Raw genomic sequence first — 55,124 nt, 5'->3', positions numbered from 1 at the left:
GCTGCGCGGAGCATTACAGGCGGTCTAACCCGTCGCGCGCGGGAGCATGCCCCTGGCCGTGATCTCGGCCGAGAGTTCTTCGATCGACTTGCGCTGCTCCATCGCGGTTCTGCGGATCAGGGCAAAGGCGGCAGGTTCGGCGAGCGCATGCGAATGCATCACCTGGAGAACGGCGGCGAGCACGACGCGACGCGACCGCAGGCGCTGCTCGAGCTTCAGAATCTGCTGCTTCAATTCGCCCGTGCGTTCGCTGCGCTCGAATGCCATGACGAGCGCTGCGTAGATGCCGGCGGACCGCAGCGGCTTGATCAGGAACGATGCCGGATCGAGCTCGAACACCAGCTTGAGGCGGCTCGGCGTTTCGGTGCCGAGCAGGGCGATGACGGGCGATCGCGCCAGCACCGCGCGTTGGGCCGGTTGCAGCAGGGGCAGGAACTCGTCGTCGATCAGCGATAGATCAGGGGCGAAGCCGACGGGGTCCGCCGGCGTCCACGCGACACCCTCGATCCCGAGACGTTCGAACTGTCGTCGCACGATGGTTGAGTCGCGCTCGTCCCTGATGGCGACGAGCGCCTTGCGTCCGCGTAGCGAAAATGAAGACGGTCTGCTCATTTTACAACCCGCAAATGCGGCGCGTTCGGCAATGCGCCGCCCGCCGAGGTTTCTTTCGACGGGCTGACGGCAACGTCGAGCTGCGTCAGGTAGGGATCAGGCTTAACAGGCGCGTCGGCTTCCCAGAAGATATCAAACTGTCCTTGCGGATTGGATACGGCAAGCCGCGGTGTAAGGACGCAATGATTGTTGCCGCCGTCGATCCACACCGGTCCTTGCGGTGAATTGTAGCGATAGCCCGCCGCGGCGCGCCGCACCTCCGCAATAGCGGACGTGCCCGCGCGTTGCAGCGCGCGCGCCAGCAGATAGACCGCGACATAGGCGGATTGCCCGTCCACGGACGGACTGCTGTCCTCGCCATAGCGTGCCTTCCAGCGCGCGACGAAGGCGCGGTTCTCCGGCAGGCGGATGCTCTCGAAATAGGCCGACGAGGTGATGCAGCCAGCCGATGCCGGCCCGACGATCGCCAGTTCCGGCTCGCACAGGCTGCAGCTCAGCATGGGAATTTCGAGGCCGGCGGCCTTGGTGCCGGCGTCAAAGGCGCGGATGAAGTCGTAGCTCGAGCTTCCGACCAGCGTGTTGAACACGATCGGCGGCTTGCGGCGGATAATCTCGTCGACGATGTGGCCGACGGCGCTTTCGCCAAGCTCGAGCAGTCGCTCGGCGAGGATGTGGCCATCTGCCGCGCTGACGAGTTCCCGGGTGACGCGATTGGTCTCCCAGGTCCACACATAGTTGGAGCCGACGCAGAAGATCTCCCGCGACAGATTGTCGAGCACGTAGCGGACCAGGGGCAGCACGTTGTGATTGGGCGAGGCGCCGACATAGATCACGTTGTCGGAGCACTCGAAGCCCTCGTAGCGGGCGGGATACCAGAGCAGGCGATCGGTGCGCTCGACGATCGGCAGCACCTGCTTGCGGGAGGCCGAGGTGTAGCAGCCGATGATGTGCTCGACGCCGACATTGCGGATGAGGTCGTCACAGACCGTGTGATATTCGGAGACGATGCCGCGAGGATCGCGAATGTGGGGCGTGATCGAGAAGTCGAACTCGGTCTGCGCGTTGATCTCGTCGACCGCCATCATCGCGCTCTTGAGGATCTCGCGTCCCATTGCCTGATAGGGCCCGGATTGCGAGCAGATGATGCCAACGGGAACAGACGGCTTTGTCATTGACGGCTTTCGATCGCGAAACGCGAAGATGAAATCATCATCGTCGATGACAGTGCAAGGGGCATTCAGTTGGCTTGCAGTCGGCTTGCCGTTTTGCTGCGCAGCACTCTCGAAATTTAGGCAGGCAGCATCGTTGACAACACGATAGGCAGTTACTTAGACTTTTCTCCTACAGGGCGACCTGTCGAACCTCGCGTGCGCTGATCTGGCCGATGACGTCCAGCTCTTTGCTACCCAACTGCTTCGTTCGATCACGGCCCCTAAGCGACCGATCATAGCCGCGGCATTTGAGCCATTCGTCACCTCATTCGGGAGGGGCGGGTGGCTTTTTCCGTTTTGCCGCCAGGACAGCTGGCGATGCGTCCGCATCGCCAGAACGGTGACGCATGCGCCAGCGGGCGATGCGTCATGTCGAGCGAGAGGATGAGGAGCGATGGCGGCAACGGATCTCCACTATCTTGGGCTCGTCGAGATCGGACAGAAGGTCCAGGCCAAGGAACTGTCATCGGTCGAAGTCACCAAGGCGATGCTCGGCCGGATCGACAAGCTCGACGGCAAGCTCAAGAGCTTTGCGCATGTGATGGCCGACTCGGCGCTCGCGGAAGCCGCTGCGGCCGAGAAGGAGATCGCCTCCGGCAAGATCAGGGGACCGCTGCACGGCGTGCCGGTTGCTGTGAAGGATCTCTGCTGGGCCAAGGGCGCGCCGGCCGGGCATGGCATGACGATCCATCGCGACTTCCGCCCGACCGAGGACGCCACGGTGGTTGCGCGGCTGAAGGAGGCCGGCGCGATCATCCTCGGCAAGCTGCAGCAGACCGAGGGCGCCTATGCCGATCATCATCCGAAGATCGACCCGCCGAAGAATCCGTGGAACGCGGATCTCTGGCCCGGCGCATCGTCGAGCGGTTCCGGCGTGGCGACCGCGGCCGGCCTCTGCTTCGGCTCGCTCGGCACCGATACCGGCGGCTCGATCCGCTTTCCGTCCGCGGCCAATGGCGTCACCGGGCTCAAGCCGACCTGGGGACGGGTCAGCCGCTATGGCGCCTTCGAGCTGGCAGCGACGCTGGACCACATCGGTCCGATGGCGCGAAGCGCGGTCGATTGCGGCGCCATTCTCGGCGTGATCGCGGGGCAGGACCCCAGGGATACGACGGCGGTGCCGCTGGCGGTTCCGGATTATCTTGCCGGGCTGACCGGCGATCTGCGCGGCGTGACCATCGGCATCGACCGGCGCTGGACCAGCGACGGCACCGACAGCGATGCGGCCAAGGTGCTGGCCGAAGGTCTGCGCGTCGCGGCCGATCTCGGCGCGAAGATCAAGGAGATCAACTTCCCCGATCCCAAGGCGATCATCGACGACTGGTTCCCGCTCTGCGGCATCGAAGTCGCGGTCGCGCATGAGGAGACCTATCCGGCGCGCAAGGACGAGTACGGCCCGGCGCTCGCAGGCCTGCTCGATCTCGGCCGGCAGCAATCCGGCATGGACTACCAGAAGATCGTGCTCCGCCGCGAAGCGTTTCGCGGCGCCGTGCGCGCGCTGTTCGAGAGCGTCGATCTTCTCGCGATCCCCGCGCAAGCCTTCGCCGCGCCGACTCTCGCAAAAATGGCAGCGCTCGGCGAGGACGCCTCGCTGATTGGAGGCCTGCTCCGCTTCACATGCCCGTTCGACATGACGGGAAGCCCGACCGTGACATTGCCCGGCGGCTTCGCCGCGAATGGCGGTCCGGTCGGCCTCCAGTTCGTCGGCCGTCACTTCGAAGAGGCCGGCCTCGTTCGCGCGGGCGATGCGTTCCAGCGCGTCACCGACTGGCACAAGCGTCATCCCGCGATCTGAGCCGAGGAGCCGATCTCATGTCCGAAGACTGGTTGAAGACGTCCATCATGGCCAAGCGCGCCGTCGCCAAGGGAGCGACCGGCGCGACCCATAGCCTGACCATCGAGCAGCAGGGGGACTTCCATTACGTCTACGGTCCCTATGCCAAGCCGACCCTGTCGATCGACCCCGGCGGGGTCGTCGTTGTCGAGACCGAAGATGCGTTCGGCGGCGTGCTGACCAAGGAGACCGACAGCCCCACCGCCAAGCTCAACTTTCCTTTCCTCAATCCGCAATGCGGGCCGATCGCGGTGAAGGGCGCCAAGAAGGGCGATTGCCTCGCGATCTACATCCGCGACGTCGAGACGCGGGGCGAGCAGCCGGCCGGCACGACCTGTATCATTCCGGAGTTCGGCGGACTGGTCGGAACCGGTTCGACGGCGCTGCTCAATCCGCCGCTGCCGGAGCGCGTGAAGAAGCTGCATGTCGACAGGAACGGCGTGCGCTGGAACGACAAGCTCACGCTGCCCTACGAGCCGTTCATCGGCACCATCGGCGTCTCGCCGGAGATCGAGGCGATCTCGTCGCTGCAGCCGGACTATCACGGCGGCAATATGGACCTGCCCGACGTCGCGCCGGGTGCGATCATCTATTTCCCGGTGCATACCGACGGCGGGATGCTCTACGTCGGCGACTGCCACGCGACGCAGGGCGATGGCGAGCTTTCGGGCGTGGCGATGGAGCAGCGCGCGACCGTCACGCTCCAGGTCGACCTGATCAAGAACTGGAGCTTCGCCTGGCCGCGGCTCGAGACGAAGGATTTCATCATGACGATCGGCAGCGCGCGTCCGCTCGAGGACGCCGCGCGCATCGCCTATCGCGAGCTGGTGCGGTGGATGGCGGCCGACTACGGCTTCGACGAGATCGACGCCTACATGCTGCTCAGCCAAGCCGGCCGCATGCGCCTCGGCAACATGGTCGACCCCAAATACACGATGGGGGCGTCCATCCTGAAGAATTACCTCAAGCCATGACATCCAATCATGACACCCAGCCGCTTTCAATAGAGGGGACATCACGATGAATTCGGGACACAAGCTACGGATGGTATTGCTCGGCGCCATGCTCGGCACGGTGGCGTCGATGAATATTGCCAGCGCCGCGGAGCCGCCGCTGAAGGTCGGCCTGCTCGAGGACGTCTCCGGCGATCTCGCCTTCATGGGCATGCCGAAGCTGCACGGCTCGCAGCTCGCCGTCAAGGAGATCAACAAGAGCGGCGGCATTCTGGGCCGGCAGATCGAGCTGATCCACCTCGATCCCCAGGGCGACAACGCACGCTATCAGGAGTTCGGCCGGCGCCTGCTCAATCGCGACAAGGTGGACGTGCTGATCGGCGGCATCACTTCGGCCTCGCGCGAGGCGCTGCGTCCGATCGTCGATCGCACCACGACGCCGTATTTCTACACCAACCAGTACGAGGGCGGTGTCTGCGACGCCAGCATGATCAGCATGGGCGCAGTGCCCGAACAGCAATTCTCGACGCTGATTCCCTGGATGGTCGAGAAGTTCGGCAAGAAGGTCTATGTCATCGCGGCCGACTACAATTTCGGCCAGATCTCGGCGGAGTGGAACCGCAAGATCATGAAGGATCTCGGCGGCGAGGTCGTCGGCGAGGAGTTCATCCCGCTCGGCGTGTCGCAGTTCGCGCAGACCATCCAGAACATCCAGAAGGCGAAGCCGGACTGGCTGCTGACGATCAATGTCGGCGCTGCCCAGGATTCGTTCTTCGAGCAGGCTGCCGCGGCCAATCTCAATTTGCCGATGGGCTCGTCGATCAAGGTCATGCTCGGCTTCGAGCACAAGCGCTTCAAGCCGCCGGCGCTCAACAACATGCACGCGACTGCGAACTGGTTCGAGGAGATTGATACGCCCGAAGCGACCGAGTTCAAGAAGCGCTGGCACGCCAAGTTCCCCGACGAGCTCTACATCAACGACATGGGGTACAACGCCTATAACGCGCTCTACATGTACAAGGCGCTGGTCGAGAAGGCGAAATCGATCAAGCTCGAAGACATGCGGAAAGTGATCGCGACCGGCGATGCCTGCATCGACGCGCCCGAGGGTAAGGTCTGCATCGACCCGAAGAGCCAGCACACCTCTCACCGCATGCGCCTGATCTCGGTCGGGCCGAAGCACGAGGTGAAGGTCGAGAAAGACTACGGCACGATCCAGCCTTACTGGCTTGGCGAGATCGGGTGCGATCTCACCAAGAAGAACGACAAGGATCAGTACACGCCGAGCCATCTCCCCAAGAGGTCCTGAGACGGGCACGGATCTTGCTCGTGTTTGATGTCACGTTTCTGAACAAGACTGGCGCCGCAACGACGCGGCGTCGGGATCGGCAAGGGGACCAAGATGTCGGCTGAAGTGTTCTCGCTGTTCTATCAGTTCGCCGACGTCTTCGCGTTCCTCATTCTCTCGGCCGCAGGCCTCGCCATCGTGTTCGGCATGATGGGCGTCATCAACATGGCGCACGGCGAGTTCATCATGTGCGGGGCCTATGTCACGGTTGGCCTCGTCAATCTGGGCGTCCCGCTCGCGATTGCCCAGATCCTGGCTGCGGTGACGGCCGGGCTCATCGGTGTCCTCGTTGAATTCCTCGTCGTGCGGCGGTTCTACAAGCGCCCCCTGGATTCGTTGCTCGCGACCTGGGGACTGAGCCTGATCGTGACGCAGTCGATGCTCCTGATCGTCGGTTCCGCCGTGCGCGGCATCGGGACGCCCGAGGGGAGCTTTGCGATCGGCGGCTATACGTTCTCGACCTACCGCCTGGTGCTGTTCGGTTGCGCCGTGGCGGTGCTGGCCGGCCTCTACATCATCTTCATGAAGACGCGTTTTGGCGTCATCGCCCGCGCGACCATGCAGAATGCGGCGATGGCCAAGGCGCTGGGCGCACGCACCGGCCGCATCTATGCGATCAGCTTCGGGATCGGAACCGGCCTTGCCGGGCTTTGCGGCGCGCTCTACGCGCCGACCATGACGCTGATCCCGACCATGGGCGCGACCTTCGTGGTCGAGAGTTTTGTCACCGTCGTGATCGGCGGAGCCAATGTGCTTCTTGGAACGGCGCCGGCCGCCGTGTTTCTGGCGATGATCCGGATGGCCTTGAACGCGAGCTACGGCCAGATCATCGGACAGATCGGCATGCTGGTCGCCGTCATCCTGATCATCCGCGTCTTGCCCGAGGGACTCTCCAGCGTGCTGGTTCGCCGTGGACGCTAAAGGGAATCTGTGATGTTCAAGCTGCTCGAAGGCCCACAGACGCTCGGACGCGGCAAGATGTTCTGGTCGTGCTTCCTGGTCGTGCTCGCGGGCGCGCTGGCCTATCCTTTGTTTGCCGATTCCTACGATGTCGGCAATTTTGCCTACTTCCTGATCTGGATCTTCATGGCGCTCGGCCTGTGCCTGATGTGGGGCTATGGCGGCATGCTGTCGTTCGGCCAGACGCTGTTCTTCGGAATCGCCGGTTACGGCTACGGCGTGCTCGCGATCAACATGGGCGGCGGCACCGCGACGATCGCCGCGCTCGTGCTCTCTGTCGTCCTGGCGATGATCGCGGCCGGTATCCTCGGCTATTTCATGATCTGGGGCGGGATCAACGGCATCTTCTTCGGCATCGTGACGCTGTCCGCGACGTTGGTGCTGGCTTTCTTCCTCGGCCAGACGGCCGGACCGGAATGGCATATCGGGCCGGCGCGGTTGAACGGCTTCAACGGCATGAAGGGCATGGACCCGCTGACGGTTCGCGACTTCTACATCGAGGGCTCGGCGCTCTATTACGTCATGTTCGCGCTGATCGTGATCGTCTATCTCGCGCTGCGCATGCTGGTGAACTCGGGCATCGGCAACGTCATCGTGGCGACGCGGGAGAATCCGCAGCGCGCGGAGATGCTGGGTTACGACGTCAGGAAATATCAGCTGCTGACCTTCGTGATCGGCAGCGGTCTCGCAGGCCTCAGCGGCGCGCTGTACACGTCCTGGGGGCAGTTCATCACCCCGTCCAGCATCGGCTTGCCGGCAGCCGCGATGCCCATCGTGTGGGTGGCATTCTCCGGGCGCAGCGATTTGACCGCAACGCTGGTTGGGTCGTTCCTGCTGCTGTTCGGCTTTCAGACCATCACGGTGTACAGCCAGCAGGCGGCGCTGGTGCTGATGGGGGCCCTGCTGCTCGCGACCGTGATGCTGGCGCCGCAGGGCTTCGTGCTCGGCATCGGCAAGCTCGCCGCCGACTGGTGGCAGGGACGCCGACGGCCTGGTGACGTCGTGGCAGAGGCCGGCGGCCTGCAACCGGAAGAGTCCTGATCATGGCACTCGTCGAAGTCAAAGGCGTATCGAAGCGCTTCGGCGGACTGACGGCCGTCTCGGGTGTCGACCTCGCAGTCAATGCCGGGGAGATCCATTGCCTGATTGGCCCCAACGGCGCCGGCAAGAGCACGCTGTTCAAGCTGATCGTCGGCCTCTATCCGCCGACCGAGGGCAGTATCCTGTTCGACACCGTCGATATCACGGCCGAGCGGCCCTACGCGCGCGTGCAGCGGGGAATGAGCATCAAGATGCAGGCCCCGAGCGTGTTCAAGGAATTGCCTGTCCGCCAGAACATCCAGACGGCGCTGCAGGAGCGATTGTCCGGCTCGGAGCGCATCGCCGAGGAAGATCGCCTGCTGACTCTGCTCAACCTGGCGTCGGATAGCGACAAGCTGGCGGGCGCGCTGTCGCACGGCCAGCAGCAATGGCTCGAAATCGGGATGGCGCTGGCTTTGAAGCCGCAGCTCCTGCTGCTGGACGAGCCGACCGCGGGCATGTCGCCCGAGGAAACCTTCAAGACCGGCGAGTTGATCAGGTCGTTCAATGCCGAGGGCATGACGGTGCTCGTGGTCGAGCACGACATGGCTTTCGTCCGCCAGGTCGCCCAGCGCGTCACGGTGCTGCATCTCGGTAGGATCTTTGCGCGCGGCACGCTCGACAGCATCCTGCAGGACGAGAAGGTCGCGGAAATCTATCTGGGTAAGACCCATGCTCACTAATGTTTCGTCCCCTGAGCGGATTATCGACGTTGCCGAATTGTGGGCGGGGTACGGCGCGACGCCGATCCTGCAGGGCGTCACCATGTCAGTCTCGCGTGGCGAGATCGTCGGCGTGATCGGCCGCAACGGCGTCGGCAAATCGACCCTGATGCGCTGCCTGATCGGGCTGCTGCAAACCTGGCGCGGCACGATCAGATTCATGGGGCAGGACGTGACCGCGCTGGAGGCAGACGCGCGGGCGAGGGCGGGCTTCGGCTACATCCCGCAAGGGCGCGACGTGTTCCCGCAAATGACGGTCGAGGAAAACCTTCAGGTCGGCGAGCTGATCGGTGGCTCCGCCGGCAAGAAGCTGCCGGAGTTGGTCTATGAGTATTTTCCGCGGCTGAAGGAGCGCCGGCGGCAGGCCGCGGGCACCATGTCGGGCGGCGAGCAGCAGCAGCTCGCCATCGGCCGCGCGTTGATCGGCAATCCATCCCTGATGATCCTGGACGAGCCATCCGAAGGCATTCAGCCCTCCATAGTCCAGCACATCTGCGAAGCGCTCCGATCGTTCCGCAACGAGCTCGGAACCACCATCATCTTCGTGGAGCAGAACCTCGACACGATCCTGGCGATCGCCGAGCGCTGTTACATCATGGAGAAGGGTAAGATCACGCGGTCGCTCGCCGGCACCGAGGTCAACGAGGACAATGTGCGGGAACAGCTTCTGCTCTGAACGGCCTCGGGCATGCTTTCAACTCGTCAATAGGGAGGGAATGAACATGGATCTCGGACTCAAGGGCGCAAAGGTTCTCGTCACCGGCAGCACGAAGGGCATCGGCAGGGCGATCGCCGACACCTTTGCAGCCGAAGGTGCCAATGTCGGCATCTGCGCGCGCAACCAGGCCGACGTCGATAGCGCGGTCACCGCGATCAAGGCGAAGGGCGTCGCCGCGTTCGGCAGCTCGGTGGACGTCTCCAATGGCCCGGCGCTCAAGGCCTGGGTGGAGGATATGGCCTCCAAGCTCGGCGGCATCGACATCGTCGTCGCCAATGTCAGTGCGCTCTCGATCGGGCAGGACGAGGAGAGCTGGGAGAAGGAATTCTCCACCGACATGATGGGCACGGTGCGGTTGGTCAATGCGGCGATGCCGTATCTGGAGAAGAGCAAGGCGGCCGCGATCGTCACCATCTCCAGCGTGTCGGGCCGCGAGGTCGATTTCGCCAGCGGTCCTTACGGGACATTCAAGGCCGCGATCATCCACTACACGCAAGGACTTGCCTTCCAGCTTGCCGGCAAGGGCATCCGCGCCAACTCGGTCTCGCCGGGCAACACCTATTTCGAAGGCGGCGTCTGGAACCAGATCAAGGACGGTAATCCCGAGCTGTACAAGACCGCGCTGGCGCTGAACCCGACGGGTCGGATGGGCACGCCGCAGGAAATGGCGAACGGCGCGGTGTTTCTTGCCAGCAAGGCGGCGAGCTTCATCACCGGCACCAACCTCGTCGTCGATGGTGCCCTCACGCGCGGGGTACAGTTCTAGACGTATCCAGCATCGCGCCATTGCGAGATCGGGCCGTCGCGGCGCCGGTGAGCGAAGCCGTTTCCGACAACAACAGGGCTGTCAGATGTCAGCAGATCCAATCCACTACAAGTCGATCACCGAACTCTCCGAGCTGTTCCGTCGTGGCGAGCTTTTGCCTTCGAAGGTGACCGAGGCCATGCTGAGCCGGATCGCCAAGCTCGACGGCAAATTTCATGGTTATGCACTCGTCCTTGCCGAGCGCGCCATGGCGCAGGCGAAGCGCTGTGACGCCGAGCTTGCCAGTGGCATTTGGCGGGGGCCTCTGCACGGCGTGCCGATCGGACTGAAGGACCTCTGCTACACCAGCTTCGCGCCGACGGCAGGCGGCACCACGATCCACGCCGAGTTCGTCCCGTCGTTCAACGCGACGATCGTGGACCGGCTCGAGCAGGCCGGCGCCGTCACGCTCGGCAAGCTGAAGATGACCGAGGGGGCCTACACCAGCCATCATCCGAACGATCAGGCGCCGCTCAATCCCTGGGGCGTCGATTACTGGGTCGGCTCGTCCTCCAGCGGATCGGGCGTGGCGACCTCGGCGGGGCTCTGCTTCGGCTCGATCGGCAGCGACACCGGCGGCTCGATCCGGTTTCCATCGGCAACCTGCGGGCTGACCGGGATCAAGCCGACTTGGGGACGCGTTAGCCGCCATGGCGTCTTTCCGCTGGCCGACTCGCTCGACCATGTCGGGCCGATGTGCCGGAGCGCAGCCGATGCGGCGGCCATGCTCGGCGTTATCGCAGGGGCGGATGTCAACGATCCCACCGCCCTGCAGGCGCCCGTGCCGAACTATCTCGCGGGGATCGGTGACGGGGTCCGCGGCCTGCGGATCGGCGTCGACCGCCGCTACACCCAGAACGGCATCGATCCGCAAGTAGTCGCCGCGTTGCTCGAAGCCGAGCGGACGCTCGCCGCGATCGGGGCCGACATCCGCGAGGTCAAGTTTCCGGCCTATGAAAAGCTCGTGAGCATGTGGATTCCGATGTGCTCGATCGAGACCGCTGAGGCCCATCTTGAGACCTATCCGTCGCGGAAGTCGGAATACGGCCCGGACCTGGCGCAGCTGATCGAGCAGGGCAGGTCGATGAGTGGCGTCGAGATCGCGCAGATCCATCATGAGCGGCTAAAATTTTGCGGCAGCCTGGCCGCCCTCTTTGGCGATATCGACCTGCTGCTGATCCCCACCATGCCCGTGCCGATCCCGACACTGACCAGGATGGGAGAGTACGGCGCCGATCCAAACGTGCTGCTCAGCATCCTGCGCTTCACCGCGGTGTTCGACTTCTCGGGCAACCCGACCATCACGCTGCCGAATGGCATGGCGTCGGACGGCCTGCCGCTCAGCATGCAGCTCGTCGGCCCGCATCTGTCGGAGGATGTGCTCGCGCGCGCCGGGCATGCCTTCCAGTCGGCGACGGACTGGCATACCCGGCGCGCTCCGATCGATTGAGCCTGTGTCGGCTCGGCTCGAGGGTACTTGACACCGCTTTCCTGATCACTGACGGTATTTGAAGTATACTGTGGCAGTACAAGCGGTGGCGAGTTGCTCTACCTTTGTAAGACAATTCAGTCGATTGATCCCGATAGGTAACGAAATCGCGAGTACTACGAACGGCGCAAATTATACTGTGAATCCATGATCGAAAAATTGCAGCGGATATACCGTCGGGATTAGTCCGTCAGACGCGGAGTTTTGTGCTTGCAAAACAACGACGAACCGTCGTTCGAAACGATAGAGTGGGAGTAGGGAGAACGGCTGCTACCGCGTTGTTTGGCGTAGGTTTGGGTCGGGCAGTTCTCCACACCCTTTCATCGCCGGGCGCTGTCTAAAACTGTGACTTCCGCTTACCTGATCGCGGTCGCTCTTTCATCCTGCTTTCGCCAAGTGGGTATTGCGGCGCATTGCAGCGTATAAAAAGGTCGGAGGTTGGTAGCCCCAAGCATCAGTTGAAGGAAGGCAGCTCTTGGCGCAAGCCGGGCGCTCGGCCGGTCCCGCATGTCTCAGAAGGGCGAAGCCGAAATGTTCACCTCGTCAGACCGCCGTGTGTTGATGCCCTAGGGAATGGCTGCCACACCGCGGTTACCGGCCGCACGGTCAGCCGCGGGAGTTCTTCGAGGCAATCCTTTTCCTAACGTCTGATCAGGCGTCCTGGGTCACGGGCACCATACTTCCCGTGGACGGAGGTGTGACCGCTGGCCGGCAATAGTCACTGAGAACGACGCGATATGAAAATCGGGGCTCTTTCAGGCCCGGAGATTTCGCGGCCGCGAGACTATGCGGTTCGAGCTTCGCCGGTCTCATTGTCTACGACGAAAAGGCTTTCGTAGTACGTGACCTTCGGTTTCACGCCATGTGTCTCGGTCATCCGCCGCTCCCACTCGGGCGTGTACCAGGCGCGTGCTGCGGCTTCAGACCGCCAAAGGTAGACCCCTCCAGCACCTTCGTCGCCATTTATGTAGTATTTCCTGATCAGCCCCTGAGAGGCGAGGGAGGTGTACGTCGCGGCAGTTTTTTGCGCGGATGCGATCGCTGCCTCGCGCGAGCGCTTCGATATTGGCAGTTGTACGACTACGACAAACATTGGATGTACCTCTCGATATTTTCAGGCGACTGGTCTCGGCAGGGTGCCAGTGTTGATAGGACCTTCTCGGCCTACGTTTCGCGTGTAGGCGTGGGGGCTCGATCCCATTTCGGTTCGAAAAGCGAATATGAACGCCGATGCGGAGCCGTAACCGAGTTGCAGGGCCGTCTCGGTCACTCCCGTGCCACTTCCTAGCAATTCGAGCGAACGTAGCAATCGAACTCGCCTACGCCATGATCGGAGGCTCAGGCCCATCTCGGCCTCGAACTGTCGCGACAGTGTCCGGGATGACATGCCAAGCGTCGTTGCCCAGTCGTCCAAACTACGTTCATCAGCGGGATCTAGATAGAGAACCTCGCAAAGACGGAGCAGACGCTCGCTGCGCGGCCACGGCAGTCCGGCGCTCAGCGCCGGCGCTCTGGCCAGTTGATCGAGAATGAGTGCCGTGATGCGCTGTGTGTATCCTTCATCGTCCTTCCGCCCTTCGATGGCAGCGGCTTCGACGATCAATTGCTTCAAAAGAGGAGAGACGGCCAGAACGGTTGGCTCCGACGGCAGATCTCGCCCCGAGCCGACGGCGATCCACAGGCTGCGGAATTCGGCGCCCATCAGTGATCCGACCCGGTGGCGAACGCCGCTCGGCAACCAAACTGCCTGCTCCGGCGAGACGACGAAGGACCGATTCTCCGCGACGGCCATGAGTACACCGTCGACGGCGTAGACGACCTGATGCCAGTCGTGCGCGTGCTCCGGGAATTCGTGCCTCGGAGGAATGGACTGGGCCCGCATTGTGATCGGTCGCGGGGGAAGAGCGTCAGGCGGAGCCGATATCGGGGTCCAGGACACGACGTCTCCGATTGGCGGATATTCTACATAAATTGGCAAAGCGTCGAAAGACAGCCTCATATCGCTCTGATAGCGGTGGAAATCAAGGGGCTGCCAGCTCGGGCGGCCACCGCTGTAGGAGGCGAGCATGGCCGAGGTCGATAGTCGCGGCCTCCCGATTTCGACGAACTCGTCAAGAGCCGCGGCGAGCTATCGCACGGGAGTGGACCTTCTGTTGTCGGCTTGGCCCGGCGCGGAGGACGAACTGCGACAAGCCATCGATCTGGATCCGGAGTTCGCTCTCGCGCATGCCGCTCTCGCTCGCTTGCAGGCAATCAAGGGCCGGCCCACAGAGGCGCAGGCGAGCGTCGCAAGAGCGCAAGAGATCGTAGTTCGAAGTGCATCACCGCGTGAGATCAGTCACGTCCTGACGCTATCGCTTGCCGTGAAAGGGCAATCGGCCAAAGCGCTTGAGAACGCGCTCGCCCATCTGGACCAATGGCCCCGCGATGTCCTGATCCTCTCCCTGCCGCTCGGCGCCTTCGGCCTGTTTGCCTTCTCGGGAATGGCCGATCACGACCAGGCACGGGTCGATCTGTGCGAGAAAGTGGCGGATCAGTACGACCCGGACGACTGGTGGTTTCTGACCTATCGCGGCTGGTCCCACGCCGAGAACGGCGCGGTCGCCAAGGGCCGGAACCTGGCGCAGCGTGGCCTAGAGCGACGGCGCGCCAACGCCAACGCGGCCCATGCCGTGGCGCACGCCATGTTCGAGCAGGGCGCGACCCATGAAGCCGAAACGTTGATCGAAGGCTGGCTGCCGGAATACGACCCGGCGGGTATGTTGCATGGGCACTTGGCGTGGCACGCCGCTCTGTCCGCGCTGGAGCGCGACGATCCGCAGCACGCGCTGGCGATTTATTCGAGGCACGTGCGCCCCTCGGTCTCGCTGGGACTTCCGATCAACGTCGTGAGCGATGCTGTCTCGCTGCTGTGGCGGTTGCAGGCGTACGGCTATGAGGTACCGGCAGGCCTGTGGGATGAAGCTGAACGCTACGCATCGTCCAAGTATGCGAACCCCGGGCTCGCATTCGTGGAGATCCATATAGGGCTCCTCTCGGCGGCAACGGGGCGGCATGTCGCCGCGACAAATCGCATCGTTGCGAACACCCGGCGGGTTGCCGATGGCGCGCTTCCGGCGGGATCCATCGTCCCGGCTGTCGGCTCGGCGGCGCTCGCGTTCGCCAATGCCGACTACGCGGACTGCGCACGGATACTGGGGCCGTTGACGAGGGACTTCGCTCGGGTCGGCGGTAGCGGCGCCCAACGGGAAATCCTCGAAGACACGCTGCTGCTCGCGCTGATGCGCAGCGGCCAGGCCGCCCAGGCGCGCGACCTGCTCGATCGTCGTCTGCACCGGCGTCCCTCGCAGCGCGATACGCGCTGGAGCCATCAAATCGAGGTCTGAATGTCCCAAGTCGTCATCGAAGATCTGGCGGATGCCGCGCCGGCGAGCCGGTTCGAACGCGCCAACGTGGTGCGGTTGGCGGTCGCGCAGGCGCTGGCCGGCGCGAACTCGACCGTCGTCTATGCCACCGGTGCTGTGGTCGGAGACATGCTGGCGCCGACCAAGGCGCTCGCGACGCTTCCGATCTCCATCTTCGTCGTCGGGATGGCTGCATGTACGTTGCCGGCCGGCGCGATCGCCCAGCGTCACGGCCGCCGTGCCGCCTTCATGATCGGAACCGGCTGCGGCGTCGTAGGCGGTCTGATCGGAACGTTGGCCGTGCTGCAGGCCTCGTTCTGGCTGTTCTGTGTCGCGACGTTCTTCGGCGGCGTCTACGCCGCGGTGGTGCTCTCCTTCCGATTCGCCGCCGCCGACTGTGCCACACCCAAACGCCGTCCCCGCGCGCTGTCGGCCGTGATGGCGGGAGGCGTCTTCGCCGGCGTGATCGGGCCGCAACTCGTCACCTACACCATGGACCTCTGGCAGCCGTACCTTTTTGCGGCGACGTACATCGGGCAAGCGGCCGTGGCGGGCATGTCCCTGCTCGTTCTCGCCGGCGTGCGTCTACCGGCACCGAGGGCAGCGGATACCGGCAGAGGGCGGCCTCTGGCCGTCATCGCGCGTCAACCGCGGTTCATCGGTGCGGTCGTCTGCGGCGTGGTCTCCTACCTCCTGATGAACTTCCTCATGACGGCTGCGCCCCTCGCGATGAAATTTTGTAACCTGCCGCAGCAATCCGCGAACCTCGGCCTGCAATGGCACGTCATCGCGATGTACGGGCCGAGCTTCGTTACCGGTCGCCTGATTACCCGGTTCGGCGCGTCGAAGGTGGTCGCGATAGGTCTGCTCCTGACCGCTGCCTCGTCCGCGGTCGGCCTCCTCGGCATCCAGGTCGCACATTTCTGGGCGACGTTGATCCTGTTGGGCGTTGGCTGGAACTTCGGATTCGTCGGTGCCTCCGCGATGGTTCTCGAATGCCACAGGCCGGAAGAGAAGGCCCGTGTCCAGTCGCTCAACGACTTCATCGTGTTCGGCACGATGACTTTTGGCTCCTTCCTGTCGGGTGGACTGCTCTCGGCCTACGGCTGGGACACTGTGCTGTGGATCTCGTTTCCACCTCTCCTGTTGGCCGTGGCCGCGCTTTTCGTGGCGTCGCCGAGGCGGTCGGGTAAAGGCGCCGCGGCCTGACGCCGCGTGCCTACTCAATTGTTTTCCGGCGGCGGACAATCCGCCCGCCGGCGACCCCGAAACGGACGTGGGGCGCATCGGACCGATGGGTTCGCCGCGGCAAGTTCGGCAATCTTGTGAAACGTGTTCGCAAGGAGGAAGCATGAAGAGCAAATCGCGCGTCGAGGCGACGAAGTCGTCCACGCGAAGACAATTCCTGGCCGCCGGTTCGCTCGCGGTAGGAGGAGCGGCAGCATTTGCCGCCTCCGGCGACGCTTTGGCCGCCCAGCCAGCCGGGTCGGAAAACCTGCCTCCAAACGTCCCGGAATGGATGAAGCAGCCCGGTGCCGATACGGGCACTGAGCCGTACGGGCAGCCTTCGAAGTTCGAGAAGAGCATCGTCCGTACATTGAAGAAGGATACTCAACAACAGACTTCCTCGCAGAGCTACACGCCGCTGCAGGACATCGACGGCATCATCGTCCCTAACGGCCTCTTCTACGAACGGCATCACGGCGGCGTTCCGGAGATCGATCCCGCGCAGCATCGTCTGATGATCCACGGCCTGGTCGAGCGGCCGACCGTCTTCACGATGGAGGACATCAAGCGGTACCCGTCGGAAAGCCGTATTCACTTTCTGGAATGCGCCGGCAACCCGCCCTACACGAAGATCTACGCCAAGACCGCCGGCGAGCTGGTTGGCTTGGCAAGCTGCTGCGAATGGACCGGCGTGCCGCTAAAGACCGTGCTTGAGGACGTCTGGCTCAAGCCGGAAGCGAAGTGGGTCATCGCCGAGGGTGCTGATGGCGCCGCACTAACGCGCAGCATTCCGATCGAGAAGTGCCTCGAGGATGCGATGCTCGTTTACAGCCAGAACGGCGAGCGCTTGCGGCCCGCGCAGGGCTATCCTTTGCGCGTGCTGCTGCCGGGCTTCGAAGGCAACATGAACGTCAAATGGCTTCGACGGCTTCATGTGACGAACGAGCCGATCTACTCGCGCGAGGAAACGTCGCGGTACACCGATCTGATGCCGGATGGGAAGGCGCGCAAGTTTACTTTCATGATGGAGGCGAAGTCGATCATCACCCGCCCGTCGGGCACGCACACGATCCAGCCCGGGTTTAACGAAATAACGGGTCTGGCGTGGACGGGCCGCGGCAAGGTCGCGAAGGTCGACGTGTCGACGGACGGCGGCAAGACCTGGCAGGTCGCAAAATTGCAGGAGCCCGTTCTCACGCGAGCCTTCACCCGTTTCAGGCTCCCATGGACGTGGGACGGTAAGCCGACGACGATCATCAGCCGCGTAACGGACGAAACCGGCTACGTTCAGCCGAGCTTCGAGCAGCTCAAGGACGTCCGGGGGGTGAACGGTCAGTATCACAACAACGCGACCTGGCCCTGGAAGGTCGCCGAAACCGGGGAGGTCACCAATGCCCATGTGCAGGCTTAGTCTCGTCGGAGCGGCCGTCGTCCTGATCTGCACGACGGCGGCCGGGTACGGGCAGTCGAAGTTCGGCTTCGGCAAGAAGGCGACGGACGCGGAAATCGCGGGTTGGAACATCGACGTCGATCGGGACGGCAAGTACCTTCCGCCGGGTCATGGCACGGTCAGTCAGGGTCGCGAGCTGTTTCAGAACCAGTGCGCGGCTTGCCATGGAGAGAAGGGCGAAGGCGGCATCGGGGACAAGCTGGTCGGCGGAAAAGGCTCGCTGGCGACAGCGAAGCCCGTAAAAACCATCGGGAGCTACTGGCCATACGCTCCGACGCTCTTCGATTACATCCGGAGGGCCATGCCCTTGAACGCTCCCCAGTCGTTGTCGAACGACGAAGTGTATGCGCTTTCGGCTTATCTGCTGAACATAAATGGTATCGTTCCTGCCGATGCGACGATGGACTCAAAGTCGCTGAGTGCCGTCAACATGCCGAACCGCGATGGCTTCGTCGACGATCCGAGGCCCGACGTTAAATGACTGCGATGACCGAAGCGTGCGGCGGCTAAATACCAGCACCACGCTTCGGTCTCCCGCGAAGGCGAGCCATTCGCATGAAAGCGCCGGTCCATCTCAACGCTTTGCGGGCCTTTGAGGCAAGCGCGCGTCACGGCAGCTCCTCTGGAGCGGCGGAAGAGTTGAACGTCACTGCCGCTGCGGTTGGGCAGCTCGTCCGGACACTCGAGGAGTGGCTCGGCGCGCCGCTCTTCCATCGTGCCGCTACCGGACGAACCCGTCTGGTGGCGACCGAGACGGCGCTCCGTGCGTTGCCCGACATTAGAGCGGGGTTGGATCGCCTCGGCCTCGGTCTCGAGACACTAAAGGTCGGTGGTGTCCGTGCTACCTTCCAGTGACCGTCAGCCCTGCGTTTGCGGTGAAGTGGCTTCTGCCGCGCATCCATCGCTTTCAGGCGAAAAGCCCGGACATGGACGTTCGTCTCGATACGAACCTCAAGCTTTCCGATTTCGTCGCGCAAGGGATCGATATCGGTGTTCGATACGGCACCGGCGACTGGCCCGGACTATTGGCGGAGAAGCTGATGGAGGAGGAGGTCTATCCGGTCTGCTCGCCCAGCCTGGCGAAGGGCTTCGGCAGCCCGCGAGAGCTTCTCGCTGAAATGCTGATTCACGACTTGTCCGTCGATCGGCATGCCGGGTTTATCACCTGGGATCAGTGGCTCGCGAAGGTTGGCGCGGCAGACGTGAGCGCTTCCAGGCGGGGGCTCCATATCAACAATTCCGCGGCCGTGCTCCAAGCCGCAATGGAGGGGCAGGGCGTCGCTCTGGCTCGGAGCATCATGGCTCGCGACGATCTCGCGTCGGGGCGCCTGGTCCGCCTGTTTCCGGAGATCACCCTGCCTTCCTCGCTCTCCTACTACGTGGTCCACCGGGCCGAGAGCGCCGGGCTGCCAAGATTGGCTTCTTTTCGCGATTGGCTCTTCACAGAAGCCGCTGCGAACGCCGCCGACGAGCAGACACTCTGATGACAGCACTCCCGCCGATGTTCGACCCCGTCGCCTGGCCGGTTACAGCGGACGCGACGTTAGTTGCTTGGCGAGAGCGGGAGCGGTCCCGACGAGCGGTAAGTTCGCATGGCGAAGCTTGTGCGGATGTCGCGCAACTCGGGAAGAGACAGCAAACGATTCAAAACTGTCGCTTCATAGGTCTCCATGTCGCGCACGACGACTTCGATCAGGAAGTCGATGTCCCCGGAGACCAGATGGCAGGCGATCACTTCGGGCATCGCCAGCAGCATCTTGATGAAGTTCTCCTTGCCTTCGGCCGAGTGGCGGCCGACGCGAATTCCGGCGAAGACGGTCAGTCCGAGCCCAACCGCCGAGCGGTTCACGATCGTACGATAGCCTTCGATGGCCCCCGTCTCTTCCAGCAGCTTGACCCTCCGCGAGCACGGGGAGGGGGAAAGGCCGACACGCTCGGCGAGCACGTTGTTCGGGAGACGGGCGTCGGCCTGCAGCTCACGAAGAATCTTCAGGTCGATCGCATCGAAATTGGCTGTATTGGCAGGAACGGTCATGAAACGCCTGTCTGACACGATTTCGTGCCAAAAACTCAATCCGATAGGCCTGTCTTTGGCAAGTACGGATTCGCGCAGCGACTATGCTGGCGGCATGAAAAACTTCGAATTGGGCTTCTCCACCCGGGCGATCCACGAAGGGTACGACCCGCTCGATTATCATGGCGCACTGAACCCGCCCGTATTCCTGACGTCGACCTACGTGTTCGAGCGCTCCGAGACCGGCAGCGAGCGGTTCGCCGGCGCCGCGGATGGCTACATCTACGGACGTGTCGGCAACCCGACCGCCGCGGTTCTAGAGAAGCGGATGGCTTCGCTCGAGAGCGGCGAGGCGGCCATGGCTACGTCGTCGGGCATGGGGGCCCTGACCTCCGTACTCTGGACCTTGCTGAAGGCCGGCGACGAGGTCGTGGCTGACAAGACGCTGTACGGCTGCACTTTCTCGCTGCTCCATCATCAACTCGCACGCTTCGGCATCAAGACGACGTTCGTCGATCTGACCGAGCCTGCCAATCTGGCTGACGCACTCACATCCCGGTGCCGGTTGGTCCTCGCGGAAACGCCCTCAAACCCGAACATGCGCCTGGTCGATATTGCCGCTCTCGCCGAAATCTGTCGACGGAAGGGGGCGCTTCTTCTCATCGACAACACGTTCTGCACGCCCTATCTGCAGAAGCCGCTCGCGCTCGGCGCCGACATCGTCGTTCATTCGGCGACCAAATATCTCGGCGGACATGGCGACCTGCTTGCCGGCATCGTCGTGTCGAGGAAGGAATTGGTGGACCAGTTCCGCTTCGTCGGGATCAAGGAGATGAACGGCTCGTGCATCTCTGCTTTCGACGCGTTCCTTGTCCTTCGAGGGCTGAAGACGCTGAGTATCCGGATGGACCGGCATGGTGAGAACGCGTCCAAGCTGGCGCATGCCCTTGCAGCGCACCCCGCCGTGGAGACCGTGTATTTCCCTGGCCTGACGTCTCATCCGCAGCACAAGCTCGCGCTGCGCCAGATGAAGAACATGGGCGGCATGATCGCGCTGGAGCTCAAGGGCGGTCTCGGCGCTGGACGCGTCTTCATGGACAACGTTGCGCTGGCGACGCGGGCAGTCAGCCTCGGCGACGCAGAGACCTTGATCCAGCATCCGGCCAGCATGACGCATGCGACCTACTCGCCGGAAGAACGAGCCGCGCACGGATTCACCGATGGCCTGATCCGGATTTCGGTCGGCCTCGAGGACTATGACGATCTCCGGGACGATTTTTTAGGGTCGCTCAATCGCTTGAAATGACGAAGCGCCCGGCGAGTGATCGGGCCTGACATGGGAGGTGGACCATGACTGAATTCGTGTCGCCGGAGGCGATGGCCGACATGATCCCGTCGGGCGTCAAGCTCGGCCTCGCTCCGGACGGGTCGGGCTCCTGTCCGGCGATGATCCGGCTCCTGATCGAGCGAGGAATCCGCGACCTTCACATCGTGTGTGCTCCCATCGGCGGGATGCAGGTCGATATGCTGATCGGCGCCGGCGCCGTATCCGTGCTCGAGACCAGCGCCGTCAGCTTGGGCGAGACGGGCGGGGCGCCGTGCTTCGGGCGCGCGATCCGGAACGGCGAGATCCGGATGCTCGATGCGACGTGTCCGGCAGTCTTCGCGGGCCTGAGCGCGGCGGAGAAGGGCGTGCCGTTCATGCCGATCCGCGGGATCATCGGCAGCGACGTCCTGAAAAACCATCCGGACTGGAAGGTCACCACTAATCCGTTCGACGAGAGCGAGAAGATCGTGGTGGTCTCGGCCATCCAGCCGGACATCACGCTGATCCACGCGCGGGAAGCCGATCGCTTCGGCAACGTCTGTCTCGGCCGGCGCCGCGAGGTCATGCTGCTTGCGCACGCCTCCAAGAAGACTTTCGTCACCGTGGAGCGGTTCTCCGAGACCTCGCTGCTCGACGACGAAAAGCTTGCCGCGGGCGTTCTCCCGGCGATGTACGTCTCCGCCGTCGCCGAATACAAGAATGCGGCATGGCCGACAGGCCTCTACGCCGAGTATGAGCTCGATGCTCGGGAGGTCGAAAACTACGCCCGCGCCGCTCGCACGCCAGAGGGCTTCCAGGCCTACATCACCGGCACCGGGAGCGCGGCGTGACAACGGAATGCACAGACCGCGAGTTGCTCATCTACACGATCTCTCGCCTTCTCGAGGGGGTGCAACACGTCGCCGTCGGAATGTCGTCCCCGATGCCGGCGGCCGGCGCGATGCTGTCGCGAGCTCTCAACAAGAAGAGGGGTCTCGGCGAGGTGCAGGTCTCGATCCTCGGCTCCGTCAAGCACAATTCCTTCACCAGCGGCTCCGAAGAACTGTTCGATTGCGCGGCGCAAGGCCGCATCGGCGCGTTCTTTCTCGGCGGTGGCCAGATCGACGGCAAGGGCAATGTGAACTTGGTCGGCGCCGGCGGCTATCCGAACTCTCCCGTCAGATGGCCGGGATTGTACGGGTCGGCCTATCTCTATTTCCTAGTTCCGCGCGTGATCCTCTTTCGCGAAGAGCACAGCCCGCGCGTGTTGGTCGACCAGGTCGATTTCATCTCTGCACCAGGCGCGACTGAGGAGGGGGTCTATCGGCGAGGCGGTCCGCATGCACTGCTGACGAATGCTGCGATGTTCAGCTTTCAGCGGGACACCGGTCGCTTCCGGCTGGAGAGCGTGCATCCCGGCCGCAGCGCGGCCGACATCCGCGAGATGACCGGCTTCTCATTCGACAACGACCGCTGCGAGGTCGAGACCCCCGGACCTGACACCGAGACCTTGGCGCTGATGAGAGGCCAGATCAGGACCGAACTCGCGGAACCGCAATTTGCGGCCTCTCTGCCCGACGCGGCCTGAAGGGGCCTGTCGGACGTCCGCCAAAGATTTTCTTTGGCGGTCGCCAAGATCATCCCATTTGAAAGAACTCCTGCGGGCGCGCATGTTCTTCGGGTGTCCACTTTTCAGGTTTCTGTCGTGTCGAACTACGATCGTCCCGTCGTCATCGTTGGAGGAGGCGTCGCCGGCCTGACCGCGGCGCTGCGCATCCACCGCGCTGGTATCGCGCTCCGACTGTTGGAAGCGCGGTCGCGGCTCGGCGGTCGCGTTCTATCCGTGGACGAAACCGGGCAGGTCTCGAGCGACGGATTCGATCTCGGTCCTTCCTGGTTCTGGCCGGAGATGCATCCGGCATTCGGCCGACTGGTCGAGGATTTGGGCCTCGCAAGCTTTGCCCAGCATGACGACGGCGACGTCGTCCTTCAGCGGATGCCGAACGGGCCGCCGCAGCGCTACGGCGGATTGGCCCAGGCGCCACCGTCCATGCGGCTCGCCGGTGGCACAGCTTCCATCGTCTCAGCACTTTCCGATGCGCTTCCGGAAGAGAGTATTGAACTCGGCGTCCGTGCAACCGGCGCAAGGCTTGATAGCGAGGACGTCGAGCTTTCGTTCGTGGACGTCGCGGGCGCAGTTCAGACCTGCCGCGCCTCCTTTGTTGTTTTCGCGCTGCCGCCGCGGCTCCTTGAGGCGACTGTAGCATTCTCGCCCCCGATCGACGCAGCGTCGGCGACCCGCTGGCGGGCGACACCGACATGGATGGCTCCCCATGCGAAGTTCTTCGCGCTCTACGATCGGCCGTTTTGGCGAGAGCACGGGCTGTCGGGCTCGGCGCAGAGCATGGTGGGTCCACTTGCCGAGATCCACGACGCGACGACAGCCAGTGGGAAGGCGGCCCTCTTCGGCTTTGTCGGCATCTCCGCGGAAGACCGAGCCGCGGCCGGGGAGGCGGCGATCGTCACTGCCTCCGTGCGGCAACTTACCGACATCTTTGGTCCCGAGGCGGCAAAGCCGCGCGCGACGCTCTTCAAGGACTGGGCGGCCGACCCGCTCACGGCGACGGGAAGGGACAGGATCCCGACCGGCCATCCGATGTCCGATCGGCGCCGTTGGGTCGGTCAGGATTGGGGGGATCGCATCGTGCTGGCTGGCAGCGAGACGAGCGTGCGCGACTCCGGATATCTTGCCGGCGCCGTCGACGCCGCTGAGAACGCCGCGGCATTCGTGATCGCGCGCTTACAAAAGTCCGTACAGCGCGATCCGCTGTCGCCGGCAACGAACGGCTGAAAAGAAACCATCGGAGGCAATGGAAATGAGGCGCTCCCATCGCGTCGCTCAGGTCTCGAAACCCGGCGAACTCGAAATCGCCGAGCGCGAGACGCCGTCACCCGGCGCGGGAGAAGTTCTGATCGCTGTCGAGGCCTGCGGGATCTGCGGCGCCGACGCAGGCGATATCGACCGGGCCGACCCCAAGCTTCGCCCCGCGCGCGTGCCCGGCCACGAAGTCGTCGGTCGCATCGCGGCCCTAGGTGCTGGCGCTCCGTCGATCTGGAAGATCGGCCAGAGGGTCGGTATCGGGCGGCTCGGCGGACACTGCAGCGAATGCGCCCAATGCCGCCGCGGCGAGTTTCAGCTCTGCCTGAACCAGCCGTTCGTCGGATCGACGTGCGACGGCGGCTACGCCGAGATGATGATCGCCCGCGCTACCGGACTGGTCTCGATTCCCGACGAGTTGAAGTCGGAGGAGGCGGCGCCGCTTCTCTGCGCCGGAATCGCGACATTCAACGCGTTGAAGAAGTGTGGCGCGGAAGCCGGCGACACGGTCGTCGTGCTGGGTATCGGCGGGTTGGGGCACCTCGCACTCCAGTACGCCAGGCGGATGGGTTTCCGCGTCGTCGCTGTGGGACGCGGGAGCGATATCGCTGAAGATGCCGTGGCGCTGGGAGCACACGTCTACATCGACTCGAAGAAGGAAGACCCCGCCGCGCGTCTGCAAGGCCTCGGCGGGACCAAGGCGATCATCACGACCATTGGCGATGTCCAGGCTGTTGCCGCGCTGATGGGCGCTCTGTCGCAGCAGGGCAGGCTAGTCCTGTTGGGAGCCGGCAAGGATCCTTTGCCGGTGTCTGCAGGACACCTCGTCGTCGGCGAACGCAGCATCCTCGGGTCGATCACCGGGACGCCCTTCGAAACGAAAAGACGCTGGATTTCAGCGTGCTCGCCGGCGTGCGGCCTCGCATCGAAGTCATGCCATTCGAAAAGGCGGGGGAGGCGGTCGCCCGAATGAGGTCTGGCCAGGCGGATTTCAGGATGGTGCTCACTATGAAGGAGGGAAGCCATGCGCATCAATGACGATCTGACGATCCCCGTGATCATCCAGGCCTCGAAACTCCCATGGGCGCCGAGCCCAGCCGCCGGCGTGGACCGACGCATGCTGTTCCGAATCGGAGAGAGGTCGCGCGCGCCACCTCGATCGTGCGCTATGCACCGCGAAGCGCGTTTCCCCGGCATACGCACGGTGGTGGCGAGGAGATCGTCGTCCTTGAGGGCGTGTTCCAGGACGAACACGGCGACTATCCCGCCGGCAGCTATTTCCGCAACCCGCCCGGCACCTCGCACGTCCCGGCCTCCGCCGAGGGCTGCACGATCTTCGTGCGGCTCTGGCAGTTCCGGGAAGGCGACGATCAGCAGATCGTCCGGCGTCCAGCCAAGGAAGCATCCGGGCCAGGCGCGATCGAGCTCTTCGACGACGGAGCCGAACGGGTGCGGATAGAAACTTTCGCCGCAGGTGCGGCGGTGACAATAGCGAACCTCCGTGGACTTGAGGGGCTTGTTCTCGATGGCGATCTGAGGATCGCGGATGTGACGCTCACATCGCAAGGTTGGGTGCGTCTGCCGGCGGGCGATAACCTGCACGCAGTCGCTGGTCCGTCAGGAGCGACGCTATGGGTGAAGGACGCGCCACTGATACACAAAGATGTCCTTCAAATTCCGGGCTGACACTTCGCTCTTTCTCCTGCCTCATAAGAGCGTCCAGCAGGACAGAGACCGCTCAACAAAGAGAGCCGCGGTTCAAGGACCAAACTTGTCTTTCTGATCTTTGACGGTATTTGAAGCTCTGTGCCAATATGCGCGGCTTTTGTCTTGACGACGCACACGGCGAGCTGTCCAGTCGATAGACTCTGATAGGTAGCGGAATTGACGGCGTTTCATGAGGAACAATTTTTCCTGTGGATTCAAGGGCAAGAAAATGCGGCGGGTATGCCGTCGGCATTTGTCCGTTAGATCCAAGAAATTATGCTTACTGATCAAAGACGAACCGTCGTTCGAAACGATAGAGTGGGAGTAGGGGACTAACAGTGGCATGCTCGAGAGGCGCGGCTTCTCCTGACGCACACACGCAGCGACGATTATTCGCCGCGTCGGGCGGATATTGTCAGAACCCCGAATGCGCTCGCGAACTCTTCGTCGAGTATGACAAGAAGTTCTTCCACGTCGCAGAAATGGCGCATGTATTTGCTGCGAATGATTTTGGTCCCCGGGCAAACGCCGAGCTGAGTGCTGAAGATCGAGGTGCTTTTGAAAATTTAATCCTGCTCTGCTCACTCTGTCACACTAAAATTGACAAGGTCCCTGAGGTCTATACAGATCGGGTCGTTTCGGGTTGGAAGAGAGTCCACGCGGAAAAGCTTCGTTCGTTATTCGGAGTCACGGTATTCGCGAAACGAGCTGACGCGCGAGCTGCCATAGAAGGCCTCCTCCGCGAGAACCATTACATCTTTGAAGAGTATGGCCCTCAAATCGAGGCAGCGCAGAATCCGGAAAGTGGTGCGGCTGAGCGCTGGAGGCGCAAAGTTCTTGAGAAGATTATTCCAAATAACATGAGGGTGCTTGCTCAGGTCGATGCAAATAGACATCTGCTAGGGGGCGACGAAGCTGACACAGTCGAGAAGTTTCGACAGCATGTTGATGATCTGCAAGCCCGTCACCTGCACGGATATCAGGAGGGCGCAACCCGGTTTCCGGCAGAGATGGCCGAATTGTTGAGGGATTAGGCGTGGCCGGAGACGAGGGCATCGCTAAATGGATTGTGGAGAGGCTGCAGAACGATCAGCAGTTCACGGCAGTTAACGCGGTAGGTGGTGGGTATCTTGAGATTGTCCGCAAGGATCACTCTCCGTTTACTGCGGCGGCGATTGGGATTCGGGGCGTCGTGTTGCCGGATCATGTTGCTCCCTTGTTCGGCGGAGTACGGTCGCCTCAGTTTGTTGTGAACGTGCCATCTAAAGTAATTTGGTCGGGGCCTGCGATTGGGATTATTCACGGTGCACCAGCAGCTTTCGGCACGCTTGGTGAATTAGGGCGCGCAGCCCGCGACGAAGACGTTAGCTCTTATAGACACCGAGAGTACAAATTTTTCGAGAGAGCCTTCGAGCAGCACGGTGCTGTCCGCGCTGTAGAGCGCCTATATGATCGGGTCTTCAAGCTTCATCGGTATCGTGGTCTTAAGGCTATAACCGTAGTTCTCGTCGATGCTTATGATATGTCTGCTGAGGATGTTCGAAATGCGCGAGAGACCTATGGGAGGTTCGATGCTGCAGTTAAGATCAGTAGCTATGGCTCAATCACGACCGCCGCAAAAGAGGCCGCCGCATCGATGGAAGCTGAGGCATTTAAGTTCGGCGATCTGATGGGAAGGCTTAACAAGGCGTGACAAACGACGAGCTTATGTCTGCGATAAGGGGCCTAGCCCGAAGGACGAATGCGCACGTTGGTGACGCTCGTTGGTATCTTTTTGGATCCGCGCAGCAGAGTTTGAACGACGCGTTGGACATAGATTTACTCATTGTATGTGAGACGGATAGTGCTGCGGACGCGATACGCCGTGCTGTTGATGTCGATCAGTTTGGCCGGCCGCTGCACCTCTCTATATTGACCCAGGAGGAAGAAGCCGAGGTGCAGTTTGTGCAGAACCAGGCGTGCACAGAAGTCCTTTAATTTGCCCGCATTGTTCTTCGGAGGGCGAACTTCGATTTTCGAGTCTCGTGCCAATGTTCGTTACTCCGCTCTGTTCTGATGAGGACATCCAATCGGCTACTCGGAATTGTTTCTATGTTCGTCGCCACTACACGCACCGAATCTTCGCCATCCGTCACTACCACCGACCCCGAAACCCTCGGCTGGATGCGCGGCTTCCCGCCATCCCCCGACCGCCTCATCACCTTCCAGGACGGCTCCTTTCGCAGTTTCCCCGAACTGCGCTGGGCCTGGAGCAACATCCGCCAACTCGTGCCGACCGTGAATGTCTGGCGCGGGGCGGGACCTGCGTCGCCTCTGCCGCGTGCGGAGCAGGACATCGGCGCGGTCGCCTCGACCACGATGGACGGCCGGCCCATGACCTTCGACAAGATGCTGGAGGAGACCTACACCGACGGCATCGCGGTGTTGCATCGGGGCAAGCTGATCTATGAGCGCTATTTCGGCGCCTTGAAGCCGCACAAGCCGCATATCGGGATGTCCGTGACCAAGTCGCTCACCGGCGTGCTCGCCGGCATTCTCGTCAGCGAGGGCAAGCTCGATCCGCAGGCCCCGGTCACCAACTATGTGCCGGAGCTGAAGACAAGTGCGTTCGGCGATGCGCGCGTGCACGAGGTCATGGATATGACCACGGGGCTGCTCTACACCGAGGTCTATACCGATGAGAATTCGGATGTGTGGGGCCTGCGGCGCGCCAACGGCATGGCGCCGATCCCGCCGGATTACGAAGGCGCGACCACGATCTTTGACTTTCTCGTCGCGCAGAAGAAGCAGGGCGAGCACGGCAAGGCCTTTGCCTACAAGACCGTCAATACCGACGTGCTCGCGTGGATCATCAGGCGCGCGAGCGGCCTGACGCTGGCGGATCTGTTGTCTGAGCGGATCTGGCAGCCGATGGGTGCGGAGGAGGATGCGTATTATCACGTCGATCGCATCGGCACCGAAAGCGGCGGCGGCGGTCTCTCCACGACCTTGCGCGATCTCGCCCGCTTCGGCGAGATCATGCGTAATCACGGCCGCTTCAACGGCCGCCAGATCATGCCCTCGCAAGTGGTCGAGGACATCGCGCGCGGCGGCGATCCCGAAAAGTTCAGGCCGGCCGGCTATCCCACGCTGCCGGGCGCGTCCTACCGCAATCAATGGTGGGTTACGCACAACGCGCACGGCGCCTACATGGCGCGCGGCGTCTACGGCCAGGGCATCTATGTCGATCCCAAAGCCGAGATGGTGATCGCGCGCTACGCCTCACACCCGGTCGCGGGCAACGCCGCCAACGACCCCGTCACGCTGCCGGCCTACATGGCGCTGGCGAAGGCGCTGATGGCGGGCGGGTAGGGGCGTCGCACCGCCGACGCAGCTTCACAAATATAAGAGTTGACTTATATTAGCGTAGGCCGGTATTCATCCTCGACCGCAATGATCGGGAGGAATGCCATGCAGATCGACGTCGCCAGGGTGTTGGGGCTTGTCACGCGCTCGGTGCGCAACTTCGAGAAAGACGGCAAGCCCGCGAGTGTCGTGACACTGACGCGGCTCTATGACACTAGCGTGGACGATCTCTGGGACGCTGTGACAAGCACGGAACGCATTCCGCGCTGGTTCCTAGCAGTGGAGGGCGACCTCGAGCTCGGCGGACGGTACCAGCTCAAGGGCAATGCCGGCGGCACCATCACGGCGTGCACGCCGCCGACGCATTTTGCAGCGACGTGGGAATTTGCAGGTGCGGTGAGCTGGATCGACGTCAGGCTGGCGGCCGAACGAGGTCAGGCGCGTTTGACGCTTGAGCACATTGCGACCATCGAGGATCATTGGAATCAGTTCGGCCCTGGCGCGGTGGGGATCGGTTGGGATCTCGCCCTCGCGGGACTCGAGCGATATGTTGCGACCGGCGCATCGGTCGACCATGAGACGGCCGAGGCGTGGATGGCATCGCCCGAGGGCAAGGACTTCATGACGAGCAGCGGCGAGTTTTGGCGCGCGGCGCATGTCGCAAGCGGGGTCGACCCTGACGAGGCGAAGCAGCGCTCCGATCGCACCATCGCGTTCTATCGTGGCGAGATGCCGCCCGACATCGCTCATCCCGGCGCAGGAAGCTGATGCAAATCTTCGAGGTCCTCGCCGATCCGGTGCGCCGCCGCATCCTCGAGCTGCTCGGCCAAACCGAAATGGCGTCGGGTGAGATCGTCGAAGCGATCGGCGCCGAGTTCGGCATCACCCAGGCGGCGGTCTCGCAGCACCTCAAGGTGCTGCGCGAGAGCGGCTTTGCGACGGTTCGGGCGGAGGCGCAGAGGCGCCTCTATTCGGTCGACGTCGCCGGGCTGCGCGCGGTGGATGCGTGGATCGGCCAGTTCCGGAATTTCTGGGAGCCGAAGCTCGACGCGCTGGCAACCGAGATCGCGCGCGGCAAGCGCGCGCGTCGTCACGCGCCCATCACCAAGCGGGGTGGCAAGAGGGCGTGAACACGCGATGCGCGGAGTGGAAGCCACTTCGCCCTTGGCCATCCTTCGAGACGCCCGCCATTGGCGGGCCCTCAGGATGAGGACCGAATGCGTTACGCTCGTTTCAACGGGCACCCATGCCGATTAGCCTCATCCTGAGGGACCGCCACCGGGTCCGCGCAAGGCGCGGCCCGATGACAGGCTCCGCGGTCGTCTCGAAGGACGAGGCGTGCGCCGAGGTCGCAGTAACCGGCTTACACGCCACAGCCGCCGCGCGAGCGAGCAGCGCAACCATTACGAATTCCGGGCCATCTTCTCGTACTTCTTCACCAGCCGTTCCCGCTTCAGCCGCGACAGCCGCTGGATCCAGAACAGGCCGTCGAGCTGATCGATCTCGTGCTGGTGGCACACGGCGCGCAAGCCCTCCGAGTCCTCGCTTTGCGCGTTGCCGTCGAGATCGTGATAGCTGATCCGCACGCGCGCGTGGCGCTGTACCTCGTCGTTGACCCCCGGCATCGAGACGCTGCCTTCGCGGTGCTGGATCATCTCGGGTGAAGCCCATTCAATGACCGGATTGACGTAGGTGAGGGGGCCGTCCCTGGCGTCGAGCTCGAGCACGACGAGGCGCAAGGGCACGCCGATATGCGGCGCGGTGATGCCGATGCCGGGCGCAGCACGCATGGTCTCCAGCAGGTCCGCCGCCAGCTCGCGCAAGCCGTCGTCGAATGCGGTGACGGGGCGTGCCGGCATTGCCAGCCGGCGGTCGGGATAGCGGATGATGGGACGGATGGTCACGATCGGATCCCGCCGCTTCAACGCGCCACGAAAGGGGCGACCAGGACGCCAAGCATGCCAAAGCTGGCGATGTTCCAGAACAGTGAGCGGATGAGGGGGATGCCGGAGATGTAAAGCACGGTGTAGCCGATGCGTCCGCCGAGATAGGCGATCGATCCCCAATAGGTCAGCCCGTTGTGAACGCCTGCAACGAGAGCGATGAGGATCGCGGCCGCAAAGAACGGAAATGTCTCCATGTAGTTGCGGAAATTCCGGTTGATGCGGCCGGGGACGGGATTGAGCGGCGGCATCTCGATATCGCGCGGGCTCGCAGCCCATTTGAGGCCGTACTGCACGTTTGCAGCTTGTGCGGCCGCAACGAGTTGAACGAAGCCCCAAATGATCGCGGCCGCCAGCATCCACGCTTCGAAACTGATCCTCATTGTGTCCTCTTTCAATGCTGTCCTGGCTACCATGATTGCTGCCGGGATGCCGATGTTTTGCCCGACGAGTCAAATCGCGGCTTGCCGTCGAGAGCCACCGGCAGCTCGTTTCATGCGCCCGTTAAGTCCTTGATCCCGCAGGGGCCGGCTACTGTGCATGGGGGTGTTTTCGCGATTTTTGTTGGTGGCTCCCGTAAAAACTTCCGTGATGCTGTCGGTGGCCGCGGTTCCCATTCGTCTTCCACTCAGACAAGATGATCTCGGGAGACAAAGATGACCCAATCCCACTATCGCTGGGTGATCGTCGCCGCCGGCGGCCTGCTTGGCTGCGTCGCGATCGGCGGCATGTTCTCGCTGCCGGTGTTCTTGCAGCCGATCGCCAAGGACACCGGCTGGTCGGTGACCGGCATCTCCAGCGCGATGACGATTGGCTTTCTGGCAATGGCCTTCACCAGCATGGTCTGGGGCACGCTGTCCGACAGGTTCGGGCCGCTGCCGGTGGTGCTGACGGGATCGACGGTGCTGGCGCTCAGCCTGTTCGCGGCGAGCCATGCGACCTCCCTGATCGTGTTCCAGTTCGTGTTCGGCCTTCTGGTCGGCGCCTCCTGTGCGGCGATCTTCGCGCCGATGATGGCGACCGTGACCGGCTGGTTCGATACCCATCGCAGCCTTGCCGTGTCGCTGGTGTCGGCCGGCATGGGCGTGGCGCCGATGACGATGGCGCCGCTCACGGCCTGGCTCGTCTCGAACCATGACTGGCGCACCTCGATGCAGATCATCGCGCTCGTCGTCGGTGCCATCATGATTCCGGTCTCGTTCCTGGTGCGCCGCCCGCCGGCGCTCACTAATGCGGCGGTCGCACCGACAGGCGAGGGGGCCGCGCAGAGCGAAATGTCGATGGGCGAGGCGCTGCGCTCGCCGCAATTCCTGATTCTGCTCGCGACCAACTTCTTCTGCTGCGCCACCCATTCCGGTCCGATCATCCACACCGTCAGCTATGCCGTGAGTTGCGGCATCCCGCTGGTCGCGGCGGTGACGATCTACAGCATCGAGGGTTTTGCCGGTCTCGGCGGGCGCATCGCGTTCGGCCTGATGGGCGACCGCTTCGGGGCCAAGCGCGTGCTGGTCTCGGGGCTGCTGCTCCAGTCGTTCGGCGCGCTCGCCTACGTCTTCGCCCATCAGCTCGCGACCTTCTACGCCGTCGGCGCCGTGTTCGGCTTCATCTATGCCGGCACCATGCCGCTCTATGCCGTGCTGATCCGCGAAAACTTTCCGCTGCGGATGATGGGCACGGTGATCGGCGGCACGGCGATGGCCGGCAGCCTCGGCATGGCGACGGGCCCGCTCGCCGGCGGCCTGATCTACGACGCCTTCTCCAGCTACGCCTGGCTCTACATCGCTTCCTGGGCGATGGGCCTGGGTGCCTTCCTGATGGCGATGAATTTCAGGCCGTTTGCGAAGCCGCAAGGCGAGGTGGCGCCGGCGGCGGCGTAGGTTCGACATCGAGGCGCCGCAAGGTCAGAGCTGCGCCTCGATCGCGGTCTTGTCGATCACCGACCAGACCTGCCGGATCTTGTCGTTGTCGAATTCGTAGAACACGTTCTCGCAAAACGACACGCGCCTTCCGTTGACGGCAAGCCCAAGGAACGTCCCGAACGGCGTGCAATCGAACTTCAGTCGTGTCGCGATGCGGGGTGGATCGATGATGAGCATCTCGATGTGGAATTGCAGGTCGGGTATCTCCCGAAAATCCCGCTCCAGCATCGCGCGATAGCCGGAGAGCCCGAGCGGCCGCGCGTTGTGGGCGACCTCGTCATGCACGAACTGGCCGAGCGCCGGCCAATCCTGCCGGTTCAGGCAGGCGATGTAGGCACGGTAGATGCCGGCGAGCTCTTCTCTCTCCATGCGGGCTCCTTCCGGTTCACGCGCGCCGCCGCAGATGCTCGATCAGCGCACGCAGCTTCGGTGCGATGTTGCGGCGGCTCGGGTAGTAGAGATAGAATCCGGCGAAGCGGGGGCAATAGTCCTCCAGGATCGGCACCAGCTCGCCGCGCGCGATCGCGGGGCGAAAGCTCGCCTCCATGCCGAAGGTGATGCCGGCGCCGGCCACCGCCAGCTTGATCATCAGCGCCATGTCGTTGGTCGTGATCTCGGGCGCGAACGCGACGCTGAACTCCTTGCCGCCGTCGGCAAACTCCCAGCGATAGGGCGGAGCGTTTGGCGCCGGACGCCAGCCGATACAGCGAAAGGACGCCAACTCGGACGGATGAGCGGGCACGCCGAAGCGGTCGCGGAAGTCCGGCGCGCAGACGGCGAGCTGGCGTTCCTCGCCGGCGATCGGCACCGCAATCATGTCCTGCTCGATGACCTCGCCAAGGCGGACGCCGGCGTCATAGCCGGCGGCGACGATGTCGAATTCCGCATCCGTCACGGTGATGTCGAGCTGCACTTCCGGGTTGGCGTCGGTGAAGGCTGCAAGGAAACGTCCCGAGAGAAAATGCTCGGCGATCGAGGAGACGGCGAGGCGCAGCAATCCGCGCGGCCGCCCGCGCAGTGCCTCGGTGCCGTCGAGCGCGGCGCGCATGTCCGCGATCGCGGGCGCGACCTCCGCATGCAGCCGCTCGCCGGCTTCGGTCAGGCTGACGCTGCGCGTCGTGCGCTGGACCAGCGCGATGCCGAGCGTTTCCTCCAGCCGCCGGATCGTCTGGCTCACCGCCGAGCGTGTCACGCCGAGACGATCGGCGGCGGCGCGGAAATTCCGCTCTTCGGCGACCAGCGCGAAGACGGCGAGGGCGTTGAGGTCTGGTTCCATCGGTTAGCATAGCTTGTCAGTGTGGTTAGGGATCGTCGTCTTATCACAGCGATGGCGCCGGTCCATCTTCCCGCAATCACTCCGAAAGCAACGGGAAGAACCTCATGCCAATCGACAAAGTCATTCTCATCACCGGTGCCTCCAGCGGAATCGGCGCAGGCATTGCCCGCGAGCTGGCCGCGGCCGGCGCAAAGGTTCTGCTCGGCGCGCGGCGCACCGACCATTTGAACGCGCTCGCGGCCGAGTTGAACGGTCGGGGCGGAACGGCGCTCGCGCATCCGCTCGACGTCACCGACCGCGCCAGCGTTGCCGCCTTTGCGGATGCCGCGCGCGGGGTCTGGGGCCGTGTCGACGTCATCGTCAACAATGCCGGCGTGATGCCGCTGTCGCTGATGGCCTCGCTCAAGGTCGAGGAGTGGGATCGGATGGTCGACGTCAACATCAAGGGCGTGCTCTACGGCATCGCCGCCGTGCTGCCGGAGATGGTGGCGCGCGGCTTCGGCCAGATCATCAACATCGCCTCGGTCGGTGCGCTGAGCGTGTCGCCGAGGGCTGCGGTCTACTGCGCCACCAAATATGCTGTGCGGGCGATCTCGGATGGCCTGCGCCAGGAGCACGACAATATCCGCATCACCTGCATCCATCCCGGCGTGGTCGAAAGCGAGCTCGCGGGCACCATCACCGATCCCGTGGCTGCGGACGCCATGAAGACGTATCGGGCGATTGCGCTTCAGCCCGACGCCATCGCCCGCGCGGTGCGCTTCGCGATCGAGCAGCCCGATGACGTCGACGTCAACGAGATCGTGGTGCGCCCGACGCGGACGAGGTGACGATACCCCTCCGCATCAGATGCGCTTCTCGAAAAACAGGTCCGGGTAGGGATCGTCATTGTAGCGTGGGATCTCGCGCCAGCCCGTGGCGCGGTAGAGCTGGCCGGCCTCGGGCAGCGCGCTGTTGGTGTCGAGCCGCAGCAGCGTGATGCCGAGCTCGCGCGCGGCGCTCTCGGCCGCGTCCATCAGGCGCCGGCCGAGCCGCAACCCGCGCGCGGCGGGCGCCACCCACAGCCGCTTGATCTCGGCGTAACCGTGATCGGTTCCCTTCAGGCCCACGCAGCCGATCGGCAGCGTGTCCGACATCGCGACGACGAAGCTGCCGCGCGGGCGGCGCATGTCCTTGGCGTCAGGGTCGCGCGACAGCGAGACGTCGAAACCTTGGCTGAAGCGGCGGCCGAGCTCGGCATAATACTCGCCGAGGCAGTAACGCGCTTGCTCGCTTCGCGGATCCATCTCCTCCAGCGCAACGCGCTCGCGCGTCAATGCGGACGCGATCAGGTCCATCGCCGCCAGCAGGACGTCAGCCTGCGAATGCTGCGCGAGCAAGCCCTCGGCCTGCGTGTTCGACAGCGCCTCATAAGCCGCGAACTCGCGCCGGCCCGCACGCGTCAATGTCGCGACCCGGCGGCGGGCATCGTCCTCATGCGCGGCGGTCTCGACCAGACCGTCCTCTTCCAGGCTGCGGAGCAGCCGGCTCATCAGACCGGAATCCAGGCCGAGATAGTCACGGATATCGGCCACGTCCGAACGCCCGTGCCCGATCGCATTGAGCACACGCGCCGCGCCGAGCGGGCGGCCGCGCCCAAGAAACGAGGTATCGAGCGCGCCGACGGCGGAGGTGACGGCACGGTTGAAGCGGCGAACGCGGGAAACAGGGTCGAGCATGATGTCTGACTTTAGTCAGATATCATGCCGAGGTCAATCGGACTGGCTTAGCCGAGGCCCAGTTCCTTGCGGGCCTTCCGCGTCAGCTTCGCCACGATCAGCCCATGAGCCTGGGCGAGATAGCCGGCAAGCGCGGCATCCGGCAACGAATTGTTGCTGACGAGCTGCACCCATTTGGCGCGCGCAAGGTATGGCGCCGGCCGCGCCGCGGCATGCTCGATCAGCATCGCATAGACCATGTCCGAGACCTTGAACATGTAGCCGCCGGAGCGCGCGGCAAAGCCGCCGCCGAGCGCGAACATCTTGCCGCCGACCTTGAAGACGGAGGTGCCCTCCCACTGCACCACCTTGGTGACGGCGGGCAGGCGCAGGCAGCGGGTTTCGAAGGATTTGGGTGTCATTGCCGGAGCGATAGCAGGTTGCGCGCGGCTTGCAACGTGCATGCTGGCGGCCGCGCGGCGAGACGTTCGATTGTTTCGCTCGGTTCGCACGGTGATGGCGAAGTTGATGCCGTGTGCCGCCCTTTGTGAGTTGTGCCGGCGCCGCAGGCCGCTACCATGTGCCAACTGCCGTGGAACACGGGAGCGAGCACAAGCGGAGGCGACATGAGCGGACAGGAGCGCAAGGTGAAGGGATCGGATCTGTTTGTCGCGGCGCTTGAGAACGAAGGCGTCGACCGCATCTTCGGCGTTCCCGGCGAGGAGAATCTCGATCTCGTGGAATCGCTCCGCACCTCCAAGATCGAGCTGGTCCTGACCCGTCACGAGCAGGCCGCTGCCTTCATGGCGGCCACGCATGGGCGGTTGACCGGCAAGCCCGGCGTTTGCCTCTCGACGCTCGGCCCCGGCGCGCTCAATCTGTCAACGGGCGCGGCCTATGCACATCTCGGCGCGATGCCGATGATCCTGATCACCGGCCAGAAGCCGATCATGAGCAGCCGTCAGGCGCGCTTCCAGATTGTGGACGTGGTCGCGACCATGAAGCCGCTGACCAAACTGTCGCGGCAGATCGTCAGCGCCTCCAGCATTCCCACCGTGGTGCGCGATGCCTTTCGCGTCGCGATGGAGGAGCGGCCGGGGCCGGTGCATCTCGAACTGCCCGAGGACATCGCGGGTGGCGAAGTGCCTGCTGTCCCCGTGATCCCGGTCCATCCGATCGAAATCCCGGTCGCCCATCGCGCCGCACTCGACCGTGCAGCCGAGATGATTCTGTCGGCGAGACATCCGCTGGTCATGATGGGCGCCGCGACCAGCCGGCCGTGCGCGACCCACGGTATCGCCAGCTTCGTGCGGCGGACCGGCATTCCGTTCTTCACCACGCAGATGGGCAAGGGCACCGTGCCAGGCGGCACCAATCTCTACATGGGGACCGCCGCGCTGTCCGAACGCGACTACGTTCATGACGCGATCGATGCCGCCGACCTGATCATTGCGATCGGTCACGACCCCGTCGAGAAGCCGCCTTTCATCATGGGGCCGTCAGGGCCGAAGGTCATTCACGTCAGCTACACATCGGCCAGCGTCGAGCTGGTCTATTTTCCCGACGCGGAGGTCATTGGCGACGTCGGCCCCAGCCTGGAGCTGCTCGCAGACCGGCTCGAAGGCAAGCTGCCGCAGGCTGCGGCGCTGCTGCCGTTGCGCGAGCAGATTCTCGGCCACATCGCCGACCGCGCCACCGAGGCGCGCTGGCCGCCGACGCCGCAGCGGATCGTGCACGACATCCGCCAGGTCATCCCGGAGAACGGCATCGTCGCGCTCGACAACGGCATGTACAAGATCTGGTTCGCGCGCAACTACCGCACCCGCGTCGCCAACACGCTGCTGCTCGACAATGCGCTGGCGACCATGGGCGCCGGGCTGCCGTCGGCGATGATGGCCGCGATGCTCTATCCCGACCGCCGCGTGCTCGCGGTCGCCGGCGACGGCGGCTTCATGATGAACAGCCAGGAGATGGAGACTGCGGTCCGCCTCAAGCTCAATCTCGTCGTGCTGGTGCTGGAGGACAAGGCCTACGGCATGATCCGCTGGAAGCAGGCCGTCGATCATTTCGCCGACTACGGCATGACTTTTGGCAATCCCGATTTCGTCCTCTACGCGAAGGCCTATGGCGCAAAGGGGCATCGGATCGAGAGCATCGACAGCTTTGGCCCGACGCTAGATGCCGCTTTCAAAGAGGGCGGCGTGCATCTGGTCGTGATCCCGATCGACTATTCGGAGAACGTGCGGGTGCTCGTGGACGAGCTGCGGGCGCGGGAGAGGTAGCGCTCCGGCCGGCGTTTGCCCGGAGGATCATACCAGCCATTCCTTGATATATATCGTGACACGATATATTGGCAGCGCCAAGTACCCTCCCGTCAAAATCTCCCGACAAGAGCTATCCATGCGCCAGACCCTGGACATCACCGGCGGCCTCCCACGTCCTCGCGGCAAACCTGGAGACTTCACCGCCGACCGCCGCGTATTGATCCTGATCTGCATGGCCCTGCTGGTCGGCAGCCTCGGGGCGGGCGCCGCATGGGTGCTGCTGAAGCTCATCGCGCTCGTCACCAATCTGGTCTGGTTCGGTCATTTCAGCACCGAGAACGTTTCGCTGGCGAATGCCCGTCCCGGGATCTGGATGGTGCTGGCGCCGGCGCTCGGCGGTCTCGTGATCGGGCTGATGGCGCGCTTCGGCTCGGAGAAGATCCGGGGACACGGTATCCCCGAGGCGATCGAGGCGATCCTGATCGGCGGAAGCCGCATGCAGCCGAAGGTCGCGGTCCTGAAGCCGCTGTCCTCGGCGGTGTCGATCGGCAGCGGCGGTCCGTTCGGCGCCGAGGGGCCGATCATCATGACCGGCGGCGCGATCGGGTCGATCTTCGCCCAGTGCTTTCATCTCACCGCCGCCGAGCGCAAGACCTTGCTGGTTGCGGGTGCTGCCGCCGGCATGACCGCGATCTTCGGCACGCCGATCGCGGCCGTCCTGCTCGCGGTCGAACTGCTGCTGTTTGAATGGAAACCGCGCAGCTTCCTGCCCGTGGTGACGGGGGCGGTGGTCTCGGCGGCGTGGCGGCCGTTGCTGTTCGGGACGGGGCCGCTGTTTCCGTTTGCCGAGCGGCCGGATCTGCCGTGGTGGGGGCTAGCGGCAGCGATCGGCGTCGGCATCGTCGCCGGCCTGCAATCCGGGCTGATGACGCGGCTGCTCTACGCGATCGAAGACCTGTTCGACCGCCTGCCGGTGCACTGGATGTGGTGGCCGATGCTTGGCGGTCTGATTGTCGGCCTCGGCGGCCTCGTCGATCCGCGCGCGCTTGGCGTCGGCTACGACGTCATCGCCGATCTCTTGTCCGGCCACATGGCGCGCGATGAGGCGATCCGGCTGCTGCTGGTGAAATCCGCGATCTGGGTGATTGCGCTCGGCTCAGGCACATCGGGCGGCGTGCTGGCGCCGCTGCTGATCCTCGGCGGCACGGCTGGCTGGATGGAGGGGCTGGCGCTGCCCGGTGGCGCGTCATTCTGGGCGTTGGTCGGCATGGCCGCGATGATGGGCGGCACGATGCGCTCGCCGCTGACAGGCGTAATGTTCGCCATCGAGCTGACCGGCAATATTGACATGTTGCTGCCGCTGCTGACGGCGACCGGCGCAGCGCATGCCGTCACTGTGCTGCTGCTGAAGCGCTCGATCCTGACCGAGAAGATCGCGCGCCGCGGCCAGCATATCACGCGCGAATACGCGATCGATCCGTTCGAGCTGCTCCGCGTCGCCGATGTCATGGTCACTGATGTCGACACGCTGCCGGTCGGAATGCCCATCGACGAAGCGGTCGCGTTCTTCACCTCGGACCAGCGCCGTCACAAATCCTATCCCGTCGTCACCGCCGATGGACGGCTGGCCGGCATGGTCACGCGCGCCGATGTGCTGCGCTGGCGCACCGAGGGCGATCATCAGGCCGCAACGCTGGACGACGTGGTCTCGGACTCATCGGCCGTGATGGCGCATCCCGACGACGTGCTGGGGCGTGTCGCCGACCTCATGGTCGCCTCCGATCTCGGGCGCCTGCCGGTGGTCGAACGCAGCACTCATCGCGTGGTGGGCCTGGTTGCGCGCAAGGATTTGTTGCGAATTCGCGCGGTCGTGAACGCGCAGGAGGAGGACCGCAACGCATATTTCCTGCGCGAAAAGGCGCTTGTGCCGGAGGCGTAGATCGCGGAAGGTCGGGCCTCTAGAACTCCAGCACTGATGGGAATGAACATGACTCGTGTTCGCTGCGTCACCGAGATGGGTATGGGCGTCGATGTCCACGGCAGGGACGCCACCAAGGCGGCCAGGCGCGCGGTGGCGGATGCCATCAGGCATTCGAGCCTTGGCTTCTTCCGGATGATCGGCAAGACCGCGAACGACATGTTTGTCGATGTCACGATCGCGGTGCCCAATCCGGAAGCCGTCGACAAGGAGGCTGTGGCCAAGGAGCTTCCTTACGGCACCGTGACCGTCACCGCCGTCAAGGGCGGGCTGGAGATTCCCTCGGCAACCGAAGTGGCCAACGATCCCATCCTCATCGCCAATGCTGCCGTCATCGTCAGCTTCGACAAGGACTAGGCCGGTGTCCGACAGCGATGAGGCGCTGCTGGATCGTCCGATCTGGAGCGCGCTGACGACGAGCCACAAGCATCTGGCCGAGGGCGGCCCGCGGGCGCTGCGCTATCCCGTCGACATGACGCCGTTCGCCGACATGGTCGACATGTCCGCGGCGAGCTTTGCCGCGCTCGGTGATCTGCTGTCAGGCACGCAGGTCGCCACGCTGTTCACGCCGGATCCGGTCGAGGTACCCGCCGGTTTCAAGGTCGTGATCGCCGGGCCCTGCGAGCAGATGATTGGCTCGCCCGCTGACAGTCCGCTCCGCGATGCCGAGATCGTCACTCTGGGTGCCGACGACGTTCCGGCGATGATGGCGCTGACGGAGCTGACGAAGCCCGGTCCGTTCGCGCGGCGGACCCATGAGCTCGGCACGTTCCTCGGCATCCGCGCCGGGGATCAATTGGTCGCGATGACGGGCGAGCGCATGAAGCCGGGTAAGTTCGTGGAGATGACGGCCGTGTGCGTGCATCCCGACTATCGCGGCCGCGGCTATGCGCAGGCGCTGCTTGCGGCCGTCGCCCGCGGGATCGAGGCGCGCGGGGAAATTCCGTTCCTGCACGTGTTTTCCAGCAACGTGTCGGCGATCGCGCTGTACCAGCGGCAGGGCATGCGCATCCGGCGCTGCTTGCACGTCACCGCGTTCATGAAGCAGCAATAGGCGCTGCGGCCTTCATTTCCCGCGAAAGCGCGCTATATCCGTCCGAACCACAATTGGGGGAGACTCATGGACGCCAAGGTTACGGAATTTTCCGCCGCACGGACGGCGATGCAGCGCTACGTCGATCAGGAGATCATTCCGGGCGCATCCTGGGCCGTGCTGCGCGGGGGCGAGGTGGTCGACCAGCAATGCGTCGGCTTTGCCGACCGCGAAGCCAAGACCGCGCTTCGTCCCGACCATATCTTCCGCGCGTTCTCCAACACCAAGATCTTCGTCACTTGCGCGATCATGCTGCTGGTCGAGGAGGGCCGCATCGGGCTCGATGACCCGATCGAGAAATTCCTGCCGCAGCTCGCTGGTCGCAAGGTGCTGAAGCCGGACGCTTCGAGCCTTGCCGATGTCGAGCCGGCGAAGAACCCGATCACGATCCGCCAGCTCCTGACCCACACCTCCGGCCTCAGCTATGGCATCTTCGATCCCGGCACGGTGCTGTTCAAAGCCTACAATGAGGCGCGCGTGCTCAATCCGCTGACGCCGCTCGCCGACATGATCGACCAGCTCGCCAGCCTGCCGCTGTCCTATCACCCGGGGACGTCCTGGGAATATTCGGTGGCCACCGACGTGCTCGGCCGTGTCGTGGAGGTCGTCTCCGGCCAGGCGCTCGATACCTTCCTGAAGGCGCGCATCTTCGATCCGCTCGGTATGACCGATACCGGCTTCCATGTTCCGGAAGCGCAGCAGGGCAGGCTGGTTGCGCTCTACAATGGCGCTGATGTGCTCGATCCGATGAAGCCCGGCCTCACGCGGGCCGACAATCTGCCGTTTCCGCAAGCCTATCGGCGGCCGTTCCCGCGGCTCTCGGGCGGTGGTGGTCTGGTCTCGACCCTGCCAGACATGCTCGCACTGGTCCGCGCGCTGCTGCCCGGTTCGGATGCGCTGTTGAAGCCGGAGACGCTGCGGCAGATGATGACGAACCAGCTCCCGGCAGGGCAGACCATCCGCTTCGCCAATCTCGGTCCGATCCCGGGCAAGGGCTTTGGCCTGGGCGGCGCCGTCACCTTCGCGCCGACGCCGTTCGATCCGCCGAACTCCACCGGGGAATTCCAGTGGGGCGGGCTCGCCGGCACCCATTGGTGGATCTGCCCTGAGGCCAATACCGCGGGGGTCCTGATGGCCCAGCGTTACATGGGCTTCTGGAATCCATACTTCTTCGAGTTCAAGCGCCTGGCCTATCAGGCCGTCGGAGGCTGACCCGCGAAAAAATTGCACGCGCCCGCGAATCCTTTTCGGCCGGGGCGTCCTCTTAGTGGTCGAGGCATTTTGCCTCGGCCTAACTCGGAGGATGAGATGGCGTTTTACAGGAAGAACATCGGCGGCCTGCATCAGGCAGTGCGGATCGCCTTGGGCGTCGCGGTGATGGTCGCGGCATTCGTCTCTCTGGCGGGTACGACGGCGTGGCTGGTCGCGCTGGGCGGCGCCGGCTTCGCGCTGACCGGCTTCGTCGGCTATTGCCCGATGTGCGCGATGGCGGGGATCGGGCGAGGGGGCGTCTCGTGAGTGCGGCTGCGATCTCGCCAAACCTGTTCGAAGCCGCTCGGCTCGGCGATCCCCACGCGATCGCCTCGCTGCTCGAGACGGCGCAGCCGGATATCCGCCGCTACGCGCGCGCCACCTGTCGCAGCTCGGCGGATGCCGAGGATGCGACGCAGGAGGCGCTGTGGATCCTGTTCCGCCATGTCGGCACGATCCGCTCGCTGCTGGCGTTTTCGGCCTGGCTGTTCAGCGTCGTTCGCCGCGAATGCCTGCGGCTGGCGCGTCGGGCCGGTGTCGTCGCCGCCATCGACGACGGCGAGGCGGAGGCGCTGCTGCTGGCTCGCCCCGAAGCCGATCTGCGGCTCGATGTGGCCGCGGCGTTCGAGGCGCTGCCGCCGCACTACCGCGATGTCGCCCTGATGCGCGACGTCAAGGAAATGACCATCGACGAAATCTCCACCGCGCTCGGCGCGTCCCGGCAGACCGTGAAGGCGCGACTGCACCGCGCCCGCGCCTTGATGCGCGAGTATCTGACGAGATGAGACATGAGTGAATACCGGAGGAGGAGAATCGAATGATGCGGGCGGGAGGTGGTGCCTCCCGCCCGCTGCTTGCGTCAGTCCTTCCACGGATCGAACTCGCCCTCGCCGGCCATGGCGACGGCGAACGGCCGCAGAGTGTGCAGCACGCGCACGGTGCCGGCGTGTTGCGCCAGCACGTCCGGCAGGCGGCGATAGGCCATCGGGCTCTCGTCGAGGTCGGCACCGATCAAGGTGACGCCGCGCTCGTTGAGCCAATGGTCCATTTCCGCGCGCGAGAAGCGCCGCTTCGCCTCCTTGCGTCCGAACAGGCGGCCGGCGCCGTGCACGGTCGAATAGAGCGAAGCCTTGGCTTCCGGACTGTCGACGCCTTCGAGAATGACGGCGTCGTCGCCCATGGAGCCACCGACGAATCCCTTCTGGCCGGGAAACGCCGGCGTCGCGCCCTTGCGCACCACCCACAGATCCTTGCCGTCGTGGGTCTCACGCCAGGCATAGTTGTGGTGGTTGTGCACGCTCTCGGTCACGCTGCCGCCGATGATCTGGCGGACGCGCTCGACGACCCACTCGCGGCCCGCATAGGCATAACGCCCGGCGAGCTGCATCGCCGCGATGTAGCGGCGGCCGAGCTCGGAATCCTCGTCGACGACCGCGGGCGGGACGTTCATACCGTCCTTGCCCCCGGCGGCCTTGAGGTAGCGCGTCGCGGAGGTGTGCCCGAGACCGCGGCTTCCGAAGTGGACGCCGATCCAGACAAAGCCTTCCTCGTCGCGCATGAGGTCGACATAGTGGTTGCCCGATCCGACCGTGCCGAGCTGACTCACCGCCTTCTGACGGTAGGCCTCCATGTCGCTTTCGCGCCAGGCATCTGCGTCGTCGAACAGGTCGTGCTCGGCCCGCTCGGCATTGGCGCGGCCGACTCCGAACGAGATCACCTTGGCGACGTCGCGGATGATCGTGGGGACGAGGCCTGCAATGTCGTCGAAGCGCGTGTCGAGCCGGGCGGCCATGTTGCCGCAGCCGATGTCGAAGCCGACGCCGGAGATGCTGATCTGCTTCTCATAGGCGATGACCCCGCCGACCGGCTGGGCGTAGCCGAGATGGCCGTCGGCGCAGATCACGCCGGATACGACGTTGCCGACCGCCATGCAGTTGCGCATCTGCGCGATCGTCGCTTCCTCGTGCGGGCCGAAAATCTTCAGCGGCGCATTCTGGAAGCGGGCGTCCTGCATCCGGAACTCGGCGATCGAGTTCGCGGTCGCATTGGCCTCGCGGGCAAGATGCTCCTTGCGCGCGGCGTCCTTGTACAGGCACCAGGCGGGCTGGCCGCGTCCTTCGCCGACGCGCGAGTCGGGATCGATGCCGGCGGCGAGGCAGAGCTCGCGGGCGCGTTCCATGTAGGGATCGGATCGTCGCATGGTCGTGTGTCCTGCTTTGCATTCCGCACGCACCATAGCCGGGCGGACGGATCATTTCAGAGATTTTGAAAACCCCGGGCGCAGTACCCTGCGTCCGGGGCCGTTGTCGTTGCGCATCAGTTCAACGCCGTTTCCGACGCCGCGATCCACGCGACCACGGCCTCAGAGAAGCCGTTGACGCGGGTCCAGGCGCCGTGGCCGACACCGTGCTGATACGAGGCCACGTTCACGATGGTGCCGCGCGCCCTGGGCTCGGGCACCTGGTCGTGGCTCTGCTCGTCGGTGAAGACGATGAGGCGATCGCCCTTGCGGTCGATCTCCGCCACCGCCTTGCCGAGCCAGGTTCCGCTATGCGGCTGCGAGTTGATGATCGCATCTCGAAGCGCGAAGCCGCGGCGGGGAGGGACCTTCACCACCCTGTCGGAGAAGGTGAAGATCTCGACCTCGTCGCAGATCTCGCGGGCGAGGATGGCCAGGCCACACGCCGCCTCCGCGCGCGTCATTTCCGACTGCGCGGAGAGCGTCGCGAACATCGAGCCCGACACGTCGATCAGGAGCCGGGTGCGGCCCGGGAGCCGCACATGATCCTTGACCGACTTGAGCATCGCAGCCTCGAGCTCGGGCTCGAAGTCCGGCGCATAGCGCGCCGCCGTGATGAAGCGATAGGGAAGGATACGATCCGTCCGCATCGCGTCGATCGCGCCTGCGATGGTCTCGCGCGGGACCTGCGCGTTCTGCATCAGCCGCAGATTGCGCATGAGCGCCAGCCCGCCGAGCTTGCGCTCGGCGATCAACCGCTCGAAGGTCTCGCGCTTGTTCTTGCCGGCCGAGAGCGAAACCTCCCAGGTGTCGGGGGAGGCGAGCTCGCCATCGACGAGCTGCTTCCACACCTTGGCCTGGTCGGCGTCCTTCGGCTTGGCGTGCACCAGGAACAGCACGTCCCTGATCCGCACCGCGCCGTCGCGGTCCCACTTGGCGAGCTGGTACGCGTCGAACTTGGTCAGCGCGCGGGCAAGGCCCTTCTTGACCTGCGCCGAGACCGGCTGACGCTTGCGCTGCTGCTGAGGGCCGAGCGCATCCGCCCAGTAGATCGCAAGCAGCTCCGTCATCTCGTCGGGACGCTGGATCACCCGGTGGAGTGTGTCGGCCACGAGGGCGCGGTGCCTCTCGCTCCGCGCCATCTCGCGGATGACGAGCAGCGGCGCGTGCCGCAGCTTCATCACCTCGCGCGCCTCGATTGCAAGCTGTGCCACGCGCGCCGAAGCAACCTTCGGCACCAGGGCCCTGATGCGATCGGCGATCGCGACGCCGTCCTCGTAGAACTGGTCCTCCCACAGGAGGCAGTTCATCAGCGCGCGCTTCAGCTCCATCTCGGGCGTGAAGCGCACGGCACGGGCGCCCTGACGCGTGAAGGCGCGAACGATCTTGTTGAGCCTGACCATGACGGCCTCCTCTTGGGTTGATGATGGAATGGAAACGGGTGCCGGGGAACAAGCGAGGCTGAACGTGCTCTACCAACTGAGCTACGGACTGATGTCCGGGAGGGCTCGAACCTCCGACCGCGAAGTAACAGCGCTCTTCACCATCGGCGGTGGCGACGAAGGGACACGATCCGGGAACAGGCGATTCTGTAACCCGGCGAGCGAAAGCCCGCCGGAAAGCGCTCTGGCCACTGAGCTACCGGTGCATCGTACACCGGGCGGGATTCGAACCCGCGACCTCTCGCGTGATAGGCGAAGTAACAGAAATCTTCACCACGGACCGTGATGGTTTGGCGGGGAACGAGCGATGCTGTTGCTGCCCTTGCGGGCGATCCGCCCCTTGCTCTTGCAGGAGTCGAACCTGCGCGGTCCGAAGTAACAGACATCTTCACCACCGCCAGGCCGACGCTCTCGCGTCGGCCGTTGATGGGTACGCTGGGGAACGGGCGATCTCGGCTTTCAGTGACGACAACACAGGACCCTTCTTGCGAACGGATCCTGTGCCGGGCCGCGTGCGAACCTTTTCCGAGGCTGCATCCCGGTGCGTGTGTCAAAGGCGGGAGGCATACCCGCTTTGCCGTGTGGAGAAGTATCCGAGATCTTCACCACCAGCGTCGGTTGAGCCGCGACGACAGCGGCAAACCGAACTACAAAAATTCTATCGCGGCGCTGTCGACGCGCCGCATGTTGCGAACCATCAGGGTTCGCTCTGCCATCGGTGTCCGGCTCATCGCCTCGTTCCCTCCGGCAGGCCCCGCGCGCTTGGGCACGCGCCTCTCTAGCGCGAGCCCCGAGATCCGGGTCCCTCGTTCCGGCGATTGCCGGGATGTTCGGTTGGACCGCGCGGCGAGCAATAAAAAACCCTCCGGAGCGGCAGGCTCGGGAGGGTCCGTGAGAAGCGGACTGTCGATCTTGCGGTCAGGCAAGATCGCTCCCATGAGCCGGGCATGCGACGTCGAATAGCTTTGAGCTATTCGGCATGCGGGCAATTCTTTCGTAGCGGTCTGACATCGCTCGGTTCATGGTGTGCTTGTCGCAAACGGAAGTGTTCTGCGAGGGCGCGGGACATACGCCCGCAACTTGCGGATGTCAAGCGACGCGCGCGTGGAAAAATGAAAATGATGGACGGATGACGTGCCAAACTATCTCGGCCTCGACGGATTTCGTTTCGGCTGGGTCGCGGCCTGGATCGACGAGCGCGGCAATCATGGCTTCGACTATTCGCCGGGCCTGACACGTTTGCTTGCGTTGCCGCATGCGCGCGCGATGATCGACATGCCGATCGGATTGAATCCGGCCGGCTATCGCCCGTGCGACCTGCGTGCGCGCGAGCTGATTGGCCCCGCCGTGTTTCTCGGTGCGCGCCGCGATCTCTGGACGTTTCCCGATATGGCGGCGGCCAATCGTCACTACTGGACGCATGAAGGCAACGGCAGGGGCGTGTCGGCGCAGCTCTGGAATATCAGGGACAAGATCAGGGACGTCGATGAGATCATGACTCCGGCGCGGCAGGCGACGATCGGCGAAGCGCATCCGGAATTGGTGTTCTGGAATCTCGCAGGGCGAGTGCCGCTTGAACCGAAGACGTCGGCGCAAGGCCGCGAGCAGCGCGTCGCGTTGCTGATAGCTCGGGGTTTCACCAAGGTCGAAAGATGGCTGACGCTTCGCCACGGCACCGGCATCGGCCGCGACGATCTCATCGACGCCTGTGCCTGCGCGGTGGCGGCGCGCGACAGCACGCAGCGTGTCGGCGGCGAGGAGATCGATCCACGCGGATTGCGGATGGAGATCAACTACTGACCAGATCAACTCTGCCGATCGCTTGTACCGGCAAGGTGACCACGACCACAATGGCTCGGCTTCAAGGAGCCACCCTCATCGTCCAGCCTTGCTGCTCGTGCTTCGTACACATCGGCCATTGCTCGCAGCCTTCGTGCGGCTTCGCGATGGGCGAGATCGTCCGCGACGCGGCGACAGCGCTGAGCGTGATCGAGCAGGGCGCGCTTCTCAATGTTCATCCCGTCACAACGCGCAAGTTGCTCGATGGTCCCTCGAAACAACGCAACGTCTCCTCTGCGAAAACGGGAAAAACCGGCAAATTTTCCTGCCAAGTTGGAACACGGCATGTCAGCGGGCGTTTAAGCCACAGGAGTTGAGGGACAAATACCATGCACGATGTCTGCCAATGGGCGACCGCGACCCTCGCGATTGCCTTCACGGCTGCGCTGCTGATCACGGGTCAATGGTTCATCCAGTATCGACTGCAGCATGAAACCATGACGCCGGTCGTCAAGATCGCGACGCTGCCGCTCTAGTCGCTTCAAGGGCGTCAATTGCTAATCCACGCCTTCCCCTGATCTTCCAGATAATCGGCTGGCCTTGCGCCGTTCGCTTGCTCGCCTAGATTAGGCGGCATCTCACCAACGCTGCCGGAGTGCCGATGTCTGATCTGTCCGCCTTTCCCATCGCCAAACGCTGGCCGGCCAAGCATCCCGAACTGCTTCAGCTCTATTCGCTGCCGACGCCGAACGGCGTCAAGGTCTCGATCATGCTGGAGGAGATCGGACTTCCCTACGAGGTCCATCTCGTCGATTTCGGCAAGGACGATCAGAAGACGGCTGAATTCCTCTCGCTCAATCCGAACGGCAAGATCCCGGCGATCCTCGATCCCAATGGTCCGGGCGGCAGGCCGCTGCCGCTGTTCGAGTCCGGGGCGATCCTGCAATACCTCGCCGAGAAGACCGGCAAGCTGCTGCCCGAGGATGCCGCGCGCCGCTACCAGACCATCCAGTGGGTGCACTTCCAGATGGGCGGCATCGGACCGATGTTCGGCCAGGTTGGCTTCTTCCATAAATTCGCCGGCAAGGATTTTGAGGACAAGCGGCCACGTGACCGCTACGTCGCCGAGGCCAAGCGCCTGCTCGGCGTGATGGAGACGCATCTTTCGGGGCGGCAATGGTTCATGGATGACGACTACACCATCGCCGACATCTCGATGCTCGGCTGGGTGCGCAATCTCATTGGCTTCTACGGTGCCGGCGATCTCGTCGAATTCACCCAGTTCAAATCGGTCGGTGCCTGGCTCGAACGCGGCCTCGCGCGTCCGGCGGTGCAGCGCGGGCTGAACATTCCGCCGCGGCCGTAAGATCAGGTTAGCGCCTTGTGGGTCATGTAGAGCGCCATCAGGGAGACGAAGGCGATCATGACCCGGCGCAGTACCGATTTGCTGACGCCATTGGCCAGGCGTGCGCCGAGATCGGTGCCGATCCAGAGGCCGGCCAGAATGCCTGTGATGGCCGGCCAGCCGACCAGCAGGCCCTTGCTCCAGTAGATCCAGGCCGCCGGAAGGTTGGTCGGGAGGATCGAGAAGACGAGGCTGACAAGCTGCGCCTGATGCTGCGGCACGCGCAGGCCTGCAGCAAGGCCGACGGTGATTGCAAGGCCGCCGCCGATGCCCATGAAGCCGGAGGAAAATCCGGCAAGCAGGCCGATGAGCAGCAGCGGTAGCCGGGGCAGTTGGTCCTGGTCGCCGGGCTCACGGCCGCCGTCCTTGCGATCGCGACGCGGGATCAGCAGGACGATCAGCGCGACGAGATAGACGACATAAGTCCATTGCAAGACCTGGTCGGAAACCGCCGCCGCGGCGTAACCGCCACCGGCGCCGCCGACGAGAAATCCGATGCCGATCCAGATAATCCACGGCAAGGGGCTGCGATTGCCGCTCTGCCAATAGCGGCGCGCGCCGGCAAGGCCCGTCGGCGGGACCTGTGTGATCAGTGACGTCCCTTGTGCGACGTGTTGTTCCGCGCCGAGCAGCAGCACGCTGAAGATCACGAGCCCGCCCCCCGGGCTCGTCCCCGTGAAGCCTGATGCCAGGCCGCTGATCAGGCCGACGCCGGCGCCAGCAAGCAGGTCGTGAATCCCTGACATCGCTTACGTCCTGCTTCGCCGCTTGATGTCGGGCCTGGTCGTGCGAAAGCCGTCGATCACCCCGGCCACGGCCGCCATGCAGGCCTCGACGTCGAATGCGTCGCCCCAGCATTTTTGCAGCACAAATCCCTGGAAGATCGCGAGAAGCACGCGTGCGATCGCTTCCGCACCGAGATCGCGCCTGAGGAGGCCGTCATGCTGGCCGCGCTCGACCAGCGCGACGATCAGAGCGCGCGGCATGTCGATGCCCTCGACGACGCTGGTGCGGACGCGGCGGTTGCGCAGGGCTTCGGCCCAGCCGTGGATGCCGACACGGCGGCGCGCTTCCCCGGCGGGGTCGGTCAGCCATTGCGCGTAAACGCGGATCAGCGCGTGAAGCCCTTCGATCGGATCGCCGGATCCTTGCGCGACCGAATTGAGCACGGCTTCGCGGCGATGCCGGTCGTCGGCGAGCGCCTCGATCAGATCGTCCTTGCTCTGGAAGTAGAGATAGACCGCGCCATGGCTCAGTCCGGACCGCTTCACGATGTCGGCCATGCCGGTCTGGTGAAAACCGTCTTCGGAGAAGCAGGCGAGGGCAGCTTCGAGAATTTGCTGCCGCCGGCTTTCGCGCTGCTGGTCGCTGATCTTGGGCATCTGGTCGTCCTTAAATAACTGACAGATCGATCGTTTTGCCATCAATCCATATTGGGCCGAGAACAAGCCGATCGTGATAAAAAACGATCAGTCAGTCATTTTTATGGGAGGAGAGGATTTTGGTCAAGTCTGGCCCGGTCTCGGGCCGGGAAGGAGGAGATGATGTCCGTTGCGAATGCGTCGACAGAGGCGACGCTGCACTCGATCGCGCGCGGCTAGAACAGCCGTCCGCCGTTCGGCACTGGCCTGCTCGGCTGCACCAGCACGACCTTGCCGTCGGCATCGGGGAAGCCGAGCGTCAGCACCTCCGAGATGACGGGTCCGATCTGGCGCGGCGGGAAATTGACGACGGCCGCGACCTGTTGTCCCACCAAAGTCTCGAGCGGATGGTTTTCGGTGATCTGGGCCGAGCTCTTGCGCACGCCGATCACCGGGCCAAAGTCGATCCACAGTCGAAAGGCCGGCTTGCGCGCTTCCGGAAACGGTTTTGCCTCGACGATGGTCCCGACACGGATATCGACCGCGAGGACGCTGTTGAAGTCGATGGTCGGCGTGGCGGTGGCTGCGGGATCGTGAGTGACGTGCATAAAGTGTCCGTTCGGAGAGTTGGCTTCGTTCGCAATATTGTCGCGCGAAGCGGAGTTTCGTACAACGCTGCGAACATCACGATACGCCATGCGCGAGGAACATCTTGCCCAACACCATCTACGGCATCAAGAACTGCGACACCATGAAGAAGGCGCGCGCCTGGCTCGATACCCATGGCGTCGCGTATGAATTCCACGACTACAAGGCGGCGGGCGTCGAGAAGGACAAGCTCAAGCAGTGGAGCGACAAGGTCGGCTGGGAGACGCTGCTCAATCGCGCCGGCACGACCTTCAAGAAGCTGCCCGATTCCGACAAGGAAGGCTTGAGCGAGACGAAGGCGCTGGCGCTGATGCTAGCGCAACCATCGATGATCAAGCGGCCGGTGCTGGAAATCGGCGGCAAGCTGCTGGTCGGCTTCAAGCCGGACATCTATGCCAAGGAAGTCGGCGCCAAGACGCGTTAGAGATTAGTTCAGCTCGATGATCTCGTTGGTGACGCCGGGAGCCGGCTGGTCCGCGAATTCGACCACGTCGGCCGTCGCGATGCGGCCAGGCGCGCGATGGAAGAGATCGCGATCGATCACGGCGCGCAGTTTCGGGCGCGGCAGCGCGTCATTTCCGCGCATCAGATTCTTGATCTCGAAGCCGCCGTCCTCGCAGAAGGTCTTGACCGAGGCGATGACGTGGCAGACTTGGCCGCCGGTCTGGAAAGGCAGCAGCAGCCGTTCATACGCGACGATGCGTCCGTAGATGTCGTCGACATCGGCAACGCTGTAGACGGGAAGCCCGCGTGCCACGCATTCATAGTAAACTGGCATCACCAAGGGGGCGAGCCGCGGCCCGAGATAATCGTCGAGCAGAACACCCTTGCCGGTATGCCCATAAGCACGGGAGATACGCGTGCCTTCGCTCTGGATGGTGAGGCGTGGCGCCGACGTCGAAGCGTCCACCGTATAATAGATGAGATCGGACAGCTCTTCCTCCAGCCGCGCAGGCTGATATTCCCAAACCGCCGGCGCGATCTGCTGGCTCGCGTAAAGTCGCAGCCACGTGTTCAGGAGATCACGCTGCCTGATTGACTTGACGACGGACGGAGCGGCGCTGGCGAATCCAAAACGATAATCCCGGAACGTCAAAACCTGCACATGATGCCGTGTGCGGGAAAATTTTCTATGAAGGCTGGCGTGCCGGACGAAAGACCGTTAACGACGGCTTGATGACCGGTGCCTTGCGAACCGGGAGGCCGGGCAGGCACGACATCAAAACATCTCCGACTAAGGGAGCATTTGTATCCCAGCCGGAGACCTGATCTGCTCAGCTTTCCGCCTTGCCTAACCCCCGTCACCTCCGGCATATTCCGCGCCCGGAGGCGGCGTTCCGGATGGGCTCCAAGGATAGGCTCCAAGGCCCCCGGAAAGCCGAAGCAACAAGGATAGCCACGCGGCTCGCGCGGGCAGGGGGAAATCTGTTTGGCCGATGAGTTTATTCTCGAAACGGAAGGCTTAACCAAGGAGTTCGCGGGCTTCTTCGCCGTCCGCGACGTTGCGCTCAAGGTTCGCCGTGGGAGCATTCATGCGTTGATCGGTCCGAATGGGGCCGGCAAGACGACCTGCTTCAATCTTCTGACCAAGTTCCTGAAACCGTCTGCCGGAAAAATCCTCTACAAGGGGCAGGACATTACCGCGATGGCACCGGCCGACGTGGCCCGCATGGGGCTGGTTCGCTCGTTCCAGATTTCGGCGGTGTTTCCGCATCTCACGGCGCTGGAAAACGTCCGTGTCGCGCTTCAGCGCCAGCACGGCTCTTCGTTCGATTTCTGGCGCTCCAAGTCGGTGCTCAACCGCTTCAACGACCGCGCGCGCGAATTGTTGAACGATGTCGGCCTGAACGAGTTTGCCAACACACCCGCGGTCGAGATGCCCTATGGACGCAAGCGTGCACTGGAGATCGCAACCACGCTCGCGCTCGACCCGGAGATGATGCTGCTGGACGAGCCGATGGCGGGCATGGGCCACGAGGACATCGACAAGATCGCGGCGCTGATCAAGCGCATCTCGGCGAAATACACCATCCTGATGGTGGAGCATAATTTAAGCGTCGTGGCCAACCTGTCCGACATCATCACCGTGCTGACGCGCGGCCAGGTGCTCGCGCAGGGCCATTACTCGGAGCTCACCAAGGACGAGCGCGTCAAGGAAGCCTATCTGGGAGCCGGTCATGCCTGACACTGCGATCGCCGAGGCTCCGGCCAAGGCTGCGACCGGCGGAAACATCCTTCAAATCCGCAACCTGGAAGCCTGGTACGGCGAGTCTCACATCCTGCACGGGATCAACTTCGACGTGAACGCGGGCGAGGTCGTCACCCTGCTCGGGCGTAACGGCGCCGGCAAGACGACCACGCTGAAGTCGATCATGGGCATCATCGGCAAGCGTACCGGCTCGGTGAAGTTCAACAACCAGGAGATCATCCGCGCGACCTCCGACAAGATCGCGCGCATGGGCATCGCATTCTGCCCGGAAGAGCGGGGCATATTCTCCAGTCTCGACGTGCGGGAGAATTTGATGCTGCCGCCGGTGGTCCGCGAAGGCGGGCTGCCGCTCGATCAGATCTTCGAGCTGTTTCCGAACCTGAAGGAGCGGCTCAACAGCCAGGGCACCAAGCTGTCCGGTGGCGAGCAGCAGATGCTCGCGATCGCGCGCATCCTGCGCACCGGTGCGAGCTTCCTGATGCTGGACGAGCCGACCGAGGGCCTTGCGCCGGTCATCATCCAGCAGATCGGCCACACCATTGCGCGGCTCAAGAAGGAGGGCTTCACCATCCTCCTGGTCGAGCAGAACTTCCGCTTCGCATCCACCGTCGCCGACCGTTACTACGTGGTCGAGCACGGCAAGATCATTGACGGATTTTCCAATGCGGATCTTGCCGCCAACATGGACAAGCTCCACACCTATCTTGGTGTGTAGCCGAGCAGGCGGACGTGCAAGAGTAACTATCAAAGGAATATTGGGAGGCGGATTATGAAGCACAGCATTTCGGCAATGTTGCTCGGGACGGCCCTGGCGCTCGGCGCGGCAGGTGGCGCAGTCGCGCAGGACAAGAACATCAAGATCGGCGTGCTGACCGACAATTCGGGACTCTATGCCGATCTCGGTGGCTCTGGCTCGACCGTCGCCGCACAGATGGCGATCGAGGATTCCGGGCTCGCTGCCAAGGGCTGGAAGCTCGACCTGATCTCCGCCGACCATCAGAACAAGCCCGACATCGGCTCCACGATTGCTCGGCAATGGATCGACGTCGAGAAGGTCGACATCTTCATGGATGTCCTGAACTCCGGCGTCGCGCTCGCGGTCAACAATGTCGTCAAGGAGAAGAATTCGATCCTGATCGACACGGGTGCGGCGACGTCGGATCTCACCAACGCGCAATGCTCACCGAACACGATCCACTGGGTCTATGATACCTATATGCTGGCCAACAGTACCGGGCAGGCGCTGGTGAAGGCGGGCGGCGACACATGGTATTTTCTCACCGCGGACTACGCCTTTGGCCATGCCCTCGAGCGCGACACCGCCGCGGTCGTGGTGAAGTCGGGCGGCAAGGTGATCGGCAATGTCAAGCATCCTCTGAATACTGCCGACTTCTCGTCGTTCCTGCTTCAGGCGCAGGCCTCCAAAGCCAAGATCATCGGCATGGCGAATGCCGGCGGCGACACCACCAACACCATCAAGCAGGCGGCGGAGTTCGGCATCGTCTCGGGCGGCCAGAAGCTTGCGGGCCTGCTGCTCTTCATCACCGACGTGCACTC

General features: G+C 63.8%; 59 protein-coding genes and 2 pseudogenes (1 of these 61 only partly in view). 44 read left to right on the top strand and 17 right to left on the bottom strand.

The window, feature by feature from the left end:
* Positions 1–24: 24 nt before the first annotated feature.
* Both GGD61_RS27890 and GGD61_RS27885 read right to left on the bottom strand, forming a co-directional pair.
* Positions 25–612 carry an ANTAR domain-containing response regulator gene (locus GGD61_RS27890; RefSeq protein WP_183231620.1) on the bottom strand — a complete coding sequence of 196 codons (588 nt, stop codon included), beginning with the start codon at positions 610–612 and terminating at the stop codon, positions 25–27.
* On the bottom strand, positions 609–1,784 hold the full coding sequence (locus GGD61_RS27885) for a transporter substrate-binding domain-containing protein (protein ID WP_183231619.1): 1,176 nt from the start codon (positions 1,782–1,784) through the stop codon (positions 609–611). Before GGD61_RS27885 ends, GGD61_RS27890 begins: the two co-directional genes overlap by 4 nt.
* A gap of 433 nt (positions 1,785–2,217) precedes the next feature.
* Here GGD61_RS27885 and GGD61_RS27880 point away from each other — a divergent pair, with 433 nt between their 5' ends.
* The 10 genes from GGD61_RS27880 to GGD61_RS27835 all read left to right on the top strand — a co-directional run bounded on the left by GGD61_RS27880 (position 2,218) and on the right by GGD61_RS27835 (position 12,450).
* A complete protein-coding gene (locus GGD61_RS27880) occupies positions 2,218–3,618 on the top strand; it encodes an amidase (RefSeq protein ID WP_183231618.1) in 1,401 nt (466 codons plus the stop codon).
* 17 nt (positions 3,619–3,635) lie between these two features.
* Positions 3,636–4,631, top strand: a complete 996-nt coding sequence (locus GGD61_RS27875; RefSeq protein WP_183231617.1) for an acetamidase/formamidase family protein — start codon at positions 3,636–3,638, stop codon at positions 4,629–4,631.
* Positions 4,632–4,677: 46 nt separating this feature from the next.
* Positions 4,678–5,919: an urea ABC transporter substrate-binding protein gene (locus GGD61_RS27870; RefSeq protein ID WP_409362475.1), complete on the top strand. Its 1,242-nt coding sequence runs from the start codon at positions 4,678–4,680 to the stop codon at positions 5,917–5,919.
* A 93-nt stretch (positions 5,920–6,012) separates the two neighbouring features.
* On the top strand, positions 6,013–6,879 hold the full coding sequence (locus GGD61_RS27865; RefSeq protein WP_183231616.1) for an ABC transporter permease subunit: 867 nt from the start codon (positions 6,013–6,015) through the stop codon (positions 6,877–6,879).
* 12 nt (positions 6,880–6,891) lie between these two features.
* Positions 6,892–7,959 carry a branched-chain amino acid ABC transporter permease gene (locus GGD61_RS27860; RefSeq protein ID WP_183231615.1) on the top strand — a complete coding sequence of 356 codons (1,068 nt, stop codon included), beginning with the start codon at positions 6,892–6,894 and terminating at the stop codon, positions 7,957–7,959.
* Between the two features lie 2 nt (positions 7,960–7,961).
* Positions 7,962–8,681 (top strand): ABC transporter ATP-binding protein, encoded by a 720-nt coding sequence (locus tag GGD61_RS27855; protein WP_183231614.1) that lies wholly within the window; start codon positions 7,962–7,964, stop codon positions 8,679–8,681.
* A complete protein-coding gene (locus tag GGD61_RS27850) occupies positions 8,671–9,396 on the top strand; it encodes an ABC transporter ATP-binding protein (RefSeq protein ID WP_183231613.1) in 726 nt (241 codons plus the stop codon). The genes GGD61_RS27855 and GGD61_RS27850 overlap by 11 nt, the downstream gene beginning before the upstream one ends.
* Positions 9,397–9,442: 46 nt before the next feature.
* Positions 9,443–10,204 (top strand): SDR family NAD(P)-dependent oxidoreductase, encoded by a 762-nt coding sequence (locus GGD61_RS27845; RefSeq protein ID WP_126255471.1) that lies wholly within the window; start codon positions 9,443–9,445, stop codon positions 10,202–10,204.
* 85 nt (positions 10,205–10,289) lie between these two features.
* Positions 10,290–11,693, top strand: a complete 1,404-nt coding sequence (locus GGD61_RS27840) for an amidase (RefSeq protein WP_183231612.1) — start codon at positions 10,290–10,292, stop codon at positions 11,691–11,693.
* A 616-nt stretch (positions 11,694–12,309) separates the two neighbouring features.
* Positions 12,310–12,450, top strand: a complete 141-nt coding sequence (locus GGD61_RS27835; protein ID WP_409362476.1) for an SDR family oxidoreductase — start codon at positions 12,310–12,312, stop codon at positions 12,448–12,450.
* Between the two features lie 66 nt (positions 12,451–12,516).
* Here the strand turns inward: GGD61_RS27835 and GGD61_RS27830 are convergent, their stop codons facing one another.
* A complete protein-coding gene (locus tag GGD61_RS27830; RefSeq protein ID WP_183231611.1) occupies positions 12,517–12,825 on the bottom strand; it encodes a monooxygenase in 309 nt (102 codons plus the stop codon).
* Between the two features lie 21 nt (positions 12,826–12,846).
* Entirely contained in the window at positions 12,847–13,800 is a 954-nt protein-coding gene (locus GGD61_RS27825; protein WP_246786063.1) for a helix-turn-helix domain-containing protein, read from the bottom strand.
* Here GGD61_RS27825 and GGD61_RS27820 point away from each other — a divergent pair.
* The 6 genes from GGD61_RS27820 (at position 13,799) to GGD61_RS40745 (ending at position 19,297) form a co-directional block, all read left to right on the top strand.
* The gene (locus tag GGD61_RS27820) at positions 13,799–15,118 is read left to right on the top strand and encodes a tetratricopeptide repeat protein (protein WP_183231610.1); all 1,320 of its coding nucleotides are present in this window, start codon (positions 13,799–13,801) and stop codon (positions 15,116–15,118) included. The two genes, GGD61_RS27825 and GGD61_RS27820, sit on opposite strands and share 2 nt — an antisense overlap.
* Positions 15,119–16,345: an MFS transporter gene (locus tag GGD61_RS27815; RefSeq protein WP_183231609.1), complete on the top strand. Its 1,227-nt coding sequence runs from the start codon at positions 15,119–15,121 to the stop codon at positions 16,343–16,345. It abuts the gene before it with no gap.
* 142 nt (positions 16,346–16,487) lie between these two features.
* Positions 16,488–17,774: a sulfite dehydrogenase gene (gene soxC / locus GGD61_RS27810; RefSeq protein WP_183231608.1), complete on the top strand. Its 1,287-nt coding sequence runs from the start codon at positions 16,488–16,490 to the stop codon at positions 17,772–17,774.
* Complete coding sequence (locus GGD61_RS27805; protein ID WP_183231607.1) at positions 17,755–18,294, top strand: cytochrome c; 540 nt, start codon at positions 17,755–17,757, stop codon at positions 18,292–18,294. The genes soxC and GGD61_RS27805 overlap by 20 nt, the downstream gene beginning before the upstream one ends.
* Before the next feature lie 74 nt (positions 18,295–18,368).
* Positions 18,369–18,668: a LysR family transcriptional regulator gene (locus tag GGD61_RS40750; protein ID WP_246786062.1), complete on the top strand. Its 300-nt coding sequence runs from the start codon at positions 18,369–18,371 to the stop codon at positions 18,666–18,668.
* Positions 18,665–19,297, top strand: coding sequence for a LysR substrate-binding domain-containing protein (locus GGD61_RS40745; RefSeq protein ID WP_312012746.1), 633 nt, complete (start codon positions 18,665–18,667; stop codon positions 19,295–19,297). The genes GGD61_RS40750 and GGD61_RS40745 overlap by 4 nt, the downstream gene beginning before the upstream one ends.
* Positions 19,298–19,356: 59 nt before the next feature.
* Here the strand turns inward: GGD61_RS40745 and GGD61_RS27795 are convergent, their stop codons facing one another.
* Complete coding sequence (locus tag GGD61_RS27795) at positions 19,357–19,848, bottom strand: Lrp/AsnC family transcriptional regulator (protein WP_183231606.1); 492 nt, start codon at positions 19,846–19,848, stop codon at positions 19,357–19,359.
* A gap of 94 nt (positions 19,849–19,942) precedes the next feature.
* On the opposite strand from GGD61_RS27795, the gene megL reads away from it, so the two are divergent.
* The 11 genes and pseudogenes from megL to GGD61_RS27740 all read left to right on the top strand — a co-directional run bounded on the left by megL (position 19,943) and on the right by GGD61_RS27740 (position 30,193).
* Positions 19,943–21,133, top strand: a complete 1,191-nt coding sequence (gene megL, locus GGD61_RS27790) for a methionine gamma-lyase (protein WP_183231659.1) — start codon at positions 19,943–19,945, stop codon at positions 21,131–21,133.
* Positions 21,134–21,177: 44 nt separating this feature from the next.
* Complete coding sequence (locus tag GGD61_RS27785) at positions 21,178–21,984, top strand: CoA transferase subunit A (protein WP_183231605.1); 807 nt, start codon at positions 21,178–21,180, stop codon at positions 21,982–21,984.
* Positions 21,981–22,721 carry a CoA-transferase gene (locus GGD61_RS27780; protein WP_312012745.1) on the top strand — a complete coding sequence of 247 codons (741 nt, stop codon included), beginning with the start codon at positions 21,981–21,983 and terminating at the stop codon, positions 22,719–22,721. The genes GGD61_RS27785 and GGD61_RS27780 overlap by 4 nt, the downstream gene beginning before the upstream one ends.
* A 117-nt stretch (positions 22,722–22,838) precedes the next feature.
* The gene (locus tag GGD61_RS27775; protein WP_183231657.1) at positions 22,839–23,984 is read left to right on the top strand and encodes an FAD-dependent oxidoreductase; all 1,146 of its coding nucleotides are present in this window, start codon (positions 22,839–22,841) and stop codon (positions 23,982–23,984) included.
* Between the two features lie 25 nt (positions 23,985–24,009).
* Positions 24,010–25,049, top strand: a pseudogene (locus GGD61_RS27770) (alcohol dehydrogenase catalytic domain-containing protein).
* Positions 25,036–25,697 (top strand): annotated as a pseudogene (locus GGD61_RS27765) (cupin domain-containing protein). The pseudogenes GGD61_RS27770 and GGD61_RS27765 overlap by 14 nt, the downstream one beginning before the upstream one ends.
* 359 nt (positions 25,698–26,056) lie before the next feature.
* Positions 26,057–26,752 carry a hypothetical protein gene (locus tag GGD61_RS27760; RefSeq protein ID WP_092252713.1) on the top strand — a complete coding sequence of 232 codons (696 nt, stop codon included), beginning with the start codon at positions 26,057–26,059 and terminating at the stop codon, positions 26,750–26,752.
* A gap of 2 nt (positions 26,753–26,754) precedes the next feature.
* Entirely contained in the window at positions 26,755–27,411 is a 657-nt protein-coding gene (locus GGD61_RS27755) for a hypothetical protein (RefSeq protein ID WP_092252715.1), read from the top strand.
* Between the two features lie 398 nt (positions 27,412–27,809).
* Entirely contained in the window at positions 27,810–29,069 is a 1,260-nt protein-coding gene (locus tag GGD61_RS27750; RefSeq protein WP_092252719.1) for a serine hydrolase, read from the top strand.
* A 99-nt stretch (positions 29,070–29,168) separates the two neighbouring features.
* A complete protein-coding gene (locus tag GGD61_RS27745; RefSeq protein WP_092252721.1) occupies positions 29,169–29,831 on the top strand; it encodes an SRPBCC family protein in 663 nt (220 codons plus the stop codon).
* A complete protein-coding gene (locus tag GGD61_RS27740; RefSeq protein WP_092252723.1) occupies positions 29,831–30,193 on the top strand; it encodes a helix-turn-helix transcriptional regulator in 363 nt (120 codons plus the stop codon). Before GGD61_RS27745 ends, GGD61_RS27740 begins: the two co-directional genes overlap by 1 nt.
* A gap of 273 nt (positions 30,194–30,466) precedes the next feature.
* Here GGD61_RS27740 and GGD61_RS27735 read toward each other — a convergent pair whose 3' ends face one another.
* A complete protein-coding gene (locus tag GGD61_RS27735; RefSeq protein WP_092253067.1) occupies positions 30,467–30,967 on the bottom strand; it encodes a peptide deformylase in 501 nt (166 codons plus the stop codon).
* 17 nt (positions 30,968–30,984) lie between these two features.
* Entirely contained in the window at positions 30,985–31,389 is a 405-nt protein-coding gene (locus GGD61_RS27730) for an MAPEG family protein (RefSeq protein WP_092252725.1), read from the bottom strand.
* 273 nt (positions 31,390–31,662) lie between these two features.
* Here GGD61_RS27730 and GGD61_RS27725 point away from each other — a divergent pair, with 273 nt between their 5' ends.
* On the top strand, positions 31,663–32,883 hold the full coding sequence (locus GGD61_RS27725; RefSeq protein WP_092252727.1) for an MFS transporter: 1,221 nt from the start codon (positions 31,663–31,665) through the stop codon (positions 32,881–32,883).
* Positions 32,884–32,907: 24 nt separating this feature from the next.
* Here GGD61_RS27725 and GGD61_RS27720 read toward each other — a convergent pair whose 3' ends face one another.
* A complete protein-coding gene (locus GGD61_RS27720; protein ID WP_092252729.1) occupies positions 32,908–33,294 on the bottom strand; it encodes an ester cyclase in 387 nt (128 codons plus the stop codon).
* Between the two features lie 16 nt (positions 33,295–33,310).
* Entirely contained in the window at positions 33,311–34,201 is an 891-nt protein-coding gene (locus GGD61_RS27715) for a LysR family transcriptional regulator (protein ID WP_183231604.1), read from the bottom strand.
* A 104-nt stretch (positions 34,202–34,305) separates the two neighbouring features.
* Between GGD61_RS27715 and GGD61_RS27710 the strand changes: the two genes are divergently transcribed.
* Positions 34,306–35,031, top strand: coding sequence for an SDR family oxidoreductase (locus GGD61_RS27710; protein WP_092252734.1), 726 nt, complete (start codon positions 34,306–34,308; stop codon positions 35,029–35,031).
* Between the two features lie 15 nt (positions 35,032–35,046).
* Here the strand turns inward: GGD61_RS27710 and GGD61_RS27705 are convergent, their stop codons facing one another.
* Together GGD61_RS27705 and GGD61_RS27700 are read right to left on the bottom strand one after the other, a co-directional pair.
* On the bottom strand, positions 35,047–35,919 hold the full coding sequence (locus tag GGD61_RS27705) for a bifunctional helix-turn-helix transcriptional regulator/GNAT family N-acetyltransferase (RefSeq protein ID WP_092252736.1): 873 nt from the start codon (positions 35,917–35,919) through the stop codon (positions 35,047–35,049).
* Between the two features lie 47 nt (positions 35,920–35,966).
* A complete protein-coding gene (locus GGD61_RS27700) occupies positions 35,967–36,320 on the bottom strand; it encodes an MmcQ/YjbR family DNA-binding protein (RefSeq protein ID WP_092252738.1) in 354 nt (117 codons plus the stop codon).
* A gap of 204 nt (positions 36,321–36,524) precedes the next feature.
* Here GGD61_RS27700 and GGD61_RS27695 point away from each other — a divergent pair, with 204 nt between their 5' ends.
* The 7 genes from GGD61_RS27695 to GGD61_RS27665 all read left to right on the top strand — a co-directional run bounded on the left by GGD61_RS27695 (position 36,525) and on the right by GGD61_RS27665 (position 43,269).
* Positions 36,525–38,180, top strand: coding sequence for an acetolactate synthase large subunit (locus tag GGD61_RS27695; RefSeq protein WP_183231603.1), 1,656 nt, complete (start codon positions 36,525–36,527; stop codon positions 38,178–38,180).
* Positions 38,181–38,298: 118 nt separating this feature from the next.
* Positions 38,299–40,101, top strand: coding sequence for a chloride channel protein (locus tag GGD61_RS27690; RefSeq protein ID WP_183231602.1), 1,803 nt, complete (start codon positions 38,299–38,301; stop codon positions 40,099–40,101).
* 48 nt (positions 40,102–40,149) lie between these two features.
* Positions 40,150–40,497 carry a Lin0512 family protein gene (locus GGD61_RS27685; RefSeq protein ID WP_092253069.1) on the top strand — a complete coding sequence of 116 codons (348 nt, stop codon included), beginning with the start codon at positions 40,150–40,152 and terminating at the stop codon, positions 40,495–40,497.
* Between the two features lie 4 nt (positions 40,498–40,501).
* Entirely contained in the window at positions 40,502–41,194 is a 693-nt protein-coding gene (locus GGD61_RS27680) for a GNAT family N-acetyltransferase (RefSeq protein WP_183231601.1), read from the top strand.
* 66 nt (positions 41,195–41,260) lie between these two features.
* Complete coding sequence (locus GGD61_RS27675) at positions 41,261–42,445, top strand: serine hydrolase (RefSeq protein ID WP_092252744.1); 1,185 nt, start codon at positions 41,261–41,263, stop codon at positions 42,443–42,445.
* 96 nt (positions 42,446–42,541) lie between these two features.
* On the top strand, positions 42,542–42,751 hold the full coding sequence (locus GGD61_RS27670; RefSeq protein ID WP_092252746.1) for a DUF2892 domain-containing protein: 210 nt from the start codon (positions 42,542–42,544) through the stop codon (positions 42,749–42,751).
* Positions 42,748–43,269 carry an RNA polymerase sigma factor gene (locus tag GGD61_RS27665; protein WP_092252748.1) on the top strand — a complete coding sequence of 174 codons (522 nt, stop codon included), beginning with the start codon at positions 42,748–42,750 and terminating at the stop codon, positions 43,267–43,269. Before GGD61_RS27670 ends, GGD61_RS27665 begins: the two co-directional genes overlap by 4 nt.
* 74 nt (positions 43,270–43,343) lie before the next feature.
* Here GGD61_RS27665 and GGD61_RS27660 read toward each other — a convergent pair whose 3' ends face one another.
* A complete protein-coding gene (locus GGD61_RS27660; RefSeq protein WP_092253071.1) occupies positions 43,344–44,684 on the bottom strand; it encodes an RtcB family protein in 1,341 nt (446 codons plus the stop codon).
* 116 nt (positions 44,685–44,800) lie between these two features.
* A complete protein-coding gene (locus GGD61_RS27655; RefSeq protein ID WP_092252750.1) occupies positions 44,801–46,126 on the bottom strand; it encodes a TROVE domain-containing protein in 1,326 nt (441 codons plus the stop codon).
* 1,173 nt (positions 46,127–47,299) lie between these two features.
* Between GGD61_RS27655 and GGD61_RS27650 the strand changes: the two genes are divergently transcribed.
* From GGD61_RS27650 to GGD61_RS27635, 4 genes are all read left to right on the top strand, one after another.
* Positions 47,300–47,965 (top strand): DUF429 domain-containing protein, encoded by a 666-nt coding sequence (locus GGD61_RS27650; protein ID WP_092252754.1) that lies wholly within the window; start codon positions 47,300–47,302, stop codon positions 47,963–47,965.
* Positions 47,966–48,111: 146 nt separating this feature from the next.
* Positions 48,112–48,321: a hypothetical protein gene (locus GGD61_RS27645; protein WP_143109017.1), complete on the top strand. Its 210-nt coding sequence runs from the start codon at positions 48,112–48,114 to the stop codon at positions 48,319–48,321.
* Positions 48,322–48,333: 12 nt separating this feature from the next.
* The gene (locus tag GGD61_RS27640) at positions 48,334–48,480 is read left to right on the top strand and encodes a hypothetical protein (protein WP_018317626.1); all 147 of its coding nucleotides are present in this window, start codon (positions 48,334–48,336) and stop codon (positions 48,478–48,480) included.
* 125 nt (positions 48,481–48,605) lie between these two features.
* Positions 48,606–49,310: a glutathione S-transferase family protein gene (locus GGD61_RS27635; RefSeq protein ID WP_092252756.1), complete on the top strand. Its 705-nt coding sequence runs from the start codon at positions 48,606–48,608 to the stop codon at positions 49,308–49,310.
* 2 nt (positions 49,311–49,312) lie between these two features.
* Here the strand turns inward: GGD61_RS27635 and GGD61_RS27630 are convergent, their stop codons facing one another.
* The 3 genes from GGD61_RS27630 to GGD61_RS27620 form a co-directional block, all read right to left on the bottom strand.
* Entirely contained in the window at positions 49,313–50,095 is a 783-nt protein-coding gene (locus GGD61_RS27630; RefSeq protein ID WP_092252758.1) for a sulfite exporter TauE/SafE family protein, read from the bottom strand.
* Positions 50,096–50,098: 3 nt separating this feature from the next.
* Positions 50,099–50,731: a TetR/AcrR family transcriptional regulator gene (locus GGD61_RS27625; RefSeq protein WP_092252760.1), complete on the bottom strand. Its 633-nt coding sequence runs from the start codon at positions 50,729–50,731 to the stop codon at positions 50,099–50,101.
* 215 nt (positions 50,732–50,946) lie between these two features.
* Entirely contained in the window at positions 50,947–51,318 is a 372-nt protein-coding gene (locus tag GGD61_RS27620) for a tRNA-binding protein (RefSeq protein WP_183231600.1), read from the bottom strand.
* A 104-nt stretch (positions 51,319–51,422) separates the two neighbouring features.
* Between GGD61_RS27620 and GGD61_RS27615 the strand changes: the two genes are divergently transcribed.
* Positions 51,423–51,782, top strand: coding sequence for an ArsC family reductase (locus tag GGD61_RS27615; RefSeq protein WP_018317620.1), 360 nt, complete (start codon positions 51,423–51,425; stop codon positions 51,780–51,782).
* Between the two features lie 3 nt (positions 51,783–51,785).
* On the opposite strand, the gene GGD61_RS27610 is transcribed toward GGD61_RS27615, so the two are convergent.
* Entirely contained in the window at positions 51,786–52,454 is a 669-nt protein-coding gene (locus GGD61_RS27610; RefSeq protein WP_210311207.1) for a hypothetical protein, read from the bottom strand.
* A 333-nt stretch (positions 52,455–52,787) separates the two neighbouring features.
* On the opposite strand from GGD61_RS27610, the gene GGD61_RS27605 reads away from it, so the two are divergent.
* The 3 genes in view from GGD61_RS27605 to GGD61_RS27595 are tightly spaced (at most 54 nt apart) and all read left to right on the top strand, a layout consistent with a single transcriptional unit that may run on beyond the window.
* Positions 52,788–53,543, top strand: coding sequence for an ABC transporter ATP-binding protein (locus GGD61_RS27605; protein ID WP_018317619.1), 756 nt, complete (start codon positions 52,788–52,790; stop codon positions 53,541–53,543).
* Positions 53,536–54,282: an ABC transporter ATP-binding protein gene (locus GGD61_RS27600; protein ID WP_018317618.1), complete on the top strand. Its 747-nt coding sequence runs from the start codon at positions 53,536–53,538 to the stop codon at positions 54,280–54,282. Before GGD61_RS27605 ends, GGD61_RS27600 begins: the two co-directional genes overlap by 8 nt.
* A 54-nt stretch (positions 54,283–54,336) precedes the next feature.
* Positions 54,337–55,124, top strand: partial view of an ABC transporter substrate-binding protein gene (locus tag GGD61_RS27595; protein ID WP_092252766.1) — the 5' portion only. The gene runs 433 nt beyond the window's last position; only the first 788 of its 1,221 coding nucleotides appear in the window; the start codon lies at positions 54,337–54,339; its stop codon lies off the right edge, out of view.

This window comes from Bradyrhizobium sp. SBR1B (assembly GCF_014198205.1).
GTDB lineage: Bacteria > Pseudomonadota > Alphaproteobacteria > Rhizobiales > Xanthobacteraceae > Bradyrhizobium.
The sequence above is the reverse complement of the archived record's forward strand: the minus strand, read 5'-3'. Positions and strand labels throughout refer to the sequence as shown.

Excerpts from the sequence above, each read along its gene's own strand:
- GGD61_RS27640 (WP_018317626.1), top strand. The coding sequence starts at position 48,334 with ATGCACGATGTCTGCCAATGGGCGACCGCGACCCTCGCGATTGCCTTC.
- GGD61_RS27820 (WP_183231610.1), top strand. The coding sequence starts at position 13,799 with ATGGCCGAGGTCGATAGTCGCGGCCTCCCGATTTCGACGAACTCGTCA.
- GGD61_RS27725 (WP_092252727.1), top strand. The coding sequence starts at position 31,663 with ATGACCCAATCCCACTATCGCTGGGTGATCGTCGCCGCCGGCGGCCTG.
- GGD61_RS27745 (WP_092252721.1), top strand. The coding sequence starts at position 29,169 with ATGCAGATCGACGTCGCCAGGGTGTTGGGGCTTGTCACGCGCTCGGTG.
- GGD61_RS27675 (WP_092252744.1), top strand. The coding sequence starts at position 41,261 with ATGGACGCCAAGGTTACGGAATTTTCCGCCGCACGGACGGCGATGCAG.
- GGD61_RS27620 (WP_183231600.1), bottom strand. The coding sequence starts at position 51,318 with ATGCACGTCACTCACGATCCCGCAGCCACCGCCACGCCGACCATCGAC.
- GGD61_RS27700 (WP_092252738.1), bottom strand. The coding sequence starts at position 36,320 with ATGACACCCAAATCCTTCGAAACCCGCTGCCTGCGCCTGCCCGCCGTC.
- GGD61_RS27870 (WP_409362475.1), top strand. The coding sequence starts at position 4,678 with ATGAATTCGGGACACAAGCTACGGATGGTATTGCTCGGCGCCATGCTC.
- GGD61_RS27885 (WP_183231619.1), bottom strand. The coding sequence starts at position 1,784 with ATGACAAAGCCGTCTGTTCCCGTTGGCATCATCTGCTCGCAATCCGGG.
- GGD61_RS27815 (WP_183231609.1), top strand. The coding sequence starts at position 15,119 with ATGTCCCAAGTCGTCATCGAAGATCTGGCGGATGCCGCGCCGGCGAGC.
- GGD61_RS27630 (WP_092252758.1), bottom strand. The coding sequence starts at position 50,095 with ATGTCAGGGATTCACGACCTGCTTGCTGGCGCCGGCGTCGGCCTGATC.
- GGD61_RS27660 (WP_092253071.1), bottom strand. The coding sequence starts at position 44,684 with ATGCGACGATCCGATCCCTACATGGAACGCGCCCGCGAGCTCTGCCTC.
- GGD61_RS27655 (WP_092252750.1), bottom strand. The coding sequence starts at position 46,126 with ATGGTCAGGCTCAACAAGATCGTTCGCGCCTTCACGCGTCAGGGCGCC.
- GGD61_RS27750 (WP_092252719.1), top strand. The coding sequence starts at position 27,810 with ATGTTCGTCGCCACTACACGCACCGAATCTTCGCCATCCGTCACTACC.
- GGD61_RS40750 (WP_246786062.1), top strand. The coding sequence starts at position 18,369 with ATGAAAGCGCCGGTCCATCTCAACGCTTTGCGGGCCTTTGAGGCAAGC.
- GGD61_RS27600 (WP_018317618.1), top strand. The coding sequence starts at position 53,536 with ATGCCTGACACTGCGATCGCCGAGGCTCCGGCCAAGGCTGCGACCGGC.
- GGD61_RS27740 (WP_092252723.1), top strand. The coding sequence starts at position 29,831 with ATGCAAATCTTCGAGGTCCTCGCCGATCCGGTGCGCCGCCGCATCCTC.
- GGD61_RS27795 (WP_183231606.1), bottom strand. The coding sequence starts at position 19,848 with ATGACCGTTCCTGCCAATACAGCCAATTTCGATGCGATCGACCTGAAG.
- GGD61_RS27805 (WP_183231607.1), top strand. The coding sequence starts at position 17,755 with ATGCCCATGTGCAGGCTTAGTCTCGTCGGAGCGGCCGTCGTCCTGATC.
- GGD61_RS27855 (WP_183231614.1), top strand. The coding sequence starts at position 7,962 with ATGGCACTCGTCGAAGTCAAAGGCGTATCGAAGCGCTTCGGCGGACTG.
- GGD61_RS27685 (WP_092253069.1), top strand. The coding sequence starts at position 40,150 with ATGACTCGTGTTCGCTGCGTCACCGAGATGGGTATGGGCGTCGATGTC.
- GGD61_RS27880 (WP_183231618.1), top strand. The coding sequence starts at position 2,218 with ATGGCGGCAACGGATCTCCACTATCTTGGGCTCGTCGAGATCGGACAG.
- soxC (WP_183231608.1), top strand. The coding sequence starts at position 16,488 with ATGAAGAGCAAATCGCGCGTCGAGGCGACGAAGTCGTCCACGCGAAGA.
- GGD61_RS27715 (WP_183231604.1), bottom strand. The coding sequence starts at position 34,201 with ATGGAACCAGACCTCAACGCCCTCGCCGTCTTCGCGCTGGTCGCCGAA.
- GGD61_RS27860 (WP_183231615.1), top strand. The coding sequence starts at position 6,892 with ATGTTCAAGCTGCTCGAAGGCCCACAGACGCTCGGACGCGGCAAGATG.
- GGD61_RS27840 (WP_183231612.1), top strand. The coding sequence starts at position 10,290 with ATGTCAGCAGATCCAATCCACTACAAGTCGATCACCGAACTCTCCGAG.
- GGD61_RS27720 (WP_092252729.1), bottom strand. The coding sequence starts at position 33,294 with ATGGAGAGAGAAGAGCTCGCCGGCATCTACCGTGCCTACATCGCCTGC.
- GGD61_RS27625 (WP_092252760.1), bottom strand. The coding sequence starts at position 50,731 with ATGCCCAAGATCAGCGACCAGCAGCGCGAAAGCCGGCGGCAGCAAATT.
- GGD61_RS27865 (WP_183231616.1), top strand. The coding sequence starts at position 6,013 with ATGTCGGCTGAAGTGTTCTCGCTGTTCTATCAGTTCGCCGACGTCTTC.
- GGD61_RS27670 (WP_092252746.1), top strand. The coding sequence starts at position 42,542 with ATGGCGTTTTACAGGAAGAACATCGGCGGCCTGCATCAGGCAGTGCGG.
- GGD61_RS27730 (WP_092252725.1), bottom strand. The coding sequence starts at position 31,389 with ATGAGGATCAGTTTCGAAGCGTGGATGCTGGCGGCCGCGATCATTTGG.
- GGD61_RS27825 (WP_246786063.1), bottom strand. The coding sequence starts at position 13,800 with ATGCTCGCCTCCTACAGCGGTGGCCGCCCGAGCTGGCAGCCCCTTGAT.
- GGD61_RS27695 (WP_183231603.1), top strand. The coding sequence starts at position 36,525 with ATGAGCGGACAGGAGCGCAAGGTGAAGGGATCGGATCTGTTTGTCGCG.
- GGD61_RS27645 (WP_143109017.1), top strand. The coding sequence starts at position 48,112 with ATGGGCGAGATCGTCCGCGACGCGGCGACAGCGCTGAGCGTGATCGAG.
- megL (WP_183231659.1), top strand. The coding sequence starts at position 19,943 with ATGAAAAACTTCGAATTGGGCTTCTCCACCCGGGCGATCCACGAAGGG.
- GGD61_RS27875 (WP_183231617.1), top strand. The coding sequence starts at position 3,636 with ATGTCCGAAGACTGGTTGAAGACGTCCATCATGGCCAAGCGCGCCGTC.
- GGD61_RS27710 (WP_092252734.1), top strand. The coding sequence starts at position 34,306 with ATGCCAATCGACAAAGTCATTCTCATCACCGGTGCCTCCAGCGGAATC.
- GGD61_RS27690 (WP_183231602.1), top strand. The coding sequence starts at position 38,299 with ATGCGCCAGACCCTGGACATCACCGGCGGCCTCCCACGTCCTCGCGGC.
- GGD61_RS27785 (WP_183231605.1), top strand. The coding sequence starts at position 21,178 with ATGACTGAATTCGTGTCGCCGGAGGCGATGGCCGACATGATCCCGTCG.
- GGD61_RS27845 (WP_126255471.1), top strand. The coding sequence starts at position 9,443 with ATGGATCTCGGACTCAAGGGCGCAAAGGTTCTCGTCACCGGCAGCACG.
- GGD61_RS27705 (WP_092252736.1), bottom strand. The coding sequence starts at position 35,919 with ATGCTCGACCCTGTTTCCCGCGTTCGCCGCTTCAACCGTGCCGTCACC.
- GGD61_RS27890 (WP_183231620.1), bottom strand. The coding sequence starts at position 612 with ATGAGCAGACCGTCTTCATTTTCGCTACGCGGACGCAAGGCGCTCGTC.
- GGD61_RS27850 (WP_183231613.1), top strand. The coding sequence starts at position 8,671 with ATGCTCACTAATGTTTCGTCCCCTGAGCGGATTATCGACGTTGCCGAA.
- GGD61_RS27830 (WP_183231611.1), bottom strand. The coding sequence starts at position 12,825 with ATGTTTGTCGTAGTCGTACAACTGCCAATATCGAAGCGCTCGCGCGAG.
- GGD61_RS27635 (WP_092252756.1), top strand. The coding sequence starts at position 48,606 with ATGTCTGATCTGTCCGCCTTTCCCATCGCCAAACGCTGGCCGGCCAAG.